Origin of the sequence: Halomonas sp. KHS3, from assembly GCF_000830495.1 — a bacterium.
Taxonomy (GTDB): domain Bacteria; phylum Pseudomonadota; class Gammaproteobacteria; order Pseudomonadales; family Halomonadaceae; genus Vreelandella; species Vreelandella titanicae.
The window spans coordinates 171,607-226,175 of the sequence record NZ_JWHY01000005.1 but is presented as its reverse complement, the minus strand read 5'-3'; the positions used below and the strand labels follow the sequence as shown (position 1 = coordinate 226,175).

64 protein-coding genes and 2 pseudogenes (2 of these 66 only partly in view) are annotated in these 54,569 nt (G+C 52.7%); 40 read left to right on the top strand and 26 right to left on the bottom strand.

Going from position 1 to position 54,569, the window contains the following annotated elements:
• Together RO22_RS14265 and RO22_RS14260 are read left to right on the top strand one after the other, a co-directional pair.
• Positions 1–206: the end of an HAD family hydrolase gene (locus tag RO22_RS14265; protein ID WP_052475635.1), read on the top strand. It extends 466 nt beyond the left edge of the window; only the last 206 of its 672 coding nucleotides appear in the window; the start codon falls outside the window, past its left edge; its stop codon occupies positions 204–206.
• Between the two features lie 369 nt (positions 207–575).
• The gene (locus RO22_RS14260) at positions 576–983 is read left to right on the top strand and encodes a hypothetical protein (protein WP_041158578.1); all 408 of its coding nucleotides are present in this window, start codon (positions 576–578) and stop codon (positions 981–983) included.
• A 23-nt stretch (positions 984–1,006) separates the two neighbouring features.
• Here the strand turns inward: RO22_RS14260 and soxR are convergent, their stop codons facing one another.
• Positions 1,007–1,489: a redox-sensitive transcriptional activator SoxR gene (gene soxR / locus RO22_RS14255; protein ID WP_041158577.1), complete on the bottom strand. Its 483-nt coding sequence runs from the start codon at positions 1,487–1,489 to the stop codon at positions 1,007–1,009.
• A 104-nt stretch (positions 1,490–1,593) separates the two neighbouring features.
• Between soxR and RO22_RS14250 the strand changes: the two genes are divergently transcribed.
• Together RO22_RS14250 and RO22_RS14245 are read left to right on the top strand one after the other, a co-directional pair.
• Positions 1,594–2,031, top strand: coding sequence for a VOC family protein (locus tag RO22_RS14250; protein WP_041158576.1), 438 nt, complete (start codon positions 1,594–1,596; stop codon positions 2,029–2,031).
• 116 nt (positions 2,032–2,147) lie between these two features.
• Positions 2,148–2,570: a VOC family protein gene (locus RO22_RS14245; protein ID WP_041158575.1), complete on the top strand. Its 423-nt coding sequence runs from the start codon at positions 2,148–2,150 to the stop codon at positions 2,568–2,570.
• 145 nt (positions 2,571–2,715) lie between these two features.
• Here RO22_RS14245 and RO22_RS24185 read toward each other — a convergent pair.
• Positions 2,716–2,892, bottom strand: a pseudogene (locus tag RO22_RS24185) (transposase); the annotation flags it as partial.
• Between the two features lie 431 nt (positions 2,893–3,323).
• Between RO22_RS24185 and RO22_RS14240 the strand changes: the two are divergent.
• The 21 genes and pseudogenes from RO22_RS14240 to RO22_RS14140 all read left to right on the top strand — a co-directional run bounded on the left by RO22_RS14240 (position 3,324) and on the right by RO22_RS14140 (position 19,592).
• Complete coding sequence (locus tag RO22_RS14240) at positions 3,324–5,156, top strand: LodA/GoxA family CTQ-dependent oxidase (RefSeq protein ID WP_041158574.1); 1,833 nt, start codon at positions 3,324–3,326, stop codon at positions 5,154–5,156.
• Positions 5,156–6,238 carry an NAD(P)/FAD-dependent oxidoreductase gene (locus tag RO22_RS14235; RefSeq protein WP_041158573.1) on the top strand — a complete coding sequence of 361 codons (1,083 nt, stop codon included), beginning with the start codon at positions 5,156–5,158 and terminating at the stop codon, positions 6,236–6,238. Before RO22_RS14240 ends, RO22_RS14235 begins: the two co-directional genes overlap by 1 nt.
• 3 nt (positions 6,239–6,241) lie before the next feature.
• Positions 6,242–6,634 (top strand): annotated as a pseudogene (locus RO22_RS14230) (VOC family protein); the annotation flags it as partial.
• Positions 6,635–7,061: 427 nt separating this feature from the next.
• The gene (locus RO22_RS14225) at positions 7,062–7,940 is read left to right on the top strand and encodes a class I SAM-dependent methyltransferase (RefSeq protein ID WP_041158572.1); all 879 of its coding nucleotides are present in this window, start codon (positions 7,062–7,064) and stop codon (positions 7,938–7,940) included.
• Positions 7,941–8,068: 128 nt separating this feature from the next.
• Positions 8,069–9,130 carry a MerR family transcriptional regulator gene (locus RO22_RS14220; protein WP_161793656.1) on the top strand — a complete coding sequence of 354 codons (1,062 nt, stop codon included), beginning with the start codon at positions 8,069–8,071 and terminating at the stop codon, positions 9,128–9,130.
• Positions 9,131–10,074: 944 nt separating this feature from the next.
• Entirely contained in the window at positions 10,075–10,539 is a 465-nt protein-coding gene (locus RO22_RS14210; RefSeq protein WP_039859133.1) for an NUDIX hydrolase, read from the top strand.
• 39 nt (positions 10,540–10,578) lie between these two features.
• A complete protein-coding gene (locus RO22_RS14205) occupies positions 10,579–11,004 on the top strand; it encodes an N-acetyltransferase (RefSeq protein ID WP_041158571.1) in 426 nt (141 codons plus the stop codon).
• Between the two features lie 61 nt (positions 11,005–11,065).
• Entirely contained in the window at positions 11,066–11,500 is a 435-nt protein-coding gene (locus tag RO22_RS24175; RefSeq protein ID WP_084625343.1) for a GFA family protein, read from the top strand.
• Between the two features lie 265 nt (positions 11,501–11,765).
• Complete coding sequence (locus tag RO22_RS14200; protein WP_009287042.1) at positions 11,766–12,188, top strand: hypothetical protein; 423 nt, start codon at positions 11,766–11,768, stop codon at positions 12,186–12,188.
• 271 nt (positions 12,189–12,459) lie between these two features.
• Positions 12,460–12,945: a DUF1456 family protein gene (locus RO22_RS14195; RefSeq protein WP_039859130.1), complete on the top strand. Its 486-nt coding sequence runs from the start codon at positions 12,460–12,462 to the stop codon at positions 12,943–12,945.
• Between the two features lie 131 nt (positions 12,946–13,076).
• Positions 13,077–13,520 carry a hypothetical protein gene (locus tag RO22_RS14190; protein ID WP_041158570.1) on the top strand — a complete coding sequence of 148 codons (444 nt, stop codon included), beginning with the start codon at positions 13,077–13,079 and terminating at the stop codon, positions 13,518–13,520.
• A gap of 64 nt (positions 13,521–13,584) precedes the next feature.
• Positions 13,585–14,145: a hypothetical protein gene (locus RO22_RS14185; RefSeq protein WP_022523101.1), complete on the top strand. Its 561-nt coding sequence runs from the start codon at positions 13,585–13,587 to the stop codon at positions 14,143–14,145.
• Positions 14,146–14,621: 476 nt separating this feature from the next.
• Positions 14,622–15,041, top strand: a complete 420-nt coding sequence (locus RO22_RS14180) for a MarR family winged helix-turn-helix transcriptional regulator (protein ID WP_022523102.1) — start codon at positions 14,622–14,624, stop codon at positions 15,039–15,041.
• Between the two features lie 404 nt (positions 15,042–15,445).
• Entirely contained in the window at positions 15,446–15,652 is a 207-nt protein-coding gene (locus RO22_RS25350) for a hypothetical protein (RefSeq protein WP_200890258.1), read from the top strand.
• Positions 15,653–15,723: 71 nt separating this feature from the next.
• Complete coding sequence (locus RO22_RS25345; RefSeq protein ID WP_039859127.1) at positions 15,724–16,101, top strand: DUF4440 domain-containing protein; 378 nt, start codon at positions 15,724–15,726, stop codon at positions 16,099–16,101.
• 51 nt (positions 16,102–16,152) lie between these two features.
• Positions 16,153–16,779: a LysE family translocator gene (locus RO22_RS14165; RefSeq protein ID WP_009287036.1), complete on the top strand. Its 627-nt coding sequence runs from the start codon at positions 16,153–16,155 to the stop codon at positions 16,777–16,779.
• Between the two features lie 97 nt (positions 16,780–16,876).
• Positions 16,877–17,209, top strand: coding sequence for a GFA family protein (locus RO22_RS14160; RefSeq protein WP_200890253.1), 333 nt, complete (start codon positions 16,877–16,879; stop codon positions 17,207–17,209).
• A 94-nt stretch (positions 17,210–17,303) separates the two neighbouring features.
• Positions 17,304–17,852, top strand: coding sequence for a nucleotidyltransferase family protein (locus RO22_RS14155; RefSeq protein WP_027957583.1), 549 nt, complete (start codon positions 17,304–17,306; stop codon positions 17,850–17,852).
• A 93-nt stretch (positions 17,853–17,945) separates the two neighbouring features.
• Entirely contained in the window at positions 17,946–18,392 is a 447-nt protein-coding gene (locus RO22_RS14150; protein ID WP_027957582.1) for a hypothetical protein, read from the top strand.
• 60 nt (positions 18,393–18,452) lie between these two features.
• Positions 18,453–18,944: a RidA family protein gene (locus tag RO22_RS14145; RefSeq protein WP_041158568.1), complete on the top strand. Its 492-nt coding sequence runs from the start codon at positions 18,453–18,455 to the stop codon at positions 18,942–18,944.
• Positions 18,945–19,085: 141 nt separating this feature from the next.
• Positions 19,086–19,592, top strand: a complete 507-nt coding sequence (locus RO22_RS14140; RefSeq protein ID WP_041158567.1) for a GNAT family N-acetyltransferase — start codon at positions 19,086–19,088, stop codon at positions 19,590–19,592.
• A gap of 368 nt (positions 19,593–19,960) precedes the next feature.
• Here RO22_RS14140 and RO22_RS14135 read toward each other — a convergent pair whose 3' ends face one another.
• A complete protein-coding gene (locus RO22_RS14135) occupies positions 19,961–20,197 on the bottom strand; it encodes an addiction module protein (RefSeq protein ID WP_027957578.1) in 237 nt (78 codons plus the stop codon).
• Between the two features lie 142 nt (positions 20,198–20,339).
• Here RO22_RS14135 and RO22_RS14130 point away from each other — a divergent pair, with 142 nt between their 5' ends.
• Complete coding sequence (locus RO22_RS14130) at positions 20,340–20,621, top strand: putative quinol monooxygenase (protein ID WP_027957577.1); 282 nt, start codon at positions 20,340–20,342, stop codon at positions 20,619–20,621.
• A 50-nt stretch (positions 20,622–20,671) separates the two neighbouring features.
• Here RO22_RS14130 and RO22_RS14125 read toward each other — a convergent pair whose 3' ends face one another.
• From RO22_RS14125 to RO22_RS14100, 7 genes are all read right to left on the bottom strand, one after another.
• A complete protein-coding gene (locus RO22_RS14125) occupies positions 20,672–20,878 on the bottom strand; it encodes a YrhK family protein (protein WP_022523108.1) in 207 nt (68 codons plus the stop codon).
• A gap of 45 nt (positions 20,879–20,923) precedes the next feature.
• Positions 20,924–21,379: a carboxymuconolactone decarboxylase family protein gene (locus tag RO22_RS14120; RefSeq protein WP_009287032.1), complete on the bottom strand. Its 456-nt coding sequence runs from the start codon at positions 21,377–21,379 to the stop codon at positions 20,924–20,926.
• A gap of 52 nt (positions 21,380–21,431) precedes the next feature.
• Positions 21,432–22,235, bottom strand: coding sequence for a helix-turn-helix transcriptional regulator (locus RO22_RS14115; protein WP_022523109.1), 804 nt, complete (start codon positions 22,233–22,235; stop codon positions 21,432–21,434).
• 45 nt (positions 22,236–22,280) lie between these two features.
• Positions 22,281–22,427 carry a helix-turn-helix domain-containing protein gene (locus tag RO22_RS25045; RefSeq protein WP_235270512.1) on the bottom strand — a complete coding sequence of 49 codons (147 nt, stop codon included), beginning with the start codon at positions 22,425–22,427 and terminating at the stop codon, positions 22,281–22,283.
• A gap of 12 nt (positions 22,428–22,439) precedes the next feature.
• Entirely contained in the window at positions 22,440–23,288 is an 849-nt protein-coding gene (locus RO22_RS14110) for a GlxA family transcriptional regulator (RefSeq protein ID WP_235270511.1), read from the bottom strand.
• A complete protein-coding gene (locus tag RO22_RS14105) occupies positions 23,281–23,847 on the bottom strand; it encodes an isochorismatase family protein (RefSeq protein ID WP_041158566.1) in 567 nt (188 codons plus the stop codon). The genes RO22_RS14110 and RO22_RS14105 overlap by 8 nt, the downstream gene beginning before the upstream one ends.
• A gap of 200 nt (positions 23,848–24,047) precedes the next feature.
• The gene (locus RO22_RS14100) at positions 24,048–24,644 is read right to left on the bottom strand and encodes a GNAT family N-acetyltransferase (protein WP_022523113.1); all 597 of its coding nucleotides are present in this window, start codon (positions 24,642–24,644) and stop codon (positions 24,048–24,050) included.
• Between the two features lie 100 nt (positions 24,645–24,744).
• On the opposite strand from RO22_RS14100, the gene RO22_RS25340 reads away from it, so the two are divergent.
• A complete protein-coding gene (locus RO22_RS25340; RefSeq protein WP_081742542.1) occupies positions 24,745–25,161 on the top strand; it encodes a GNAT family N-acetyltransferase in 417 nt (138 codons plus the stop codon).
• On the top strand, positions 25,158–25,793 hold the full coding sequence (locus RO22_RS14090) for a LysE family translocator (RefSeq protein ID WP_009287029.1): 636 nt from the start codon (positions 25,158–25,160) through the stop codon (positions 25,791–25,793). The genes RO22_RS25340 and RO22_RS14090 overlap by 4 nt, the downstream gene beginning before the upstream one ends.
• A 10-nt stretch (positions 25,794–25,803) precedes the next feature.
• Here the strand turns inward: RO22_RS14090 and RO22_RS14085 are convergent, their stop codons facing one another.
• Complete coding sequence (locus tag RO22_RS14085) at positions 25,804–26,547, bottom strand: class I SAM-dependent DNA methyltransferase (RefSeq protein WP_041158565.1); 744 nt, start codon at positions 26,545–26,547, stop codon at positions 25,804–25,806.
• Between the two features lie 201 nt (positions 26,548–26,748).
• Here RO22_RS14085 and RO22_RS14080 point away from each other — a divergent pair, with 201 nt between their 5' ends.
• From RO22_RS14080 to RO22_RS14065, 4 genes are all read left to right on the top strand, one after another.
• Positions 26,749–27,156, top strand: coding sequence for a DUF4019 domain-containing protein (locus tag RO22_RS14080; protein WP_022523117.1), 408 nt, complete (start codon positions 26,749–26,751; stop codon positions 27,154–27,156).
• A 206-nt stretch (positions 27,157–27,362) separates the two neighbouring features.
• Positions 27,363–28,721 carry an NfeD family protein gene (locus tag RO22_RS14075; protein WP_041158564.1) on the top strand — a complete coding sequence of 453 codons (1,359 nt, stop codon included), beginning with the start codon at positions 27,363–27,365 and terminating at the stop codon, positions 28,719–28,721.
• A 46-nt stretch (positions 28,722–28,767) separates the two neighbouring features.
• Positions 28,768–29,556, top strand: coding sequence for a slipin family protein (locus RO22_RS14070; RefSeq protein WP_009287026.1), 789 nt, complete (start codon positions 28,768–28,770; stop codon positions 29,554–29,556).
• 154 nt (positions 29,557–29,710) lie between these two features.
• Positions 29,711–29,983, top strand: a complete 273-nt coding sequence (locus tag RO22_RS14065) for an antibiotic biosynthesis monooxygenase family protein (RefSeq protein WP_052475634.1) — start codon at positions 29,711–29,713, stop codon at positions 29,981–29,983.
• Positions 29,984–30,168: 185 nt separating this feature from the next.
• Here RO22_RS14065 and RO22_RS14060 read toward each other — a convergent pair whose 3' ends face one another.
• Entirely contained in the window at positions 30,169–30,987 is an 819-nt protein-coding gene (locus RO22_RS14060; RefSeq protein WP_041158563.1) for a DUF1206 domain-containing protein, read from the bottom strand.
• 142 nt (positions 30,988–31,129) lie between these two features.
• Between RO22_RS14060 and RO22_RS14055 the strand changes: the two genes are divergently transcribed.
• Complete coding sequence (locus RO22_RS14055) at positions 31,130–31,963, top strand: AraC family transcriptional regulator (RefSeq protein ID WP_041158562.1); 834 nt, start codon at positions 31,130–31,132, stop codon at positions 31,961–31,963.
• Here the strand turns inward: RO22_RS14055 and RO22_RS14050 are convergent.
• Together RO22_RS14050 and RO22_RS14045 are read right to left on the bottom strand one after the other, a co-directional pair.
• Positions 31,949–32,554, bottom strand: coding sequence for a LysE family translocator (locus RO22_RS14050; RefSeq protein ID WP_041158561.1), 606 nt, complete (start codon positions 32,552–32,554; stop codon positions 31,949–31,951). The genes RO22_RS14055 and RO22_RS14050 overlap by 15 nt on opposite strands.
• A 92-nt stretch (positions 32,555–32,646) precedes the next feature.
• The gene (locus tag RO22_RS14045; RefSeq protein WP_039859115.1) at positions 32,647–33,567 is read right to left on the bottom strand and encodes a glutaminase; all 921 of its coding nucleotides are present in this window, start codon (positions 33,565–33,567) and stop codon (positions 32,647–32,649) included.
• Between the two features lie 198 nt (positions 33,568–33,765).
• On the opposite strand from RO22_RS14045, the gene RO22_RS14040 reads away from it, so the two are divergent.
• The gene (locus RO22_RS14040) at positions 33,766–34,629 is read left to right on the top strand and encodes a bifunctional transcriptional activator/DNA repair enzyme AdaA (protein WP_041158560.1); all 864 of its coding nucleotides are present in this window, start codon (positions 33,766–33,768) and stop codon (positions 34,627–34,629) included.
• Here RO22_RS14040 and RO22_RS14035 read toward each other — a convergent pair.
• Genes RO22_RS14035 through RO22_RS14010 form a run of 6 tightly spaced genes read right to left on the bottom strand, consistent with a single transcriptional unit; the run spans position 34,626 to position 40,365 of the window.
• Entirely contained in the window at positions 34,626–35,492 is an 867-nt protein-coding gene (locus RO22_RS14035) for a phosphodiesterase (RefSeq protein WP_052475633.1), read from the bottom strand. The genes RO22_RS14040 and RO22_RS14035 overlap by 4 nt on opposite strands.
• A complete protein-coding gene (locus RO22_RS14030; RefSeq protein WP_041158559.1) occupies positions 35,485–36,567 on the bottom strand; it encodes an ABC transporter ATP-binding protein in 1,083 nt (360 codons plus the stop codon). The genes RO22_RS14035 and RO22_RS14030 overlap by 8 nt, the downstream gene beginning before the upstream one ends.
• A 48-nt stretch (positions 36,568–36,615) precedes the next feature.
• Entirely contained in the window at positions 36,616–37,404 is a 789-nt protein-coding gene (locus RO22_RS14025) for an ABC transporter permease (RefSeq protein WP_041158558.1), read from the bottom strand.
• Positions 37,401–38,297: an ABC transporter permease gene (locus RO22_RS14020; RefSeq protein ID WP_009287021.1), complete on the bottom strand. Its 897-nt coding sequence runs from the start codon at positions 38,295–38,297 to the stop codon at positions 37,401–37,403. The genes RO22_RS14025 and RO22_RS14020 overlap by 4 nt, the downstream gene beginning before the upstream one ends.
• A 2-nt stretch (positions 38,298–38,299) precedes the next feature.
• Positions 38,300–39,331, bottom strand: a complete 1,032-nt coding sequence (locus RO22_RS14015; protein ID WP_041158557.1) for an ABC transporter substrate-binding protein — start codon at positions 39,329–39,331, stop codon at positions 38,300–38,302.
• Between the two features lie 11 nt (positions 39,332–39,342).
• Positions 39,343–40,365 (bottom strand): substrate-binding domain-containing protein, encoded by a 1,023-nt coding sequence (locus RO22_RS14010; protein ID WP_041158556.1) that lies wholly within the window; start codon positions 40,363–40,365, stop codon positions 39,343–39,345.
• Positions 40,366–40,567: 202 nt separating this feature from the next.
• Here RO22_RS14010 and RO22_RS14005 point away from each other — a divergent pair, with 202 nt between their 5' ends.
• A complete protein-coding gene (locus tag RO22_RS14005) occupies positions 40,568–42,034 on the top strand; it encodes a cobyric acid synthase (RefSeq protein WP_041158555.1) in 1,467 nt (488 codons plus the stop codon).
• On the opposite strand, the gene RO22_RS14000 is transcribed toward RO22_RS14005, so the two are convergent.
• Positions 41,994–42,392, bottom strand: coding sequence for a RidA family protein (locus tag RO22_RS14000; RefSeq protein ID WP_022523133.1), 399 nt, complete (start codon positions 42,390–42,392; stop codon positions 41,994–41,996). The two genes, RO22_RS14005 and RO22_RS14000, sit on opposite strands and share 41 nt — an antisense overlap.
• A gap of 171 nt (positions 42,393–42,563) precedes the next feature.
• On the opposite strand from RO22_RS14000, the gene RO22_RS13995 reads away from it, so the two are divergent.
• Entirely contained in the window at positions 42,564–43,127 is a 564-nt protein-coding gene (locus RO22_RS13995; protein ID WP_027957562.1) for a hypothetical protein, read from the top strand.
• A gap of 125 nt (positions 43,128–43,252) precedes the next feature.
• Positions 43,253–43,786, top strand: a complete 534-nt coding sequence (locus tag RO22_RS13990; protein ID WP_041158554.1) for a cytochrome b — start codon at positions 43,253–43,255, stop codon at positions 43,784–43,786.
• Positions 43,787–43,791: 5 nt separating this feature from the next.
• On the opposite strand, the gene RO22_RS13985 is transcribed toward RO22_RS13990, so the two are convergent.
• The 3 genes from RO22_RS13985 to RO22_RS13975 form a co-directional block, all read right to left on the bottom strand.
• Positions 43,792–44,973 (bottom strand): vWA domain-containing protein, encoded by a 1,182-nt coding sequence (locus tag RO22_RS13985; protein WP_041158553.1) that lies wholly within the window; start codon positions 44,971–44,973, stop codon positions 43,792–43,794.
• A 3-nt stretch (positions 44,974–44,976) separates the two neighbouring features.
• Positions 44,977–45,831 carry an AAA family ATPase gene (locus RO22_RS13980; RefSeq protein WP_041158552.1) on the bottom strand — a complete coding sequence of 285 codons (855 nt, stop codon included), beginning with the start codon at positions 45,829–45,831 and terminating at the stop codon, positions 44,977–44,979.
• A gap of 194 nt (positions 45,832–46,025) precedes the next feature.
• Positions 46,026–48,008, bottom strand: a complete 1,983-nt coding sequence (locus tag RO22_RS13975; RefSeq protein WP_027957559.1) for a sigma-54-dependent Fis family transcriptional regulator — start codon at positions 48,006–48,008, stop codon at positions 46,026–46,028.
• Between the two features lie 288 nt (positions 48,009–48,296).
• Here RO22_RS13975 and RO22_RS13970 point away from each other — a divergent pair, with 288 nt between their 5' ends.
• From RO22_RS13970 to RO22_RS13960, 3 genes are all read left to right on the top strand, one after another.
• On the top strand, positions 48,297–50,111 hold the full coding sequence (locus RO22_RS13970; RefSeq protein ID WP_041158551.1) for an NAD(P)/FAD-dependent oxidoreductase: 1,815 nt from the start codon (positions 48,297–48,299) through the stop codon (positions 50,109–50,111).
• A gap of 29 nt (positions 50,112–50,140) precedes the next feature.
• Complete coding sequence (locus RO22_RS13965) at positions 50,141–51,223, top strand: 2,3-butanediol dehydrogenase (RefSeq protein ID WP_318025897.1); 1,083 nt, start codon at positions 50,141–50,143, stop codon at positions 51,221–51,223.
• A 498-nt stretch (positions 51,224–51,721) separates the two neighbouring features.
• Positions 51,722–52,318, top strand: coding sequence for an OmpW/AlkL family protein (locus RO22_RS13960; RefSeq protein ID WP_027957556.1), 597 nt, complete (start codon positions 51,722–51,724; stop codon positions 52,316–52,318).
• Between the two features lie 142 nt (positions 52,319–52,460).
• Here RO22_RS13960 and pepQ read toward each other — a convergent pair whose 3' ends face one another.
• Both pepQ and RO22_RS13950 read right to left on the bottom strand, forming a co-directional pair.
• On the bottom strand, positions 52,461–53,759 hold the full coding sequence (pepQ, locus tag RO22_RS13955) for a Xaa-Pro dipeptidase (protein WP_041158550.1): 1,299 nt from the start codon (positions 53,757–53,759) through the stop codon (positions 52,461–52,463).
• Between the two features lie 42 nt (positions 53,760–53,801).
• Positions 53,802–54,569: the 3' portion of a LysR family transcriptional regulator gene (locus RO22_RS13950; RefSeq protein ID WP_009287010.1), read on the bottom strand. It continues 144 nt past the right edge of the window; the window shows 768 of its 912 coding nt (coding positions 145–912); the start codon falls outside the window, past its right edge; it ends in the stop codon at positions 53,802–53,804.

Genomic DNA, 54,569 nt, shown 5'->3' with positions numbered 1-54,569 from the left:
AGCTTGGTGTCTCCGCCGCTGAATGTCTAGCAATTGAAGATACTCAGCATGGGCTTGAAGCTGCCTTCCAGGCGGGCATCAACTGTGTGGCATTGCCTACGGAGATGTCTATGCATCATGATTTCCATTTAGCAGTAGCGACTCTTGGGGGCATACCAGAAGCAGTGGCTTACGTGCGTGAAATTTTTCTAGGAAGTGAAGCCTAAAAAGCTACGTTACTGAATAACTGTCACACTGCTTCACGGCTAAAAAGTCACTGCTAAGCACTGTGTTAGACGTGATGCTATGATGAAAATCCTAGCATTTTCTACCCACGACCATTTGGCTGAGACTGGCCCGTTTAGACGTCTATAAGAGTTGCTGGCTGGCCCTGAATACCCTGTGTTCCAAGATATCCTGGCTTTTATTCGAGACGGGGTCAGCAGGCTCAAGAGCGCCTTGCCACGTTGAGAAAAGCGCTTGTTGAGGGTGAATCGAGCGAACCCAAGCGGCTTGATATAATTGGCTACCAAGGCAGTTAGGCATAAGCAGATGAAGGCAGTTAAGTAGTGGCCAAACGGAGCACGGGCAACCAAATGAACCCCGTCATTCAAGAAGAAATATCCGGCTGTGGCATCGCATCATGCGCTGCTCTTGCGGGCATTAGCTATGCGCAGGCCAAAGAAAAAGCAAACGCTTTAGGTATCTATGCCGAAGACACAGCGCTTTGGTCAGACACCGAGTACGTTCGTAAGCTCTTGCGTGCTTTGGGTATCACGGCTGCTCCTACGGAGACGCCATTCGATACCTGGGAGCGCCTTCCAGATAAAGCACTGTTGGCGATCAAATGGCGCATGGAGCAGGGCAGACCTTTCTGGCATTGGGTGGTGTTTGCTAGAAGCGAGCGGGAAACCGTGGTGCTGGATTCCAAAAAATCCCTGAAAACAAACACCCGCCGTGACTTCGGACGCATCAAACCCAAGTGGTTCATTCGTGTAGATTAATGCTTGAGGGCTGCTAATAAGCGCTATGAGCTAGCGCTTGGTTCTTGCTGAGCTCTCGCTTTCTGTTCTGCCTGATCCAACAGGACTGGGCCGCTACCTGATTCCGCCAGCTTGTCGTCCGGGTTGTAGAGCGGGCAACTGGTCATGCTCAGGCAGCCGCAGCCGATACAGCCTGCCAGGTTATTACGCAGCTTTTGCAGATAAGCAATCCGGCCATCAAGCATCTGCTGCCAGTTTTTTGAAAGCTGTTGCCAGTCTTCAACCGTCGGTGTGCGGTTATTGGGCAGTGATTCAAAAGCTCGCTTGATCTCATCCAGGCTCACGCCGACTTTCTGCGCGGCTTTAATCACCGAAATCCGCCTTAGCACTTCCGGTTTGTAACGGCGCTGGTTGCCCGCATTGCGCCAGCTTTGGATCAGACCTTGTTGCTCGTAAAAGTGCAAGGTGCTGACTTTAATGCCGCAGCGCTTTGCCACCTTGCCAACACTCCAAATTGCCTCTGCCATCACGCACTCCTGAATCTTTTTTGCCATTTTTTTCCAATAACAGCTTTACCTCAAGTGAAGTTGAGGTTTTATCCTGCCATTTCACTTAACGCAAGGAGACTCTTATGTACTTGGAACACGTTAATCTGGTCGTTGATGATATGGATGCCATGTTGGATTTTTACCGCGCTGTATTCCCGCATTGGCGGGTACGCGATGAAGGCCGTGGCGAGTGGTATGGCAAACCGCGTAAATGGGTGCACTTTGGTGACGACGAACATTACCTGGCGTTTAGCGATCACGGCGAAGGGGCGAATCGCGATCTGAAAGGCCACAGCGTTGGCTTGGCCCATTTTGCCTATGCGACCGATAACCTTGATGCCGTTGTGGCCAGATTGAATAACGCGGGTTATGCCATTGCGAAACCAGGAGCTGTAGAGCCGTTTCGCAAGAATGTCTATTTTGTCGATCCGGCCGGTTTTGAGGTGGAGTTTGTCGAATACCTGAGCGATATCCCGGCCGAGCGGAATTTAAACCGCGATGCGCAGCAAACAGCAACGTAGGAGAGATAGACAATTAGCGGTGTTTGGTAGTCAAGCATGCTCTTAATAAGCAGGGGTATGTAAGCAATAACGAGCCAGAAAGTCTCTTTTTTAAAACTAGAAATTTTGGATTGACAATGAAAATAGATGTCGGCTTTACGCACATTGCGTTATCAGCAAGTAACTTAGATCAGAGTATTGATTTTTATCAGCGCTACGCCCACATGTCTGTCATTCATGAGCGAACAGATAAGGAAATTGACAAGCGAGTCGTTTGGTTGTCAGATAAATCACGCCCATTTGTATTAGTGTTAGTACAAAGCAGTAATCCGGTTCCTATATTAGGGCCTTTTGCCCACCTGGGTGTTGGTTGTAAAAGCAAGAGTGAAGTAGATGATTTATGTGACCAAGCTAGGCGCGAAGGAATATTGTCCCGGGAGGTGACTGATAGCGGCTATCCGGTAGGCTATTGGGCATTCATAAATGATCCTGATGGACATGTTTTAGAAATTTCGTATGGACAGGAAATCGGCTTAACGGTTGAAAGATCGGAAACTTAGGGAACAGCAATACCGCCTCTGTTGCCGAGTGCTCTGTTGAGCTTCTTTCAAAACTGTCGTGTGAGCTGTTTAAAGCCAATCAGTAAGCAGCCCGCCCAGCAAAGTGAACGCATGGCGGAGATCAGTACGCCGCTCTTATCGTGTTGCAAGTGACGCCGGAACCCCATCCCATTTCTTGAGGTAACACTTCCCACGGGATGCCTGACTTAAGAACAAACAGGATGCCGGTCAAGGCGGCACGGTTGGAAACACATGGCCCACCACCATCATGCTTGGGTGAATCCAGTGGCAAGAGCGGCTCAACAATTCCCCAAAGTTCATCAGGACATTTTTCTTAGCCATAATAGCTAAGCTAGGCACGTAGGTGAGCTATTTCAAGGGTTTTGCAAGGAGCTCTTATAAATCCAGGCTGGATAGCTGCCTTCATGTGTTTAGAGATCAGCTATAAGTTTACACCGACTGATTTTGCAAATCGTAGGGGATAATGGTTTGGGTTGTGTTTAATAAACGCTTAAGCGGGGGAGGCCAGTTACCTTGTAAAAGGTAGCAGCACAATTTGAATAGATGAGACCCAAATTAAATTTCACCTTTTGCAGTGAATAAGTGGCTGTCTTGTTCTATCTTGGTAAGCAGCAGTGTACCGCTGATCCAGCTTTACTATTTCTTCAGTTACAGTTCAGAGATTCATGAGCCTATGCGGCGCCAGAACACCTTCGCTTCATGGTGTCGTCCCATACAAAAAGGGAGTGACAGATGTCTGAGATCGCTTACGCCAAAATTCACCCGGCCATTGGTATCGCCAGGGTGGGCAATTCCAAGCAAACTGACGGTTTTTACATCGGCCCCCAGGTCACCGAGCCCCTGCCCAGGGAACCGGGGGCCTATCGGGACGCCACTGGTGCCTTGAAACGCGAGGTGGCCGAGTTCCGCATCTACGCTTACGACGGCAACGGTAGGGTAGTGCGGGAACTGACCATGGATCCTACCACCGAGATTACCTGGACAGTGGAGGTAGCTAACCATAAAGCGGCTTGGTACAACTTCGAGCTCGCGTTGGATATCCCCGAAGCTGAGACGGCAGCGCCTTCCACGCGTCGTAACGCCGAGGTGGCTCTGCGGGATAGGCACAATCTGTCCATTACCCCAGGAGCGCGTAGCATCAATACCTGTTCCGGCGTGGCTCAGTTTCAGGGCGGCACGTTCATGGGAATAGAGGTGCCACTGGGGGAGTTACGCACCGACACTGTTGGTCGCCTGCAGGTATTCGGTGGCCATGGGCGCTCCGCTTCCTATCAGGAAAAGCCACCCACTACCTTCGCCAATAATGACGGCTGGTATGATGACACCAGTGACGGCCCCGTGACGGCCACAGTATTGGTGGATGGCCGTCCGATTACCGTGACGCCAGCCTGGGTGGTGGTGGCTCCGCCCAATTACGGCCCACAGCAGAAAGCGGTGCGTACCATGTACGCGCTGATGACGGATGTGGCTATCCAGGCTGGTCAGTTACCGGCACCCACCAGACCTTCCTTTACCGACGACATACTGCCCATCCTCAAAGCCATGTGCGATCTACAATGGATGAATGCGGGCTTTGCCGCTGGCTTCGGCTATGGCATGCCCCAGTACTTCCTGGAGCACCGCTACCTGTCGCAACTGGCCGAGCCGGGTGAAACCTACGCCGAACTTAGGCGCGCCGTGGCCAATAGCTTCCGCAATCCCCAGGACGGCGATATCTCCATGAAGCCTTGGCCCTGGATCTATGGCGATGCCATGAATGTTCCCATGCCAAATGTGCCCGACGCTATGAACACCCTGACCACCACCCAGCTGGCACTTCTGGACAAGTGGGCAGAAGGGGATTTTGAAGCGGACTACGATCCACATCGGCAATCACCTGAGAGTATCGACAAGGTTCCGTTGGAGCAGCAGCCCGCTATGCTGGACAGAGCAGCGATGGAGTTCTGCATCGCCGACGCTTTCCATCCGGGGTGTGAGATGACCTGGCCGGTACGCCATAGCACCATGTATATGGAACCCTACCGCTGGCGCCACCGCAGCCCCGAAGATCCGGAGCCGGACTATGGCACAACGCTGACGCCAGCCATGGCGAAGTCCTATAACGGCCCCCTATACGGCCAATACCCCGGCTCTATCACCCGTTGGATGGCCATTCCCTGGCAAACCGACACCGCCAGTTGCCGCTCCGGCTACGACACCGAATACGATCCCTATCTGCCCACCTTCTGGCCCGCTCGGGTACCCAATCAGGTGCTGAGTAAAGAGAACTATGACACGGTGATGAACGACTCGCTGCCGAGGGAAGAGCGTCTAGCTGCCTACCATCATCGCGCCGACTGGGACCGCACCCTGGGCCCTGACCACAAGCAACAGTTGGCGAGAATGGTGACTGATTTCGATCAGATGGGGATCGTGGAGGTGCGGCCAGGACTCGGTGGGGATCCCGACTTCCCACCGCAGATGCAGGTCGAAGATAGAGGCGGCCGTGACATGACGACCGAGGAGCGGCACGACACAGACAAAGGCATGCGGAAGCTGTTGATCGAACAACGACGCGGCCGCTAATGGCCGACTATCGCCCCTTCGACGTAGTGATTGTCGGTGCCGGACCTGCTGGGCTGGCGCTCGGCACTCTGCTGCGGCCGGAGCAGCGGGTGCTGGTGCTGGAACGCCGGGCTTCCCTGGCTAGGACGCCCCCCATTGGTGAGTCCCTGCCGGGAGCGGCAGCTGTGCTGCTTCAGCGCCTTAATTTGATGGCGGCTTTTCGGGACGCGGGACACCGGGAGCGGGGCGCTGCAGTATCGGTGTGGGACGATGATAAGCCGGTCTGGCGGGATGCCATCCAGGATCCGGCCGGACCTGGGTGGTATCTAGATCGGCGGGAATTTGAGCAGATGCTGCGTCTTCGAGCCCAGGATGTCGGGGTGACGCTGGGGGAGGGCTGCAAGCAAGTGGATATCCGCCACCGTCAGGGCCAGTGGTACTTGGACACGACACTGGGATCGTTTAGGGCGCCTGTGATGATTGACGCCACGGGCCGTAGTGGGTATCTGGGGCGTCAATTGGGATTACGGCGCGATGCTGATGATCCTTTGCTGTGCCTCTACAGTTTCCTGGACCAAGCGGCCGAGAGCCAGGACGCTACTATGCGCATTCAGGCGGATGCCCGTGGCTGGTGGTATACGGTGCCCCTGCCTCAAGGGCAACGGGTGTTGGCCTACCATATGGACGTCGATGATCCGCTATGCCGTCAGTTGTTGCGTCACCCCGATGCCTTTCTGGCCCGAGCCAGGGAGCATGCCCTATTGGCAGAGGTACTGGAGAGGGTGGCCCCCGCCCGTGTACGCGGTCGACCGGCGGGTACTTCCCTGTTGGAAGTAGGGCAGTTGCCGAAGGCGGGGCCGGGATTTCTGGCTATCGGCGATGCCCTGCTGGCCTTCGACCCATTGGCTTCACAAGGGCTCTTTCATTCCCTGGCTTCGGCAACCAGTGCAGCCAAGGCCATCGAATCTGGCTTGCACCAGTCACTCGGTGCCTACCAGCAGGAGATGCAAGCAGTCAGCCAGCGTTATCTCTGGCATCTCAAGGCCAGCTACCAGGGGCCAAGGCGTTTCAGTCAGAAGGCCTTCTGGCAACGGAGGCAGTGAATTGAAGGCCATGGCGAGTGATATGGCAAACCGCATAAATGGGTGCACTTTGGTGACGACGAACATTACCTGGCGCTAAGCGATCACGGTGAAGGAGTGAATCGCGATTTGAAAGGCCACAGCGTTGGCTTGGCCTACTTTGCTTATGTGACCGATAACCTTGATGCCGTTGTGGCCAGGTTGAATAACGCGGGTTATGCCATTGCGAAACCAGGAGCTGTAGAGCCGTTTCGCAAAAATGTCTATTTTGTCGATCCGGCCGGTTTTGAAGTGGAGTTTGTCGAGTACCTGAACGATATACCGGCCGAGCGGAATTTAAACCGCGATGCTCAGCAACCCGTAACGCAGGGAGAAACGCAGCAACAAGCAGTGCAACAACGGAAGGGGGAGGTGTGATGAACTATGGGTAGGTTTGGATATCCCAGGCAACTACGATCCTGAAATGCGTAACAGACTAGGAGCGCAATCTGGGCTTATCGCTCATTCAGTAGACGGTGTTTTAGATGACACAGACTTGTTCGCTGCGCGTTATTTAGGCCAGCGCGTGATGCAAGTCAGCAAGAAGTTTGCGGCATGAGGTCTATTCAATTGGGTGCTCGAGAGCCCCCTTCCATTTACTTCGTGACGTCAATCCACAGTAAAGAGGATCCATTATTGCTCATATGCCACCGCTCTGGTGGGTAGATTAGCGTTTTGATACAAAATTCTGGATCTGCCTTAGTAGGTTAAAAAAAGCACTAAATTAATTCGTTCTGAGATATTGACCTTCACGCAACGTGAGGCCTTAGAGTCCCTGCATTGTTAAAAAACGATGGAGCTAACAATGCAGGATCCGAAGACGATTCAGACCTCAAAGGCCAATCCCAACGACTCTGCCCATCGCGTTGCGATTGCCCGTGCGGTGCATCAGTTGTTGGACGAGCCAAGAGTATTAGATGATCCTTTGAGCTTGTCCCTGCTCGGTTCAGAGCTTGGTAAAGCAGTGAGTGCTGACCCATTTGCTTATAACGACTCTAGCGCCCGTTCCATGCGCGCAGGCATTGTCGCCCGTAGCCTGCTTTCAGAAGATACACTAAATGCAGCTGTAGCAAGGGGCGTGTCTCAGGTAGTGAGTCTTGGTGCTGGTTTGGATACCTACGCCTTGCGTTATGGTGCAAGCATGCCTCATGTGAATCTGTATGAGGTGGACCAGCCAGCAATGCTGAAGCTCAAACAAGATCGGGTGGCGCAGGCCGGATTGACGATACCCGCCAAAATGCAGTTTGTAGCAGTTGACCTGACGCGGCCAAGCGGGCTTGAAGTGCTGTCAGGGGCAGGTCTCGATTGTACTCAGCCCGTTGCTATTAGTTGGATGGGCGTTAGCCCTTACCTGACGCCGGAGCAGGTATGTAATGTGTTGGAATCGGTGGCTGGCTTGCCTCCAGGGTCGATTATTGTCTTCGACTATCGTGTGGCTACCAATTTGCTCAACCCCATCGAACAATCGATAGTCGCTGTTTCTGAGCGGATATTCGCTGCCATGGGGGAACCTTGGCTCTCGCAGTTCCATCCTGCAACGTTGGTGGAGGGGTTGCAAGGAATGGGCTTTGTCCAGGTGGACAATAACGATACCACCAGCCTGAACCAGCGATATTTTCACCGGCGTAAGGACGGGTTGCAGATTGCCGGCGGTGGATTTAATTATATTGTTGCTTTGCGATAAATCGTGGTGCGCGTCTGGGGGAAGCGCTGAGTAAAATGGCTCAGTTGCTGTGATAAACGTACACCGAGTCAAATCAATGCAATCAATAAGAGCTGATGGAGAAAGTAGAAGGAGGGAAGGCATCGCTCATGAGGCAAAATAAAAGCGACGATATCCTTAAGCCTATGCAAGCGGGTGAACTAGCTCGGCGCGCTGGTATCACCGTGCGTACTCTGCATCATTACGATGCTTTGGGGCTCCTCAAACCTTCGGGTCGTACCGAGGCTGGCTATCGCCTCTACCATGCTCAGGATATTGCTTGCCTACAGCGTATCCAACTGCTTAAGAACCTGGGGTTCACCTTGGCAGAGGTCGCCTCACTTCTGCAAGACGATGCCCGTCATTCTATCAAAACGCTTGTGGACGACAACATCACAGCCCTAAACGCCCAAATCGATAGCGCTACGCGCTTGAGGGATCACTTGCAGCAGCTGCGGAATACATTCGCTGGAGAAGCAGAACCCAGTACTGAGGCATTTCTCAATACTCTGGAATTACTGGAGGCTTATAGTCGCTACTTCTCCAGGGATGAACTTCAAGATCTGCGTTTTTACACACGTCAGCGTGCCACGCGGGCTCAGTGGCAACTGCTGCTGGATGAATTAAATACTCTCCAGGCCGAAGGCGTAAAGCCGACCGCTCCTTCAGCCCAAAATTTAGCGGTGCGCTGGATGGAGCAACTAGAGCAGGATACTACTGGTAACCCTGAGCTACTCCGTAAGCTGAGCCTGATGGCCGAGCGAGAGCAGGCTCTACGGGACTATCTGTCCATTGAAAGGGAGCAGTTGAACTTCATCCAGCAGGCTTTCCTGGAGCACAAGCTAGCGATCTTCCGCCGCCACCTGAGTCCGTCAGTCTATGCCTACTTGGCTGAGCGTTATGGCGATTATATGAAACATTGGCCGCCTCTCCTCAGGCGTATTAACCAAATGCTGGAACAAGGTATTAGCCCCGAAAGCGAAATTGGTCGAGAGGTGGCTCAGGATTGGTTGGCCATCTTTCAAGGCTATGCTGGTCAGGACCCAAAGGCGCAAGCAGAAATACGCAAGGTGCAGATGAACGAGCCAGAACTTCGCCGCGGTACTTGGCTTCGAGATGCCCAACTCGATTTTCTTCAGCGCGCACTGGCGGCGCTGCGGCAATATCACTGAGCTGCCATCAGGGCATTTGTAATGCCTTGTGACAAGCGGAGACTTGTATTAGATTCAAGCGCTTGGCGTCTAGTTGACCTGCTCCTCGCTTTCTATTCCAAAGTGATCTCAGTAACGTTCATCACTACAGAGGAAAATAAGTTTGAGAGTCGATTCACAGAAGGAAAGATTATCTGCAATCTGAAGCTCCCCGAAGAAGAGAGCGCCCAGGTCAAGAGGCTGTTGGCCGAATAAAATTTAAACCGCCATGTTCAGTAACAAGCATAGCAGCCTCCATAGGGGGCGCTGGCCAGCGATGGAGTTATTTTTTTTAGTGAAATTAAGTATAATTTATATTAGCTGTTAAGTTCTGGAGTTTTAATGAGAGTTGAAACTAAAAAAGGGATATCGGAAAGCGAGAGACATTACGTAACCCAATGGAAGGAGAGGGGGCCGGAAGAGGGGCACGGTGAAGAGTGGACACCTGTTTCCTGGCATAGCAGCGCTTACTAGGAAGAGAATAAATCTATTGGGCACATTGGCTTTGATCGTTTTGCAGTCTTAATCGATGCCGTACGTACCTCGTTTAGTGATTGGTGGTGTTTGTTTACTTCCTACAGCAAGGTGAGAAAGTGCTTTCTACCTTTGAGTTCATGCATTGTGGCGACTTAACCACAGATGAAGGGTGCTACAAAGTGAACCCTAGTGATAGGGAGCTAGGCTCTGACTGAAAACTGGCTGTGCTCGACCATACGGCGTTAAAAATCGGCTCGTGCGCGAGTCCGATCCGTCTTTTCGCCGATTTTGGCCTTGTCTGGCCTTCGCTCGCCGACTTTTCAGACAAAGCCTAAAGTAATATTGTATTGCTACTGCGAAGATTGGTCAGTGTATCGGCTGGCCTTTTACACATCTCTGCAGTTGCGAAAGCCGACGTTAATATTTATAGGAGCAGCGGAGCATTAGAAATGGAGACAAGAAAATCATCCAGGTTAATAATCGTTGATGAAGAAGGACGTTTACTGCTGTTTTTATATCAAGATGAACATCAGTCTCCGTTTTGGGCCACCGTGGGAGGTGAGCTAAAACCGGGAGAGAGCTATGCTGAGGCTGCGAAACGTGAGCTATATGAGGAAACAGGTTTAGCACAAGACGTTGGAGAAATGTTAAGGGAGCGTGATGATGTTTACGCCGTTGCTAGATCGGTGCCAGCGCGGTGGCTTGAACAGTACTTTTTAGTTGAGTGGCCTGCAAACAGAGAGGTGTTTGCGGCAAAGTGGACAGATGAGGAGAAGAGCACTATTCAGCAGTGGAAATGGTGGAGCCTTGACGAATTACTCGATAAAGATCCCTCACTCTTCAAGCCTGGGTGGATTCCTGATTTACTTGGCTCTGTACTGCACCGGCAACATTTATCACATGGCTCTCCGTGATGCCATTGGTGCAGTTGATTATCAGAAAGGAATATGCAGATGATTCGCAAATACCGAGAGTCAGATATTGATCAAGTGCTGGATATCTGGCTTTCAGCCTCAATTAAAGCACACGCTTTTATTGGATCAGATTTTTGGCGTTCAAAAGTTGGTGAAATGCGTGATGTATATCTCCCTGCATCGGAGACTTTTGTATTTGAATCTGAGGGACAATTAGCTGGATTTTACAGTCTATACGAAAATACGTTGGCCGCCGCTTTTGTGTCTCCAAACTTACAGGGGAGAGGTGTGGGGTCTGCGCTTATTAACGATGCCAAGAGCAGAAGGGAGTGCTTGCAATTGACGGTCTACAGTGAAAATTTACCAAGTATCAATTTTTATAAGAAGCATGGATTTATTGTATTAGATGAGAAAATTGATGAATTAACGGGTCATCCTGAGTTAGTCATGGAGTGCTGCTGTTAACAGCGATTCGCGGTCAGCGGTCGTCTAGGGCCGCTTGCTGCTTAAACCAAAGGAATATTCAATGAAAGGTGAATGTCTGTGTGGGGAGATTAAGTTCGAAATCGAAGGGGAACTGCCGAACTTCTATCAATGTCACTGCTCTCTGTGTCGCAAAGCGACAGGGTCTGCGTCAAATACGGCCACTTTTGTAAAAGCGGATAGCTTCCGTTGGCTTTCCGGCCAATCCAAAATCAGTACCTTTCAGAAGCCAACCGGCTATCGGAATGATTTTTGTTCGGTCTGCGGTAGTCTGGTACCCAACCAACTGAGAGACACGGAGTTGGTATGGGTTCCCGCTGGTTTGCTGAATGATGAGACTGCGTCGCAAATATCTATTCATCTTCACCTTTCTTCATCGGCTTCTTGGGCGTCAGAATCAGATGGTTGTGTTCGTTTGGATGGTGGCCCTGATAGTTTGGAGTCACTTAACCAGGCATTGCAGAAGCCAAGTCGTTGAATGCAGGTCGAATCTTTGCCATTGGTAGCTGAAATGTCCTCCAATGCCTCTAAGGAGTGGTCTGATGGCGCGAGCCGCTAGGACGACCACTCAAGCAAAACATACCAACACCCCAGCACAAAAACCGTAAAATGATCGCCCGTAGAGCCATCCCCAAAGGGTATAATGCCACCGGTGACGGTGGGGTGGCTTCGTTACATACGTTGATTTTCAGCAGGTTTGTTTACTTGTTACTATATTTTAAATAGAGAAAAGGCAGTCGTTCATGATTAACACCAAAATATACAAGGCGGTTTACGAACTCGCTGAAAAGCTCATGAAGGCTGCCGATAAAGAGGATAGAGAGGCTTTTGATGCGCTCTATGCGCAGTTGGAAGCTATTTGCACCGAGAATGAGAGCACCGATAAAGATCATCCAGAGCAGTGGGAAACCTTGGCTGACTTCACGGAAGAGCTGGATGAGGCGCTGGCAGTCTACGAAAAAGCCTTTGAAAAGGCCGTCGCCGTTAACTCAAAAGATCACATGTCATCCATTGCGTTCTCCATGGCGAAGTTGCAGGTTGAACTGGGCCAAACCGATGCGGCTATCAGTAATCTTAAAAATGCCCAAGTCACTGCCAATAAAATTGAAGATGGCGAGCTTAAAGACGAAATTGACGAGCTGCTTGGGAAACTGACCACAGGTTAGGGTTTGTACGAAAAGTCGGCGAGCGAAGGCTAGACAAGGCAAAAATCAACGAAAAAAGGATCGGATTCGCGTGCGAATTTACAGGTTGTAAATGAGCATTTTGATCGGACTCGCGCACGAGGTGATTTTTAACGCCGTATTGGCGAGCGAAGGCAGTTTTCGTACAAAGCCTAGTTTATTTAAGCTGCTGATTTTAATCATATATCACGATAAACGTAGATGCACATAAAGCCTGATTGTGCTGGGTTTGCCTAAGACTAGGGACACTATTTTGACCAATAACGATATTTTTCGCCGTATACGTTACACCTTTGATTTAAAAGACAGCACCATCGTGGATATCTTCGCCTTGGCAGAGGTCAGCGTGGCTCAAGAGCAGGTAACGGCCTGGCTGAAAAAGGATGACGACGACGCCTTTGTCACCATGAAGAACAAAGAGCTAGCGGCGTTTTTGAACGGCTTCATTAGCTTTAAGCGTGGTAAGCGCGAAGGGCCACAGCCCGTGCCAGAATCGCAGTTGAACAACAATATGGTGTTCCAGAAGCTGCGCATTGCGCTGAATTTAAAGGCTGAAGATATTTTGGCTGCTTTTGAACTGGCTGGCTTCAACCTAAGTAACCATGAATTAAGTGCGTTTTTCCGCAAGCCCAGCCATAAGAATTATCGAGAGTGCAAAGATCAGGTGCTGCGAAATTTCTTACTCGGCATCCAGCTTCAGTTGCGACCAAACCAGGAGGCTCCAAGCTCTGAGTCCTGAGCTTAATCGCCTGAATTCATATAATAGCTGCAGCACTTTGTATCATACGGTATAGGCCAGCTGCTGCTTCGATGTGACGTTTTAACAGCTGTCGAATCGAGCGGTCATTGGCGGTCTAACAGGAGAGTGTAATGTCTATAGATCCAATGGCGGTATGGGCGAATATGACATTGAAAATCTGGCCTGAACGCTACTGGATGTTCGATCTTAGCGATACATCCGCTCAAGATGTGGCTAACGTGTTCGTGGCAAGCGATGCTCGGTACAGCTGTTTAATTCGCGATCAGGCAGGTGTGTCAGCGATTGTCGACGAGGCAGCCGTTGAACGCTTAAAAACTGAGGTCTCTATAAGAGATAGCTTCGGCCCGTTTCAAGTTATATCAACGGATGGCGAGCTTCCCTTCGATGTGATTGGTTTTCTCGGCCCTGTTCTGCGAGTGTTAAATGAACACGGCATTAAAGCTGGCCCGCAGTGTGGTGCCGTATTCGATCACTTGTTTATTTACGAGCGGGATATCGAGCGAGCGAATGCTCTTTTAGAGGATTTCATTAGCCAAGCTAGGGCGTGTCAATAAGTTGCTTTATATGTCGCTCAACGGGGCGTTTGATGGCTATTGGCTTGGCCGAAGGCATGAAACAGTGATCAGGCTACCCGATTTCGCTACCCACTATTATTTGCGAGAGACAGGCCCGTTTCGGAGTCTCTCAGAGCTACCTGCTGGCTCGGAAGATCCTGTATTTCAAGATATCCTAACTCGTCATCAGCGTGATCCCGGTTACCGGCGGCGCTACGGTAGGAATTACATAGGAGTCCGACGTGAGGTGGAGGCTCGGCTGCGTGAGCTCTTCGTTGCGCGTGGAGGTAAACCGCGCCGCGATCATCCCTTCTATCTAGTGCTTGGAGAATCCCCTTGGTTTCGTGACCTGAACGCAAACCAAGGTGAGCTTAGAATCCCTCTCTCTGAGCTCGATCCCGAAGTAACGTCTTTAACTTACCCGGATAGCTTTATTGCGCTAACCCGAGACGACAAGCCTTACTACAATCAAGTGTTTCTGCTTAATGAGGTGAGTAGGCTCGTTACACGCTTCGGAATCCCTGCCAATGATCACGAGATTCCTTACGAGCGCTATTGGGAAACAGATTTTGAGCTCTATATCGAGGTGCAGCTTTGGGACACTCCACCCAACTTCAAAGCCTAGAAAACAATTAATTCAATTTTTTGGGAATGAAGGCAGCAAAATTGCGCTATATAAGCATCGGTGAAGGTAGGCTTTAGCGTTAGGCTTTGTACGAAAACTGCCTGTGCTCGGCCATGCTGCGTTAAAAAACGGCTCAAAATGCTCATTTACACTCCGTAAACTCCGCTTTTTCGCCGTTTTTTGCCTTGCCTGACCTTCGCTCGCCGACTTTTCGTACAAAGTCTAGTGCCTTTCTCGAAATGGGAAGCAGTGGTGCCTTCGTGTCGCATTTTATCCTGAAGATGAAGGACGGATTCTAATTCTCTTTGTCATGAATTAGGAGAGTCAGCCTCGTGCATACATGCATGAGAGCAGCTAACCTGGCATTTCACTCGGTCATCAATGACCGCTAACGACCATTTGCTTGCAATATGTTTGACTGCGCAATCATTTGAGTATATATTTGTGGGATCAACCATCGCGCAAGAGTAATGACTATGTCGGAAAATATAGAGGCAGGATTGGTGTTAAGTGTCATCAACCTGCAAAGTAAAATCCAAAAACGGATTGGCAGTGCGCTTTCTGCGCATGGTATTGGCCTGTCCGATTATCTGGTTCTCAATCAGCTATACACCGCACCCAATCAAAAAGTACGCCGTAGCGATCTTGCTGAACAGGTTGGGTTGAGCCCATCAGGGGTTACTCGCCTTTTAAATCCTATGGAGAAAATAGGGCTGGTTAAGAAGCAGGAAAACCCTCGTGATGCCAGAGTCAGCCTGGTGGCACTTACCACTGCTGGGACAAAAATTTATGAAGATGCGCAAGTTTCGTTTAAACATGCTTCTGCCGCATTGCTTGAACCACTTGATAAGAAAGAGTTAGATGAGTTTTATAAACTGTTAAAGGCAGTGTTGTAGTTTTGCTTGCCCACTGGGCATTGACTCTTGATAGACCAGCCAGCAGATTTCAAGGGTTTGCACCGAACGAAAGCGGCGGAGGCACTTACCATGGCCAGAAATATTGAGATCAAAGCACGTATCGACAACATCGAAGCGCTCGAGTCCAGGGTGGCTAAGATCGCGGACAATGGGCCTACTGAGATAGTGCAAGACGATACCTTCTTCCATTGTGAGGCTGGTCGGCTGAAGCTTCGGGTGTTTTCAGAAAAGCACGGCGAACTCATTTTTTACCTGCGCGCCAATCAGGCAGGCCCGAAAGAATCGTTTTACGTTCGCTCGCAAACCGATGAGCCTGAGGCGTTGCGAGAGACGCTTTCGCTGGCTTATGGTGAAGAGTTGGCCGTGTTCGAAAACATCGCACGCTGTATCTTGTTGACAGGACTCGTGTACATCTCGATAGAGTGGAGGGCCTTGGGCACTTTCTTGAACTTGAAGTGGTACTTTCCTCCAGTGAGTCATCACAGCCCGGTGTGGAAGTCGCGCACCACTTATTGGATCGGCTCGGTATCGAGTCATCCCAGCTCATTGAAGGCGCTTATGTCGACTTGCTCGAGGAAAAGGGGAGCTAACCATCCATTCTACAGGCTCTAACCAAGGAGCCGCGGGAGGTTGTCGAGTTCAGATGTTAGGGTAATCGGCTATGGAAATCGAAGCGGATCTGATAGAAAAGGAGAGAGCCTTGCTTAGCTTCGAGGTGCGCAGGTCACCGGCGAAGCTGCGGTCTCTGCTATCCTCGGATTTCCTGGAGATCGGCACATCAGGCGATTTTTTCGGGTTAGATAGTGTCCTTGATTGTTTGCCGCAGGAGTCCGCATGGTCGGCCATATCTCAGGACTTTGAGCACCGGAGATTGAGCTCTGATCTTATTCAGCTCTTTTATAGGGTTGCTATCAGTCGTCAAAATGGCTTAGGTACAAGCTATTCTCGGCGAACGTCAATATGGCGGAAAGAGGGAAGTGACTGGAAAATGGTTTACAACCAAGGTACGGCTATTTCTCCTTTTGAGGTTCAGTCTTAGATCGTTGATTCTGCGGGCGTTACACACTTTAATTTTGAAAAGTGAGGGGATATGGGAACGGAAATTTGGCTTCTGTATGTCAGCACCGTATTCATTTTGATGAGTACACCGGGCCCTAGCCAGCTTTTGATGCTTTCCAATAGCGTTAGCAATGGCTTCCAACGGTCGCTATTTACCGCTGCTGGCGATTTGTCAGCCAATTTTTTACAAATGATTGTCGCCTCGATAGGTTTGGTGAGCATTGTTCAGCAATCCAGTGATTTTTTTATCGTTGTGAAGTGGGCGGGGGTGGCATATTTATCGTACTTAGGCCTAAGGTTGATCTTCTCAAAGAGTGGGGGCCATGTAGGTGTGGCGAATCAGGGGCGGTCGAAACAAAGCTTGTTTTGGCAAGGTTTTATCACTTCAGCCGCAAACCCTAAAGCCGTTATTTTTTTCGCTGCTCTTTTTCCACAGTTCATTAACCCATCTGAGCCCCTTCTGCATCAGTTTGCGATACTGAGTGCCACGTATCTCATCATGGATGCGGTTTTCTTGTTTTCCTACGGTAAATCAGCTGAATGGGTTAGTACGAAACTAAAGTCATCAGCGCGCCAGTACTTAGGTAAGGTATCTGGATCGTTTTTGATTGGCGCAGCGGTGCTTCTAGGGCTGAAGGAAGTTGATGCTAACTTATAAAACGCCTCGCCAGCGATAGATACGGGGGAAAGCTGTGGTCAAGCAAGTGGGCGGAGTTAACATTCAACCTAGGCACAGGGCTACATGCCACTGCGGCATGGTGGAGCTCGAACTCGATCTGCCTGAGGGGCTTGTTGACCCGAAACGGTGTAACTGCTCTATTTGCAGTCGCAAAGGCGCTGTTATGGCCTATGTACCATTGAACGGTCTTCGCATTCTCCGCGGCGCCGAGCATCTAAAGCTTTATCAGTTCAATTCAGGTGTCGCAAAGCACTACTTCTGTTCAAACTGCGGCATCTACACCCACCACCAAGCGCGCTCGAACCCCACTGTGTATGGGTTCAATGTCGGGTGCCTGGAAGGCGTTAACCCCTGTGATTTGGATGGTGTACCGGTTAGCGACGGTATCAATCATGAGGTTGATCTGTAGCAGCAGGGATAGGGGAGCTATAACGTGTCCAGCGTTGGATGGTTCAGCACCACCCAGCAAGTCAAAATAGGCGCATTGGTAGTAAGGTATTGAGATGGAGCATGAAGCGCTGGTCAAAAAATGGCTGATGAGTGATCAGGCACGTATGGAGGCGCTGACAATAGCGGCTGCGCGGAAGCTGCCGGGGTGGTGTCTCGCTGCTGGATTCGTTAGAAACTTGGTGTGGGACAAGCTGCATAATTTTTCGAAGAATACGGCCCTTAACGACATCGATTTAATTTACTTCGATCCTGACGACATAAGCGATTCCCGCGATCATGAGATCGAGCAAGGATTAAGGGAAGTCTCAACGTTTCCCTGGTCGGTAAAGAACCAGGCAAGAATGCACGAGAGAAATAATGACTGTCCGTATACGTCCACTGAAGATGCCATGAGTTTCTGGGTAGAAGTAGAAACTGCTGTAGGCGCTGCTTTGGATGATGATGGAGACGTTATTCTTGTAGCTCCCTTTGGTGTTAAGCCTCTGTTTGACTATACCATTACCTTAAATCCCAAACGACCAAAGCGAACAGATTTTGATGCCCGAATATGCGCTAAGCGATGGCTACAAACCTGGCCAAGGTTGGTGGTAAAGGTCTTATAGATGATTGTTGTATCGGCAGGGCTTAGCACTGCACCGAGATCAACTATTTTCTTTACCGTGAAAATTGGTTGAAAATTAATAGGAAATGAAGCTATGGAACTTGCTAGAGTAAATGATGAAAATATCAACGATCTTTATGACTTGAATGTCAAGCTTGCTGAGTCTGAAAATCAAAAGCACCTGTTTACTGCTGATAGAACAAGTTACGCCGACGCTTTTTTGGCCTCTACGCCTGCTTGTTTTGGATTATTGGCTTATCAAGACAACCAGCCCATTGGCTTCTATATATATAATTTTAAGTTTGCGAGTTACGTTGGATCCCGCGTTCTTTATATTGAGGATCTGTACTTGATCGATGGTTTTGATGGCGATGAAAATAAAAGTATTTTACTACAGCATGCTGTAAATGAGTCACAGTCTGAGAATTGTTGTAGAGCTGAGATGCGTGTTCTTAAAGAGTTCAATATTGGGTATGATCTTATAAGTAGTTTTGGTTTCAGTGAGATCAAGAAGTGGAATGTTTATCGTCTAGATCTTTAATAAACCAGCACCAGTGCGCGTTGTCATTAAAACCTTAACAGCATATACGTGGAGCCTGTAATGAAATCAACCGTGGAAGAGCGTATCCGTTCGCTGGGCTTGGAACTGCCCGTCGTTACCACGCCAAGGGGCAGCTTTCGTTCCTATGCCATTTCGGACAACATGCTCTATCTGTCAGGTAAGGGGGCTCCGTTGCGAGAAGAGGGAGTTGTTGTCCCAAAAGTTGGGCAGGAAGTCACTGTTGAGCAGGCTCGGATGTACGCTCAAGAGGTTGGCCTGTATCTCCTTGCGCTCATTAAAGAAGCGCTGGGTGACTTTGATCGGGTTCAGCGTGTCGTGAAGGTGTTTGGTATGGTCAATGCTGATCCTAACTTTACCTCTCACACTGAAGTCATCAACGGTTGTTCCGACCTGTTTGTTACCGTTCTTGGTGAGCGCGGTGAGCATGCACGCTCTGCCATTGGTGTTGGCTCATTGCCGAAGGGGTTTGCTGTGGAAATTGAAGCCATCGTTGAGTTTTCAGGCTCTTCGCCACACCATCGCGACGCTTAACCTCTTCCTTGAGCTGTCCCCACTTTTGGTAGCTTTTGCCAAACGCCGAGGGCTTAGGCTCAGTAAAGGCACACTCCTGCCGGAAATCAATCGGGTTCGGAGCTAGCGCTTGCCGAGAGCATCATCAACAAGGAGGAAAGGGTGCAAATTTGTGAAACGGAGAGGCTGGTTATAAGAACGTTGTCCTTAGACGATGTTCCCGAGTTGACCAATATCCTCAGCGACCCTGAGGTGATGAAATATTCGATTCGAGGCGTTTGCGATGAAACGGCGACTCGGCAGTTTATCGAGTGGTGTTTGGAGAGCTATGCAGCTCACAGCATCGGGCCGTGGGCCTTAGTAGAGAAGGATTCTGGAAATCTTGTTGGCTTTTGTGGTATCAGCCCCGAAGAGGTCAATGGTGTTGAGGAGATGGGGCTAGGCTATCGGCTAGCCAAACGGTACTGGGGGCAGGGGCTGGCGTCTGAGTCAGTGCAAGCGGTACTCCATAATGCACTTAATCAAAAGCAGCTATCGTCGGTGGTGGTTATTATTGAGCCTGAGAATGTTGCGTCGCTTAAGGTCGCAGAGAAAGCCGGTTTTTCTGCGTTCGATAATCTTGAATTTCATGGCCGTCCGGTGAGGCAGTATCGGTTAACTCAGCAGTAGAGGGGCGTACTTCATACTAATGAAATGAAAGCGATAGGTGCGCGATGAGTGGCATTATGGGCTAACCCGATTATGCCAGTAGCCCGGCTTTCTCGAGTGATGGGCGAAAGCAACAATGGTAATTGTTTGGTTATTGGAAACAGTCACAAGGGAAAACGGGAATTGTTGAAGGATGAAGCGCTTTGCGCCACGTTTGCGTGCTTCGCCTATTACAGGAACCAGTGGTGGATTTGGTGCGCTTAGCTTTGTGGTAGCTTGTTCAAAGGTATCAATAAGCTGTTCACCAAGCCCCGGTGATTCGAGTTCATACTAAGCTGCGGCTTCCATCAGTTCTTCTGAAGCCTCTGGACTAACCTTTACTATCAAAATCAGTTCCTTAACCGAGCTCTGGCACGCTCAAGGACTTCACTGACATCTAAAGATTTGATTTTGCCAGATTCAATCTCATTGATTCTGCGACATATCTCCGCGTCCCAAGCTTCCGATACACTGATTTCAGCCATACCATCCAGGCTTGCTACCAAATCATGAGCGAGTTTAGCTCGCTCTTTCTCCGATAGGGTCATTGCTTCGTTCGTGATGGTTTCAAGTTGCGCTGTATTCATCTATTTACCCAGCCTCATGGAAACGGCAATGTCAAAATCATGCAGTAAATTACACTTGATAACAAGGCCATCATGCCTGCCTATGGACTGTTGCGGAACCATATCATTAGCGCAGTTGGCAGATTCTGCGCCGAGGAAATCAATGCCAAAGGTCATACTGAAAGGATTTATCATCGTCCCCGAGCCGGATCTGAACGCTGTTAAAGCAGAGCTCATCAACCATAAGCGGTTAACCCTGTCTGAGCCCGGCTGCCTCGTTTTTGAGGTTGTTCAAGGCACTATTAACCCCTATCGATTTGATGTGTATGAAGAGTTCATTGACCGAGACTCTTTTGAGCGACATCAAGCTAGAGTGAAATCCTCCGCCTGGGGTAAGGTTTCAGCCAATATTGAAAGGCATTACAGTCAGCAATCCGCTGGGTAGCTAACCCAGCGGCTATAACCGACGTTTCTTACTTTCGTATGTGTGCTCTATTAGCCGCGCTTCTTACCAGTATCTCTCATACTCATCACGTAAATAATGAACATGATCAGTGAGCCCATTACAAAACACCATACGCCTACGGTTGCGTAGCTCGCAAAAGCGGGAAGAAACAAAAGACTGCCAAAGAAGAAAAATAAGCTTGATAAGAGACCGAGTAGGTTGGGTAGCTGTTGATGCTGCGCTATCTCACTGTTCATTTTATTTCCTTATCTGAACTATTACTTTCAAGAGCCTCACAGTGCTTAAATACTGATGTCCGGTGCAAACTGAAAGCCCACCGATACCCGATTCCAACTGTTGATTTGGACAATAATGGCGGTGAGGTCAATTAGCCCCTGCTCACCAAACGCAGCTAGGGCGTTTTGATAGTCGTTGTCACTCACCGCTTGCTGGCTGACCAGTGTTAGTGCTTCGGCCCAGGCGAGTGCGGCGCGCTCTTGTGTGCTGAAGCAGGGGGCTTCACGCCAAGCAGGCAATACGTCTAAGCGAACCTGGTGTTCGCCATCGTCTCTGGCCTCTTGCGAATGCATGTGCTGACAAAAGCAGCAGTGATTAATTTGCGAAACACGTAGGTTGACCAAGTGGATTATCGAGCGATCAACCGTTGAGTCTGGGGCAACGTCGCCTAGTGCCGTCAGGTGCTTAGCTAGGCGGGGGCAAAGGCGATATACAGACTGTTGAGAGATACGAGTAGACATGTGGGTGACCTCGGTGAGTAAGTTGAGAGCTCAGCTTAACGTCGAGGTTTTTTTACGCCTTGTAAATTTGCGACAGTTTGCGCTTGCGATAGGCGGCGGGCGTTTCATAGGCGAGTGATTGGAAGGCATGGGTGAAGTGAGCTTGGTCATAGTAGCCGCATTGCAGGGCTATTTCCGTTAGGGGCAGCGTGGTTGCAAGCAGTCCATGGCGGGCTCGGTTCAGCCGGGCATAGGCCACTAATTGGCCTGGGGTAACGCCCACCTCGCGTTTTAATTTGCGCTCCAGGGTACGTCGAGTAAACCCTAGCGTGGCGCCTAACTGTTGGGGCGGAAGCTGAAGTGCTCCAATGGCTTGAACAATCTTAGTGATACGGCTATTGGCGGGTGGCTGGCTTTCTAGTCGATGTAACAACCATGTTTCCAGCAGGCGTAAACCCTGTTGCGAGTCCGACTGGTAGAGGCGCTCTACCACAGGTATTAATCCTTGCAATCCTAATGGTTCAAGCTCGTTATCCAAGCGGTAGTGTGTATCTGTGAATGCTTCGGGTAGCAAACCCAGCAAGCAGTGGGTGCCGGCTGCCTTAAAACGAATGCCCAGACAGGGTGCGGTGGTGTCGAGTGTCTCTATCAACGTGGTTTTGTTGAAACAGAGCGTGATAATGGGGTGGGGGCTGGTGAGCTTGATGCTGAGGCTAGCACCGGCATCAGGGTAGAACTTTTCGGTTCTTGATTCAGTGAGATGCCCTGGGCGCCCCATTGACCAAAGGCACTGAACCCACGGGGCTAAGCGTTTATCAGGCAGGCGATGCCGAAAATTTAGATCGTTAGCGTTGCTTGGCAAGATGAACTCGGTCATGGCGTTAACCAATGGTATGTTTTTTTAATGATGGCTCACATTAACTCAATCACGTAGCATCTGGGAGCTGGCCCGGCGCCATACACTAGGCGGCGCTTTTTCCTGGCGAGCCCAGTTGCGCCTTAGCTGCCGCTCATCCCCGAATCCGGATGCTTCGGCGATACGCGCTAGCGTCCATGTCGTTTCGGTCATTAACGCTTTGGCTCACTGCAGGCGCAACCCCATAATGTAGTCGCCCACCAGCATGCCGGTGAGGCTTTTGAATTGGCGCCGGAAATGACGCTCGCTCATGGCTGCCTGAGCCGCCAATGTCTCGATACGCCAGGTTTGCGAAGGGGCGGCACATATTGCATCTTGAACGCGATGCAGCCGTTCATCCACATGATTGCGGCCCTCAAGCCATGCACCCAATTGAGGCTCCTGACCACTGCGACGAAGATACAGCACCATCTCTCGCGCTACCGCCAAGGCCAGTGAATGGCCACAAGCACGGGTAAGCCAGTACAGCATGGTATCAATGCCGGTCGAAATCCCCGCGCTGGTTAAATAGCGCCCGTCCTCGGTAAAGATACAATCACTTTGTACCTTTGCTTGTGGGGCTTTGGCTTGTAACTGCTCGATTAGCGCGTGGTGGGTGGTACAGCGTCTTCCCTTTAACAGGCCCGCGTCTGCCAGTAATAGCGTGCCTGAGCAAACGGTCATCAGCGTATCTGCATAGTGGGCATTCGCTTTGAGCCAAGCAACACACTCTTGCTGCGCTAATGGCTCAAGGCTATTGCGGTACTGCCCAGGAATAAGCAGTAAATCTTGAGTAGGAAGCTGTTCAGGCAAGGGATCGATGCCGCTAAGGGTCAGCGGCCCTAGCCACTGCATGGCCGCTTTGGGGCCGAGATAGCGCACCTGAATGTCTATCGAAAGCCGGTCAGCACACTGTAAGACCTGAAGTGGGCCAACCAAATCAAGTGGCACTTGGCCGGGCATCATCAGTACCGCCACCCGCAAGGTGGTGGCTCTTGTGGATGGCGGTTGGCTATTGTGTTGCTCTTCACTCACGGGGGGGTTGCCATTCGTTGATCATGTCTTGTGTGCTGATAATACGCGCAAAGCGGTCTTCAAGTACCAGTTCGGTGCGCGCCTTAATATCATCTGCTGACCAGGTGATGCCGTGGCGTGTCATGGGGAACGTTAGGGTAGCATCGCTGATAAAGTCGACGCTAAACCCTAAATCCGACGCCACCCGTGCGGTGGTTTCGCAGCATTGCTCGGTACGAATACCGCTAATCGCCAGCCGTTCAATGCCTCGCTCCCGTAACCAGCTTTCTAGTGAGGTATCGCTGAACGCGTTATGCGCACGTTTCTGAAAGGTTACCGCCACTTCATCGTTAAAGTCATCAAGCGGACGAATAAGGCCACCGTCAGGGTCGAAAGCCCCTTGGCTGCCAGGTGCCTCATGCAGAATGCGCACAACCGGTATATCGTTGGTCTGGGCTGCGTTCAGCACCGCACGCTGCTTGGGACGCCACGCCTGAGCCAGTGATTCTACCCAGTAATCGCGGGCAGGGAACGAGGCTTGAACATCAATTAATAGTAATGCGGTTTTAGGCTGGGTCATGGCTAATCTCATCGTGTTGAAGTGAGGTTACAGATTAGCTGTTACGCATTCTGCCAACGATGCGTTAAGCGGTCACAAAGGGGGCAATTTCGGCCATGTGTGGCCGAAGGGTAATATCTGACAATGGCGATTATGAATCATCTAGGCGCTAGGCTCTCACCTCTGAAGGGATATGCTTTCGAGAGGGCGAGAATTGTCTGCTAAGTTAAACTTGCTACCTTCAACACCATGGTTGTTGACCCAGAAAAGCCGATTAACCATTTCAAGTAGGGAAAATGCTCTTCGTTTACGGCGATAAATCCCTTGGACTCGTACAGCCTCCTTGCTCTCGGGTTGCTATCGATAACGTCTAAGCGGATCGTCTCGAAACCATTATCCACGGCATGTGCAATAATGCTATCCAAGAGTCTGGAACCTATGCCTCGCCCTCGGAATCGGCTATCGACAGCAATCCCATCCATCACCAATTCTTGAGATTTTGGCTTGCGCTCGAATAAGCTGAACACCAGACATGCCCAGAGCCCTTTCAATGTTCCAAGCTTGCCTATCAGCTGTTTCATCCCGATTCCGCTCGTTAGCGAACCATTGGGCTGCTGAAACCCTGCTAGCCCAATGACCTCATCTTCAAAGATGGCAGTAAAGGAAAATTCAGGGACAAAACAGTCGGAGAGTAATTGAATGCGCTTAGCCTTGTCAGGTATTGCGCTCGCGAATTTAGCGCCGAAAGCTTCTTCATATAGCTTAGCGACAGGCCCAGCCTTCTCAAGGTTAAAGCCTTTCTGAATCAGAACGTTCATATACTGGCTCCTAGATTCAAAGAGAAATGACCATTGGTCACAGACGCAGTGAATTAATTTTTATTTGCAGGGATGAGGCAACTTCAGTAGTGGATGAGGAATTGCCGCGGGTCTTTGGTTCAATATCATAAAGGGGGGATGCATCGTTAGTACCTTCACTGATAATGGCATGATGGGTACCTGTACCGTAAATATGTGTGCTAATTTGAATTGGTCTGGTCGACCGCATGCAATCATTGAAAATGTGATTGTTTCCAAGGATCACCGCAAGCAACGTATCGGTAAGGCCAATCTTAGGTGTGCTATAGACTTTGCCCAGCAAGCTGGCTGTTATAAAGCGGCGCTTATGACGAGGTCTAAAGACCCCGCGACACAGGTTCTACGAGTCTTCAGGATTCAGCCCAAGCAAGCAGAGGTATCAGGTAGGGTTCAATGCATAACGCCCCATCCGATGCGCACGCACGGTTTTGCCATTAATACGGGTAAGCGTAAGTTTTGGGATAGGAGAGAGACATGATACCAATCGAAACATGGATGGCTTTCACTGCCGCATGCGTTTTAATAATTCTAGTGCCGGGGCCTGATAATATACTCGCCGTTAGTCGTGGACTTAGCCAGGGGCGTCTAGCGGCTTGTGTCTCCAGCGTAGGAGCTGGAATGGGGCTGATGGTGCATGTGGTTGTCGCTTTTCTTGGTTTGGCGGCTCTTATCCAGACCTCTGCCGTTGCCTTTAGCGCCGTTAAATTGATTGGGGCCGGGTATTTGATTTGGTTAGGTATTAAAGCATTACGTTCCAGAGACTTGATTGCATTTTCATCGCATCGTCGTTTGTCTTACCGCGTGGTTTTAACCACTGGGTTTCTAACCAACGTGCTTAATCCGAAGCCCGCGCTATTTATCTTGGCATTTATTCCTCAATTTGTATCGCCGGCGCAGGGATCGATTGCGTTGCAAACGCTATTGCTAGGTGCTTGGTTTGCTTTTATGGCATTCGCTATATTCGCCGTGCTGGGTCTCTTTTCATCTATGTTTGCGCGCTGGTTGGAGAGTCGTCCGCGCGTAATTCAAGGCCTGAATATGGGCGCTGGAGCAATGTTCATTGCAGCGGGGTTATCAGTGATATTTCTTGAGAAAGTGGAGAACCGCTAGTCGAAGACGACTAAACCTTCACACAGACAAAAATAGCGTTTCCAGAGGCGTTATCCCAGGGGATGATTTTTTCATAGTTGTGCTCAAACACATGAACCTCAAAGTGAGGCGCTAAGAGTGCGCTTAACTCCGCAAAGCTGACGGCTACCATGGGGTGTTCGTCGTTCCATAGCTGTGTTCCTTCAGCGTTGGCTTTTTCAATGCTGAGCCTAAGCGACTGCTTTTCACCTTGGCCACTGTAGTGCCATCCCGAGCGGAACGTGAATAAATCGCTTTCTTGTTGGGCGCTGTGTTTAACAGATAAAGCGTTATCGATTTTGTCTTTATCGACTGCGTTAAAACAGAAAATACCACCAGACTTGAGGGCACAATGAGTACTGGATATACACGCTTTTAGCTTTTCAATCCCATCGTTGTAGTGGATTGAGTATAAAAAGCAGGTGATTAAGTCTTGAGGCTCGTTGGCCTTGAAGTCACTCATATCTTGCAACGTGAAGTGTGCTTCTGAACAACGCGTGGCGGCAATATCCAGCATGGGTTGATTAATATCAAGCCCGCTGCTGGCGTATCCAAAATCAATAAAATGGCGCACGTGTGGGCCGGTGCCACAGGCTAAATCTAGGTGTGTCGTTCCGCCGTTACCGAAAATCTGATGCAGCCTGCGAATGGCGTGGCTTTGCGCTTGATAGTCGATATCCACGCACATCAAATCGTAGTAGCCAGAAAGGTCGGTATAGAGGGCATTGACGGACATAGTGACCTAATAGTGGCAACTGAAATAGGGTGGGTGGCGCATAGTAAACGAGCGAGTAGGGTTTGAGAAGCAGGCACAGCTTGGAGTTTAACGATTACGCAAATACATCTTGCAGCCCTAAAGAAACTCTGACGATGACCGATATATACCTAAGACCATCGAGATTTCTCTGGTCGTTGCTAAATGCCGAGAGTGCCCGTTATGCCGAAAATGCTGATCTTTATCATCACCTTGCTTCTCATTCTGTCTAACCAAGCGCAGGCAAACTCGAGTGCGGCAGAGGCGGCGGCGTTGGCGTGGCTAGAAGCCATCGATAGCGGTCAGTATGAGCAGGCATGGGAATCGTCATCTTCACTACTAAAAAAGCCGCTTTCACCGCACATGTTAGAACGGACGATTGGTGCAGCGCGTCGTGACTTTGGTGCGGTTCAGTCGCGTCGGCGAGTAAGCGTTGTCCGCGAAACCTCTATGCCTGGGGCTCCAAGAGATGACTACGCGGTTTTGACGTTCCAAACACGTTTTGAAAACAGATCATCGCAGATTACGGAAACCATCACTCCTCACTTGGAAGAGGGCACGTGGAAAGTTAGTGGTTATTACTTGAACTAACCGACTCCTCAAAAATACTGCAACCACCTCTGGTTTGCAGCATTGCCTTGGTTCAGGCTCCTTTTCCCCTCGAATCCTGCCATCACGTTGTTCATGACGAAGCTCAATTTGGCTGCTACGTTGAGTAGATAGCCTTGTGTATGTTGCTATGGATAGGCTGCAGATTCAGACGGGAATGTTCAAGGCGTTGAATGCGAGGAGTGGGTATGCAAACCCTTTCTCTCAAACCGCACTGGCTCTGGTTGATGGTTGCCAGTTTGCTAATGGCTACTATGTCGTTTACATGGCAGGCCATGGCACAAAGCGCTTCACCAAGCGTTCTGGTGCTTAATATTGAAGGCGCCATCGGCCCGGCTACCAAGGACTACTTTGAGCGTGGGCTGGATAAAGCCCGCGAGCAGGGCAGTGAGGTGGTGATCGTCGAGCTCGATACCCCCGGCGGGTTGGTCGACACCACCCGCGACATGATTCGCGAGATGCTCAACGCTGACATTCCCGTGGTGATGTACGTTTTCCCCAGTGGTGCGCGAGCGGCAAGCGCGGGCACCTATCTACTTTACGGTAGCCACGTGGCTGCCATGGCCCCCTCGACGCATCTCGGCTCGGCCACGCCGGTACAGATGGGCGGTGGGCTGCTCGGCAGCGATGAAGACGAAGAAGATAATTCGGCTGAGGAGTCGGATGGCGAGGGCAGCGCCATGGAACGCAAGGTGATGGAAGATGCGGTGAGCTTTATCCGCAGCCTAGCGGAACGCCATGATCGCAATGCCGATTGGGCTGAAGAGGCCGTGCGCAATGCGGTCAATTTCACTGCCAGCGAGGCGCTGGAGCAGAACGTCATCAATGTGGTGGCGCGCGATCTTGACGATCTCCTTGAGCAGATTGACGGCATGAGCGTGGTCATGGAAAGTGGCGATGCTACGCTTGAGACCGCAGGCCTCACCATTGAACGCTTCGACCCTGATTGGCGCACCCAGGTGCTATCGCTGATCACTAATCCCAACATAGCCTTCTTCTTGATGGTCATCGGCTTTTACGGGCTGGTTTTCGAGCTGGCCAATCCCGGCAGCCTGTTCCCCGGCACCATTGGCTTGATTTGCTTGCTGCTCGCCCTGTTTGCGTTTCAGGTGCTGCCGATTAACTACGCCGGGCTTGCGCTGATGGTGGTCGGGCTGGCGTTGATGGTGGGTGAGGCATTTATGCCTAGCTTCGGCGTGCTGGGGGTTGGCGGCATCATTGCCTTTGTACTTGGTTCGGTAATGCTGATGGACGCGGAGCATCTTGCCATTTCGCTACCACTAATCGGTGGTGTGGCATTGGTGTCCGGGGGGCTAATGCTATGGACGTTAACACGCTTTGCAACGCTGCGCCGTCGTCCGGCACACACTGGCGCGGAGCAGTTAATCGGCGCAGATGCGGTTGCACTGGATGATTTTGAGACCAGCGGCCATGTAAGGCTGCATGGCGAGCGCTGGAACGCAGTGAGCGATGTGCCAGTCAAACGAGGTGAAAAGCTTGTGGTGGTGCGCCTTGATGGCTTAACGGTATATGTGACGCCCCGCTAGTGCCCACTTTCTGACATAACCGACCCACAGCTAAACGAGGTGTCCAATGATTATTTCGTATTTAGTTCCTGTCGTGCTGGTGGTGATGTTGATCGCCGCCTCTATTCGCATACTGCCAGAATATAAACGCGGCGTAGTGTTCTTTCTGGGGCGTTATCAGATAGTGAAAGGGCCTGGGCTAGTCATTGTGATCCCCGCCATTCAGAAGATGGAGGTGGTGGATCTGCGCGTCATTACCATGGATGTGCCGGAACAGGACGTAATCTCTCAGGATAACGTCACCGTTAAAGTTAATGCGGTGCTTTATTTCCGCGTCGTCGATCCAGAAAAGGCGATCATTCAAGTCGAGAATTTTACCCAGGCGACCAGTCAACTAGCACAGACCACTTTGCGCTCCGTGCTGGGTAAGCATGATCTGGATGAGATGCTTTCCGAGCGCGATAAGCTCAACGACGATATCCAGGAAATCATCGATACCCAAACCGAAGCGTGGGGTATCAAGGTCGCCAATGTTGAAATTAAGCATGTAGATTTGGATGAGAGCATGATTCGCGCCATTGCGCGCCAGGCAGAGGCGGAGCGTGAGCGTCGCGCTAAGGTGATTCACGCCGAAGGGGAACTGCAAGCATCCAAGAAACTGGTCGAGGCGGCCAATGTCATGCAGGAAAACTCTGCTGCGCTGCAACTGCGCTACCTGCAAACCATGAGCGACATGAGCAACAAGAATGCCTCGACAATCGTTTTCCCGCTGCCCATGGACATCATGGAAGCGTTCAAGGATATGAAAGCCAAGCATACGGCAGCGACGCCTGGTAAGGCGCAGGATGACGCCTAGGCTCACAGCTCTTCCCACTGCCTGTGGTACGGTTTGGCAGCAACTGGCAGTGGGCTCCCTGAATACATTTTTTGTTTCATGGGATATGCTTCGAAGCCCCTGATCCAAGAATCCCGGTGATGCCACTACCCCCGAACCGCCTTACTACGCCGTTATTTTCACTTCACTACGCACCGAGGTCGATAACGGCTATGACGCAATGGCCGCAAGAATGGTTGAGCTTGCAGCACAGCAGCCGGGGTTTTTAGGGGTGGAGTCTGCCCGTAATGAGGTGGGTGTAACAGTTTCTTACTGGGCCGATTTGGCATCTATTAAAGCGTGGAAAGCCCATGCTGAGCATCAAGAAGCTCAGCGGCTAGGCCATCAGCAGTGGTACCAGCACTTCAAAACCCGTATCGCCAAAGTCGAGCGAGATTACGGTATTTAGCTGGTTGCCACCGATTCACGGCTTACACCACCAGCAACAGGGGTGTCAATACCAGTTCAATAGGAATGGACAGAAGAATAGTCTCCAGAAAGGAGAGGGTGGCGAGTAGACACAGCATATTCTTCGAGCGGTTAATGCGCTCAAACCACTACTTAGTGCATTTGGATGTTATGGCCATGCAGGTCTTACACTTCGGGATTAATGCGGCGATAGACAGCCGCTAATAGGCTGTAAAGGCCAAACGCAAAAAGTCCCAGCGCGACAAAACCAAGCAACCACTGACCGAAGGGCTGGCTTCGCAGGGTGCTAAACACCTCGCTCATACCGCCTGCTTGATTGGGATTGATTTGATAAGCGGCGATGATAAAAAAGCTACCCACGATCACAAACACAGCACCACGAATCACTAAGCCGAAACGGCAAATAGGGTAGGCCCATTGTTGCGTTTGTGGTGGCATAGCGAAGTGTTTGTCGAATTTTGCCTGGTAGCCTTTAAGCGCGTGGGCAATGCCTACGCCAATCATGATGAGGCCAACCCCACCTACCAGCCAGCGCCCGAAAGGCTGCTGCATCAGCCAGCCCGCGATACCTTGCGAACCGCCACCAGAATCACCTGAAGAGCCCGCAAATTGAAAGATGAGCGTGGCGGCAAAAAAAGACAACAACGTGTGGGTAATGGCGCTCGCCAATAAGCCCGCACGAATTGCCAGCCCCTTGGCGCCGTTGCCGTGATGGTCAGTGTCTTTAACCGCCTGGATGATTCGCCACATAGCGTAGCCCACCAAGCCGATGGCCATAATGGCTAACAAGACTTTACCGAAGGGAGCGGTGAGCAAACGTTCTAAGGCGCCACGACTGCCTTCTGTTTGGCCGCCTTGTCCAAATGCTGCCAGCGCTGCTAGGCTACCCACTAATACATACACAATGCCGCGGGAGGCATAACCCATACGGGCATAAAGGGTAATTGCATCCCAGTGGTTGCGGTTTTTCATACTGTTGGCCATGGCGTCCTCCTGACTAATATGGCGTTGCGCATTCCTATGCAATCTAGCGTATAGAGCAGTATAGCGGCCCATACTGTGCTTGTGCTGTGCTATTGTTCAGCGTAGGTAATGAATCGCTATTTTTAACTATTGCGAGCAGAGCATGAGTACCATTTCGTCACCTATCTTCTGGCGCGATGCGCGTATGCCCTATGTGGAGCTGCGCAAGATTAGCGACGCGCGACAAGTTTGCTATGCGCCGCACAGCCATACGCATTGGTCGCTGGGGGCCATTACCGCAGGTAAAAGCACTTTTTGCTATCGCGATGCGACGCATCAGATTAGTGCGGGTGACATCGTTATGATGAACCCCTACTGGGTGCATGCCTGCAACCCCATCGAGAACCAGCCCTGGGCGTACATGATGCTCTACGTCGATACCGAGTGGCTGAGTGAATTGCGTTACCAATTGGGCCTGTTGAATACGCCGTATTGGCAAGATATCGCCACCGCCGTCATTACCCAGCCAGCGCTTTATGCCGGGTACTGCGATATGGCTGCTTGTTTGCTGGATGAACATCGCGACATTGGCGATAAGCAAACGGCGCTAGTCGAATACTTGTCCATCATGATGCAAGTGCTTGCTCAGGAATCCCCCGCGGTATTGCCCCAAGCGCCCAGTGCGCTAGAACAGGTCGCGGCCTATTTGCGTGCCAATTGTAGCGCTGATATATCGCTAGAACGCCTATGTGAGCAGTCCGGCTATAGTGCTGGGCACCTGATTCGCGCCTTTAAACAGCACTTCGGACTAACACCCCATGCTTACCTGATTAATCAGCGCATTCAGCTGGGGCAGCAAGCGTTAAAACAAGGGCAACCTATCGTTGAGGCGGCTTTGAACGCTGGCTTTAATGACCAGCCCCACTTTCAAAGGACGTTCAAGCGGCTGGTAGCAGCGACACCCAACCAGTACCGCTACCCGCTACTCAACCAGTAAGACAATAGCACTAGCCGCCAGGCAGATAGCGAGTGCGCGGTTAATCGTCAGTAAGATGATAGGACGATGAACATAGCGTTTCAGAAAAGCGCCTGCATATACCCAACTGGCTAGCGATAGCCAGCAAATAGGCAGATAAAGGCCGGCGAACAGCCATAGCAGATGGGGCTCATTAGCAGTGGTGTAGGCGCCAATGCCAGCGGCAGACGCCAGCCACGCCTTGGGGTTGAGCCACTGCATCATGGCACCTGTCATAAACCCAGGCGCTTTGACGCCGCCTCTCTCCTGCAAGCGCCCATCGTGCTGTAAAAGTTGATAGCTGAGATAGAGTAAAAACAGAATGCCTGCCCAGCGTAAAAACTCTTCCAGCAGCGGCAGCACATTCAGCAGGGAGTAAAGCCCCGCGCCGATGGCTAAAAATAGCGCGATAAACCCCAGCGTGGCGCCGGTTACAAAAACAAGCCCTTTAGCAATAGGGTAGTGCGTACCGCTACTCAAACAAACGATGTTGACCGGCCCCGGCGAAATAGACGCTGCGAGGGCAAAGGCGGACATGGGTAGCAGCAAAGATAGCAGGGGTGAAGCGCTCATTGTCATTCTCCTCAGATAATGCAAGGAGAATGCAGTAGCGCTTGTGGGCGGTATTGAACAAAATTGAGGTCGTTGCTTAAAGCGTTGCCCTGCTAATGCCCAAAAACCGACCAGCCGGTGCGCTGCACAAACATTTCGAGCGCCTGGGTGCCCAGAAAACTGTTGCCGTAGGCATCCAGCCCCGGCGACCAAACGGCGATGGAGCCATGGCCGGGTGCAATCGCCAGAATGCCACCGCCCACGCCACTTTTGCCAGGCAGGCCGACGCGAAATGCGAACTCTCCCGAGGCGTCGTAGTGCCCGCACATCATCATTAGTGAATTGATACGCCGTGCGCGCTGGGGGGCTACCACGCGAATGCCACTGGGTTTGTTGATACCATCCGAGGCCAAAAATAGCCCGGCATGGGCCAACTGCTCACAGCTCATGGCGATAGCGCACTGGTGAAAATAGGTGCCTAGCACCTTATCGACATCATGGCGTAGGCGGCCAAAGGCTTTCATAAAGTGCGCCAGTGAGGCGTTGCGGTCGCGGTGGGCCATTTCTGAAGCGGCCACCGCGTGGTCGAAGTAAATGCTGTCGTCATCGGCGATATAGCGCACAAAGCTAAGAATCTCGCCAAGTGTCTCTTTGGGCTCGTGGCCCATCATGATCGCATCGACTACCGCAATGGCCCCGGCATTGATAAACGGGTTACGCGGTTTGCCGCTTTCATGCTCTAGTTGCACGATGGAGTTGAAGGGATCCCCTGAGGGCTCGCGGCCTACTTTTGACCACAGAGAATCACCCACTTGCCCAAGTGCAATGGTCAGCGTAAATACTTTAGAGATACTTTGAATCGAGAAGGGCGTGGTAGCACAACCTGCCGAGTACACTTTGCCATCCACCGTGGCGAGCGAAATGGCAAACTGCTGTGGGTCAACATGGCCAAGCTCGGGAATATAGTCTGCGACCTTACCGCGTTCTTCGGCGTTTGCCATGGCTGCTGCAATGTCATTGATCAAGTCTTGCATGGGCGTATCGTGTACCGTCAATTGAGGCGGGGCATTACCCTAGCGAAAATTAGTGGAAATGTCTGTTAAACATAGCGTCTCTTTTAAACATAAACTGTCTGAACACCCGCCAGTGCGCAAGATTCGGGTCGGCAACTCGCCCTTGAAGGCTTAGTCTGAAAGGTACTAAGCAGTTCTGATGGCTAGAGAGATAACACAATGAATGACTATGAGCGTATCGAAAAAGCCATGGCCTATATGGTGGCTCATGCGGCGGAACAGCCCAATCTGGAAACGGTGGCTGCTCATGTTCATTTGAGTGCCTTCCACTTCCAGCGACTGTTTTGTCGTTATGCGGGGATTAGTCCCAAACGCTTTTTGCAGGCACTCACCTTAGAGCGCGGTAAGCAGTTGATGCATTCGTCCACTTCTTTGCTGGATATCGCCCATACCCTTGGGCTGAGCGGTGGCTCGCGGCTTTACGACCACTTTGTTCAGTTAGAGGCGGTCACGCCCGGCGAGTATAAGCGCCAGGGTGAAGGAGTGGAGATCGCTTATGGCGTTCACGAAACACCTTTAGGTCGCCTATTCGTCGCGGTAACGCCCCGGGGTATCTGCCGAATGGGGTTTGTCGATACGACTAATTCAGAGGAGTTACTGGCAAGGTTGGCCAAGGAGTGGCCGCGCAGCACCTTTCAACATAACACTGAGTCCACTCGCTATGCGGTGGAAAGGCTGTTTACTGAGCCTGAAGAGGGGGCTACCGCTGTCTCGCTACACGTCACTGGCACCAACTTCCAAATAGCGGTTTGGCGAGCGCTGTTAACGATCCCCGAGGGGCAATTTGCCAGCTATTCCCATATTGCTCAGGCGCTGGGATCACCTAAATCGTCCCGAGCAGTGGGCAATGCAGTGGGCGCTAATCCCATCGCGCTATGGATCCCCTGCCACCGGGTGATTCAACAAAGCGGCGCGCTTGGCGGCTACCGCTGGGGATTAGAGAAAAAGCAGATGGTACAAGCCTGGGAGCTGGCGCTGGCTAACACAGACAGCGCAGCGCTCGCCCCCAGTTTAACGACTTAATCAATCAGCCCGTTCGCATCAAAAAACGGGAAAGGGCCTGGGTAGTGCTCGATAAACCCTTGGTGAGTCACCATGCCGTTAGTTGCCGACCACTGGTGTAGCAGGTAACCAGGGGGCTCTAGCTGAAAGTGGGCGGGCCCGTCTGGGGTGAGATCCAAACTCACCTGGTGGGAAACCCCAGGGCAGCTAATCGCCAAAGTGTTAGCAAAGCGGGCCTGGATTGAACGGTGCAGGTGCCCGCAAAGCACGCGCTCGACCTGGGCATGTTTGCCAATGACGTCGGCTAGCGCATCTGGTCGCTTAAGCGGCTGGCGATCCATATGGTCGATGCCACTAACAAAAGGGTGATGATGCACCATGACCAAGGTTGGTTTCTCGGGTTGCTCTGCCAGGGTGGTGTCTAACCACTGCAGACTTTCATCGCTTAACTCGCCATGGGGTTTGCCGGGCACCGATGAGTCGAGCCCTACAATGCGTACCGGATAGTCATCCACGACCCAGTGTAAATAGTCGCGGTGCTGAAACAGATAACGGTGCTCGGGAAAGGCGGCGCGTAGATGCTCGCGGTCATCATGATTGCCAGGGATCAAGTACACGGGCAGCGTTAATTCAGCCAGGATCTGCTTAAAGGTGGCGTACTCGTCAGGGTGGCCAAAATCAACCAAGTCACCGCTAATTAGCACCAGGTCGGGCCGCGGCGCTAGCTGATTGAGCGTGCTAATTGCTTGGCGCAGCGCATTGGCGGTATCTACCTGGCGGTAAGAGAGTTTCCCGCCCGCCTTGATATGCGGATCGCTAATCTGGGCGATAAGGCATTGCTGGGCATGAGGGTCTTTCTGAATGTTTAAACCTTGATCAGCCATTGGCCATCTCCTTGGCATTAACAGGGGCAGTGGGCTTATCTGGATGAAAAAGCACGCTGGAGGGAAGTGCCAAACCGATCGCGGTGCCGTTTGGCCAGCGCTGGCGGGAGGGTGCCTCAATCTGGAGCGGTGAAGCGCCGCCGGTGTCCACCATCAGGCGTTGGGACTGGCCCAGGAAAATGTTCTGCACCACCTTGCCTGTTACATCGGCTTGGTCAACGGAAACCACCTGAATGTCTTCTGGACGGCAGTAGACAGTGGATACTCCCTGCAAATGGGCAGCGATGAGTTCACCGCCATGGACGACCAATCCTCCATCGGCGCGTGTGCTGATCACCTCCAGGCAGTTAACCGCACCAATAAAATCGGCCACAAAGGCGTTGGCCGGCTGATGATAAATCTCTTGGGGGGTGCCCAACTGCGCGATGCGTCCGGCTTGCATGACCGCGATGCGGTCACCCAAGGCCGTCGCCTCATCTTGATCGTGGGTGACGTAGACCGCCGTGGTGCCTAGCTCCCGTAGAAGCTGGCCAATCTCGATGCGTAAGCGGTCGCGCAGTTTGGCGTCTAGAGCTGCTAACGGCTCATCAAACAGCAGCACCTTGGGGCGAACGGCAATTGCGCGGGCAAGAGCCACACGCTGTTTTTGGCCACCGGAGAGGGCGTCGATGCGCCGGTCACCAAAGCCTTGTAAGTCGACCATATGCATGACTTCGTCAAGCCGATGGGCGATCTCGGCACGTGGCAAACGCTGTATTTTTAAGCCGTAGGCAATATTGTCGGCAACGCTCATATTGGGAAATAGCGCGTAGTTTTGAAACACCATTCCCACGTCGCGCTGCTCAATCGGCAGAGCGGTGACATCACGCTCGCCAAACAGTACTTGCCCGCCTTTGTCGGGGCTTTCCAGGCCGCTAATAATGCGCAGGGTGGTGGTTTTACCGCAGCCGGAAGGGCCCAACAGTACGAGGGTTTCGCCCGCATTAACCTGCAAATCAAGCGGCTGGAGCGCTGTGTTGCCGCCTGCGAAGGTGCGGCTGCATTGGTGTAGCGTAATGCTGACAGATGAACTCATAACGGATTCTCAAATAAAGCAATCGAATGTTTTGAAAGCGCAAGGCGCTTAGCGACGCTGCTCGGTGAGTCGTCCCGCCCACTGAATCGCCACCAGCAAGGGCACCACCATCACCAGAAATATCAGCGTGTAGGCTGAGCCAATTTCCAGTCGCATCGAGGCGTAGCTGTCGGCTAAACCGACCGGTAGCGTTTTGGTCAAGGGGGTATGCAGCATCCAGGTAATGTTGAATTCACCGATCGATAGGGTGACCACCATCAGCGCTCCTGCCAAAATGCCGCTCATACAGTTGGGGATGACCACCCCGAAAAAGCGTTGCCTAAAGCTGGCACCTAAGCTGGCGGCGGCTTCTTCCAGTTGGGGAAGCTTGGCGGTTTGCATCACAGAGAGCACCGCGCGCACCATAAAGGGCAGGGTAAACAGCACATGGCCAACCAGAATAAATAGCCAACTGCCGCGGAATTCACGGTAGCTGCCATAGGCGAGCAGTAGGGCAAGCGCGGTGGCCAGCCCAGGTACGGCAACCGGCAGCAGCAGGAGTTCTTCAATCGCGTTGGCCCAGCGGCGACGGCTGCGCAGCAGGCCATAGGCGGCGGGTACGCCAATCAAGATAGTGATCAGTAAGCAGGCCAGCGCCAGTTTAATGGAGAGCCAGATGGTATCGGCGTAGAGCTGCCACACCTCATTTACCCAGCGCAGGGTCAGACCACTCTCAAGACCCACAAAGTAGTTCTCGGTGAGCCCCGCCATGACCGACATCGCGACGGGCACGATCATAAATAAGCACACCAGCAGGGTGAAGCCCAATTGCAGCGTAAAGCGTAGACGCGATTTCATACGGAGGCTCCCAAGTTGCCGCCTGCCAGCCTGCGGGCAAGGCTCAATGCCATCCAGGTGATCACGCCCAATACCACTGAAAGCGCCGCCGCCATGGCGAAGTTAGCGTAGTTGGTGAATTCGCCGTAGATATTGAGTGGCAGAATGCTTAAGCGTGTGCCCAGGGTAAACGCCGTACCAAAGGCGCCCATACTGGTAGCAAAGCAGATGGCTCCAGTTGAGAGCAGCGCGGGTGCAATGCCGGGCACGATAACGTCTTTGGTGACCTGCCAGGTGTTAGCACCTAACGAGCGAGCTGCCTCTTCAAGACTTCTATCCAGGTTGTCGCAGGCAGCCATCACCGTGGTAATAACACGAGGAATGGAGAAGTAGAGGTAACCAATAAATAGCCCGGCCAGTGAGTAAGCGAACATCCAACGCTCGCCAAACAGCCACAGGCTGGTCTGCGCCAAGGCGCCTTGGCGTCCCCCCAGCATGATGACCAAAAAGCCCACCACCACGCCTGGAAAAGCCAGCGGAAAGGTGAGGATCGCCACTAGTATGGACTTGCCAAAAAAACGCTGACGGGCGAGAAAAAATCCGGCAACGCCCGCAATGGCAACCGCTACCAGCGACACTACCAGCGAGAGACCAACGGTGGTCGCCAGGCTGATTAAGTACTGACGATGGGTAAGTATGGTCAGGTAAGCGCTAATACCGCTGCTTGGATCAGCCTCGGCGCCCATCATGATCAGACGCGAAAAAGGCAGTAGCCAAAAGGCGCAGAAAATCACCAGGGCAGGCAGTAAGGCGAACAACGCGATAAAGCGTTTACGCCGGGCTGGGCCTACCATCGTCGATGGTCGACTTAGGTAAGAAGCAGCCCCGGAGGGCTGCTTGGATGCCGCTGTCATGATTAACGAACCTCCGACAGATACCGCTCAGAGAAGCTACGTTGAGCAGCCGCCATGGCGGGGTAGTCAAGTGCCTCGGCGCGGGCATACTCGCTATCGGGCAGAAAGACTTCGCGTGCTTCGGGGGAAATGGCGCTGGCGCGCACGGGACGTAGGTAAGCATCTGCCCATACCGCTTGGCCTTGGTCAGAGAGCACGAAATCAAGCACTTGCTGACCGTTTTCGGGGTTAGGGCCATCTTTTACCAGGCTCATAACATAGGGCACTACCACGCTGCCCTCTTCGGGAATCACAAACTCTACATTGGCACCATCGCTATGGCGTGCGCGGTAAGCGTTGAAGTCATAATCGAGGAGAATCGGGATCTCACCAGAAAGTACTCGCGCATAGCTGGTTTGCTTGGGCACAATCGGGTTGTTTTCGGCGAGCTGATTGAAGTAGTCGATCGCCGGAGTGAAGTCATTAAGATCGCCACCCATGGCTAGGTTGACCGCCACGGCACCGACGTAGCCAACAAAGGCGCTGGCCGGGTCAAGGTAACCCACCATGCCGCGATACTCGGGCTTGAGCAGATCTTCCCAGGAAGTGGGCACCGGCGCGCCATCCAAGGCGTCAACGTTGACCATAAAACCGAGGGTACCAGAGTGAATGGCAAACCAGTTGCCTTCGGGGTCTTTTAGACCTTCAGGAATCTCATCCCAGTGTTCGGGCTGGTAGGGCGCCACTACGTCCTCTTCCATGGCTTGAATGCCGAAGGTCACCCCGTAGTAAACGACATCGGCCACCGGGCTACTGGCTTCGGCAACCAATTGGGCTAAGGATTGGCCGGAGTTCTTGTTGTCTTGCGGCACGCGAATGCCGGTCTCCTGTTCGATCAAACGCAACTGAGTGCCCCAGTCCGCCCACTCAGGCGGGCAGTTGTAGCAGATAGCGTTGTCGCTTGACTGGGCAGTAGCGACCCCTGACGCACTGATAACCGCCGTGGCCAGTAACGCTTGATAAAGACGCTTAAGGTTCATGCGTTTAAGACTCATACCAAGTTCCTCTATAAAGTGCTTAACGTGGACTTGCGGGATGCCGGGATTCCGACACTTTCGCCCTTACGCAATGCGTGGGGCAGGGGAGCGGGTGTGCATTTTTCTCCCCGAATCATGGCTAACAAGGTGTGAACCGCGGTGCGCCCAATGTCGGCGCGAGGCTGCTCAATAGTGCATAGCGATGGGTAGAGGTGCTTGCCTAAGGTAATGCCATCAAAGCCCATCACAGAAAGGTCGCCAGGCACGTTAAAACCTGCGCGTTGTAATTCGCCCATCAGGCTGATGGCGAGCAGATCATTGGTACAGATCACCGCGCTGAGAGCCTCTGGCCCTTGCAGTGCAGGTGTTAGGCTTTTCAGGTCAGCTTGGGTATGGCGGGTCATCTCAACCAACGGGCGTGCGATCAGGCCTGCCTCGCGCATAGCGTGGCAGTAACCGTCAAAGCGCTGCCGGGCGCGGTCTGATTGCAGCAGCGGGCCAGCGACCATGCCAATGCGCTCATGACCCAAAGTGATTAAATGGTGGGTGGCATCAGCGCTGGCGACGCGGTTATCGACACCGATGGAGGGGAAACCGCTGTTCCCAGGTGGGTTGTAGACCAGTAAGCACGGGGTGGTTTCCACACTTAGCTTGTCCAGCACGGCACTGTTATCGGCTTCAGCCACGGTAAGCACCAAGCCATCCACGCGCTGGCGCAGCATCTCCTCAACAATGTCACCCTCCCGGCTGGGAGAGTATTCACTGGTGGTAACGATCAGTGAGTAACCAGCCGCTCTGGCTGCTACTTCCATGGCTTGTAGCTGCTCGGCAAACACCGGGTTATCGAGACTGGGCACCATCACGCCAATCATCTGCGTCGCTTGAGAGCGAAGCTGTTGGGCGATTTTATTAGGCCTAAACGCCAGCTGCCGGGCAGCGTTTAAAACGCGTTCTCGGGTAGCTGGGCGTACCAAATCGGGGCTTGAAAAAGCCCGCGCCGCGGTTGCCCGGGAAACCCCGGCGAGTTTGGCCACACTGAGTAAATCTGCCATGCGAATACCTGTTGCTGGTGCAATGAGATCGATCTCATTTATTAGGTATCAGCCTAGAGATGGCGTATGACGAATTGATGGCAATAAAAAGTATTTTTGATTATTAAGGGCAGCAGCGTGCTTAAGCGGAGATTGAACACATTGCACCGCTTAGCCCCTCCCGCTAAAGTCTCGCTCTTGTTCACCTGGACGAGACTTCTTTATGGCTACACTGATGATTCAAGGCACCACCTCGGATGCGGGTAAAAGCACTGTGGTAGCTGCCCTTTGCCGCGCGCTGGCAAGGCGTGGAGTATCGGTGGCGCCATTTAAACCCCAGAATATGGCATTGAATAGCGCCGTGACTGAGGACGGCGGCGAGATTGGCCGTTCCACGGCGTTACAGGCGCAAGCCTGCTATTTAGCGCCCCACAGTGATATGAACCCGGTACTGTTAAAGCCGGAAACCGATCGTGGCGCCCAGGTGATTTTACGCGGCAAAGTGCATGGCCATATGGATGCGCTGGATTACCACGCCTATAAACGCACCGCGAAAGAGAGCGTGATGGCGGCATGGCAGGCGTTGGAAAACCGCTTTGATGTCATTATTGCCGAAGGGGCGGGCAGCCCTGCTGAGATCAACCTGCGCGAGGGGGATATCGCCAATATGGGCTTTGCTGAAGCGGCTGACTGTCCAGTGATACTGGTGGGTGATATTGACCGCGGTGGGGTATTCGCCCAATTGGTAGGTACGTTGGCGCTCTTGAGCGAGAGCGAACAGGCGCGTACCAAAGGCTTTATTATCAACCGCTTTCGAGGTGATATAGCGCTGCTTAAGCCGGGGCTTGAATGGTTGGAGGAGCGTACGGGAAAAACCGTATTCGGAACACTGCCTTATCTGCAGGGGCTGCTGCTGGATGCTGAAGATAGCATTGGTTTAACCCACGCCGAAAAGGCTAGCCAGACGCTTAACGTGATCGTTCCGGCGCTACCGCGCATCAGTAACCACACTGACTTCGATCCGCTGCGGTTGCACCCACAGGTATCGCTGACCTTTGTGGGGCCCGACCAGCCGATTCCCGCCGCCGATGTGGTCATTCTGCCCGGCAGTAAAAGTACCGCGAGCGATTTGGCGTGGTTAAAGCAACAGGGCTGGGATAACGCCATTCAGCGCCACCTGCGCTACGGCGGCAAGGTGTTAGGTATTTGCGGTGGCTTTCAAATGCTGGGCGAATGGGTGGATGACCCTGATGGTCTGGAGGGTAAGCCAGTAAAAGTGGCGGGCTTGGGCTTGTTGCCGCTGACCACTCGAATGTTGGCAGGCAAACAGCTACGCAATGTTCGCGGCGTGACCGTTGCTGAAGGGGTAACCGTCACCGGATATGAAATTCATAACGGCGTAAGCGAGGGGCAGGCGCTTAACGTGCCATTATTTGACATAGAAGGCCGACCAGAAGGCGCGGTCAGTGAGGATGGCCAAATAATCGGTACTTACCTGCACGGGTTATTTGACCACCCGGAGGCCTGCCAAGCCCTACTGAAGCAGTTGGGACTCGTTAATGGAGAGCAGAGCGATTATCAAGCTCACCGAGAACGTGAGCTTGACCGTTTAGCCGATATGCTGGAAGCCCATATCGACATTGAGGCGGTTATTGCGCTGATTGATGCGGGCGCTTCGCCATCACAGTGATTTCAATACTGCTTCCGCCGTAGAGGTTAGGGGATTCGGTGCAGGTGCGGGCAGGGTAGCGGCCAGGTTCAAAGTACTCCGCGTAAACAGTGTCCATGTCTTGGATAGCGTGTAGATCCGTGAGGTGGATATCCACCCGCACTATATCCGCTAAGCTGCCGCCTTCCATTTCAAGCATGCGCGATAGTGCGCGCATCACAAGGCGAGTCTCTTCTTTAACGTCGCCTTTGACTGCGTGGCCGTTAGAGAGATCGCCAACGGTCAGTCCTGAAATAAACACATAGTGATCATCGACTACCATGTGGCTACCGGGGAAGCTTGGTGTGGGCATGGTAGGGTCATTCATAAAGGTGGGCATACTAGCTCCTTCTAGGTGATGTTCACACTTACAGTTCTTTTCGACAGATTGTTAACAGTAGTGTTCAGTATCAGTAAAAATGAATGGACGTCGTGGTGAGGCACGTCGCGCTGTCAAAACGGTGATGTTTGCTCTAGGCTTGCGGGTTTTTAGTCGGTGAGGATGATTCAAATGAAGGTCGTACACGTTAACGCAGAGGCCCAGCGCAACGCCTGTCTGGCGCGATTATGCGCTGAGGTTTACGGACAAGAGGCGGGTCTTACGCCGCTGGTCGTGTTCACCGGCACCTGCAGTGTGTTTTTTCCGCAAGAAGCAGCGCGGCTGTTTGCTGCTGTTGATAGACAGGGTAAACCTCAAGCGCTGGCACTACTAGTGCTGGACGAGGAGGGCGAGGGCATGACGGTGACCCACGCCTGCGCGCTTGACCAGGCAGATGCCCAGCAGCGGTTAATCAGCGAACTTACTCTGAAAGCGCCGCTACGTGTCGAAGTGGATAACGCCGAACGAGAAGCGTTCTATCAAAAAAGTGGCATTAAGCGCTGGTTCGGCGGGGTGGATGGAAAGCGTATTGGCTTGGGCGCTCGCCACCCTGCCAAGAGTATTCGCGAATTAGCGCCTACCCTAGTGTTGGATGAAGCGCTTATCCTGCGTCGCTTTAAACATGACCCTAAGGCGTTTGAAACGGCCAAACAGGCATTTTTGAAGGGCTTAAACGATTTCCCGCAGTCGCTTTAATAGCCCTTAGGAAACGCTGCGTTCCAGTTTGTGCAACTAAGTTGCACGTTGTTGCCATGTTATTTACGTGTTGCCCCTATAAAATAAGCATCACGACTAGCTTATTAAAAGAAGGGAGAAGCTGCATGGCATTACCGATAATGGATAACAGTCAACGTTACGGTGCGATTAGCCGCTTGTTGCATTGGGGGATGGCGCTACTGTTTGCTTGGCAGTTTACGAGTGCCACGGCGCACTGGCTTTTTCCGGACACACCCTTTGAAGAGTTCTTCTGGGGAACCCATTACCCAGTGGGTGTATTGCTACTGACCTTAGTCATACTGAGAGCGATATGGGCGTTAGCCAATGCGTCGCGCCGCCCGCCATCGGTGAGCGTTATGGCAAAGTTGGGCCATCTTGTTCTCTACGGCTTGATGATGGTGATTCCGACGATTGCGCTTATTCGCCAGTACGGTTCGGGCCGCTCGCTTGAGGTGTTTGGCTTTACGCTGATGTCAGGTTTTGAAGGCGAGGAAATCACCTGGATGACAGATCTGGGCGGTTTGCTCCACGGTGAGCTAGGCTGGACATTGTTAGCGTTGATCGTAGGGCACATCGTGATGGCCATTTTGCATCGCAAGCTGACTCACCACGACGTGCTGACGCGCATGGCCAGATAATCAGACTACTTCTTTGCTAGCTCGCGCATGGCGGTTTCCAAACCCTCCATGGTCATGGGGTACATGCGGTCATCGATGATCTCGCGGATCAATTGGGTCGAGTAGGTGTACTCCCAGGCTCGGGGCGGCATAGGGTTAAGCCACGCCAGGCGAGGAAACGTTTCGCATAAACGCTTAAGCCAAACGCCGCCCGCTTCGTCGTTGAAGTGCTCGACGCTGCCGCCGGGGTGGGTGACCTCATAGGGAGACATGGCCGCGTCACCGACAATCACTACCTGGTAACCCGCACCGTAGGTGTGCAAAACATCCATGGTCGGGATCCGCTCGTTACCCCGACGCATATTGTTTCGCCAAACCCCTTCGTAAAGGCAGTTATGAAAGTAGTAGTGCTCAAGATGCTTGAACTCTGAACGGGCGGCAGAGAACAGTTCTTCGCAGACGCGAATATGATCATCCATCGAGCCGCCCACATCCAAAAATAGCAGCACTTTAACGGCGTTATGGCGCTCTGGGCGCATCTGCACGTTGAGTAGCCCGGCGTCCTTGGCGGTTTCACGGATGGTGCTATCCACGTCAAACTCATCTAACGCCCCTTGGCGGGCAAACTTGCGCAGGCGGCGGAGCGCCATTTTGATATTGCGCGTGCCTAATTCCAGAGAATCATCGTAATCGCGGAAGCGTCGCTCGTCCCAGACCTTGGTGGCTCGGCGGTGGCGCGATCCATCCTGACCAATGCGAATGCCTTCCGGGTTGTAGCCGTAGGCGCCAAAGGGGCTAGTGCCGCCGGTGCCGATCCATTTGTTGCCGCCCGCGTGGCGCTCTTTTTGCTCCTCCAGGCGTTTCTTGAACGTTTCGATGAGTTCTTCAAGCCCGCCCAGGGATTCGATTTCGGCTTTCTCTTCATCCGTTAGCTGCTTCTCAAACTCACGGCGTAGCCAGTCGTCAGGGATTAGCGCCTCAATGGCGGCGTCCATATCCTCAAGGCCTTTAAACCAGGCGGCGAAGGCACGATCAAAGCGGTCGAAGTGGCGTTCGTCCTTGACCATCACCGTGCGCGCTACCTGATAAAACGCCTCCATGTCGGCGAACACCACACCGCGTTCCACCACGGCGTGAAGATCCAGCAGCTCGCGTAGCGATACCGGAACGCCCGCGCGTTTTAAGGTCTCAAACAGGCCGATAAACATGGCTTAGCGGCCTGTGCCTTTCTGGCGGCGGATCATAAACGCCAGGCGTTCCAGCAGTTGAGTGTCCTGCTCGTTTTTGACCAGTGCACCTGCCATGGGCGGCAGCGCTTTGGTCGGATCGCGGTTGTAGAGCGCCTCTTGAGCAATATTGTCAGCCATCAGTAGCTTGAGCCAGTCGACTAGTTCAGACGTGGAAGGCTTTTTCTTGAGGCCTGGCGCTTTACGTAGCTCAAAAAATACCTCTAGGGCTTCGCTGACCAGCCGGGGGGCGATATCCGGGAAGTGCACATCGACAATCGCCTGCATGGTCTCGCGGTCAGGGAACTCGATGTAGTGGAAAAAGCAGCGGCGTAGGAATGCATCCGGCAGCTCTTTTTCATTATTCGAGGTAATAACAATAATTGGGCGCTGTTCGGCGCGGATGGTTTCGCCGGTTTCGTAAACGTGGAATTCCATACGATCCAGCTCTTGAAGGAGGTCGTTGGGGAATTCGATATCGGCCTTGTCGATCTCGTCGATCAGCAGCACCACCCGTTGATTAGCGGTAAACGCTTCCCACAGCTTGCCGGGCTTGATGTAGTTGGCGACGTTCTCTACACCTTCAACACCTAGCTGAGAGTCACGCAGACGGCTGACGGCATCGTACTCGTATAAACCCTGGGCCGCCTTGGTGCTAGATTTGATATGCCAGGTAATCAACTGGGTATCGAGAGACTCGGCCAGTTCTTCGGCCAGCAGGGTTTTACCGGTGCCCGGCTCGCCTTTGATTAATAGCGGCCGTTCGAGCACCACCGCCGCGTTCACAGCCTGTTTAAGCGCATCGGTTGCAATATAGGAAGAGGTGGATTCAAACGCCATGGGAGAGCCTCGGCTTGTCGAAAGCGGGGTTATAAAAGGATAAACGAATTCAAACAAGTGTACGTGAGGGTCACCCTCAAGGCCAAGAGGTAGTGATGACTTGCGAAAGACCCTCGCTTCAACCTGCCCTCGCACCGTGTTCTCAAGATATGTTGCAGTTATTTCCCAATCAAAAGCTTTGAAGTAGCTTTTTATCACCCCTGCCAATTCGGCGGCACTATGCCTTGGCGCTGCATTTGCCGGTATATCGTGGGCCTTGAAACCCCGAGAGCGCGAGCCACGGCGCTAATGTTCCAGTGCTGCTCCTTGAGCATTTCCAGCAATGTGTGATCGCTGTCGCTACCAGCGTCTGCAGGCAGGGGAGTTGCTTGCCGAGTGATGCGTTGGCTTAGGCACTGCTCAGGTAAGTCATGAACGGTGATTTCTTCGTTTTCTGAGGTGGCCAGTGCAAAGGCCAGCGCATTCTTTAGCTGACGGATATTACCGGGCCAGGCGTAAGCTAGTAGGGCGCTAATGGCATCGGCCCGCAGGCGCGGTGATTGGCTGGAGGCTCGCTCCTGGATGATGTCATCAAATACGCGGCGGATAACGTAGAGCTTATCGGCGCGGTCGCGTAGCGCGGGCAGGCGCAGTTGAGCCCCGTTAAGGCGGTAATAGAGGTCTTCGCGGAACTCACCCTGCTGGATCATCGAATCGATATTGCGATGAGTGGCGGTAATCACCCGAATATCAACCTTTTCAGGCTTATTGGCCCCAAGAGGCATCACTTCTCGCTCGGCCAGTACGCGCAGTAGGCGGGTTTGCAGGGCCAGCGGCATATCGCCGATTTCATCTAAAAACAGTGTGCCGCCGTGGGCTTGGGGAATCAGCCCGCGCATGCCTTTGGCGCGCCCGCCGGTAAAGGCGCCGGGCTCGTAACCAAACAGCTCGCTTTCGATCAGCGCTTCGGGAATGGCGGCACAGTTTACTGCGATAAAGGGGCCTTTAGATCGGTTGCCGCTGTCATGCAGAGCACGGGCAACGACCTCTTTGCCGGTGCCGGTTTCTCCGCTAATCAGCACATTGACGCTGGCTTCGTTGCGCAACCGTTCAGCCAGTTTCTGCACTTTGCGCATGGCGGGGTCGTCGGCGCCGAGGCGTACCAGTGGTTCCGGCAGGCTGGAGGCGAGAGGTTGTGCTTGCTGAGCAGGGCGCGGGCGGCGTGGCTCCAGCAGGCTAATAAAGTAGATCGTGTTATCGACCCTGGCGCGAAAAGCACGCAGTTGATCGTCGGTGGCGCTATTAATGCTGAGTACATCGGCGATCTCGCACTCGAATAGCTCCCCCAGCATTGGGGTGTGATGGGCTGACCAGGGTGGCCAACGGCGCTGGTGTTCACTTATCAGATCACGACCCACTGCGTTGGCAGCAATCACTTGCCCGTTCTCTTCAATGGCGATGAGTCCGCGCCCGTTTACATGCACAAACTCTCGTGAGGTATCCAGCCGCACCATCAGGCAGTCACGGTAGCGCTGAAGAAAATAGGCGTCCTCAATCATGCGCGCGTAGAGCGTTACCAGAGAGAGACTAAAATTTTGACTCTCATGCTGGGTAGGCGATTGCAGCGCGGAGATGTCCAGTACGGCCATGACGTTGCCTTGCGGGTCGGCGATGGGCGCGGCAGTGCAGGTAAGCGAAATATGCGAGGCGTCGAAGTGCTCCTGGCGGTGGCAAATAATCGCTTGGCGGTCATGCAGGCAGGTGCCTACGGCACAGGTACCCGCAAAGCGTTCGTCCCAGTCGGCACCGAGGTATAGGCCTGCTTTGCGCAGTTGCTGGTCTTGGTTGGGATCGCCACGAAACTCAACGGTTATCCCACGGTGGTCGGTGAGCAGTAGCACGTAGCCTAGTTGAGCAATTTGCTGATAAAGCTGGTCAACCCCGGCTCTTGCCACGTGCAGTAGTTCATCCACGGATTCCCGGTGCTCGATCAGGATTTGTTGAGGCACCACCCGGGCTGGGCGTGGCTGGGTGGGATCGAGTTGGTACTCGTTTAGGCAGCGCAGCCAGGAGCGTCGAATAGTCGGCTGGGCGGGTAGCTGGGGCATTTCCAAGCCTTCGCCGAGCTGGAAAATATGCTCGATATGCTGGCGCTGGACGGATTGCAGCCGTGCAGGCAGGGACGATTGAGTGGGCATGGCGTGGTTCACCGTGGGGCTTGTTATTGTCCTTCCAGCCTATGCGCTCTGGCGTGGGTGTCAACGCAGCGCTATTACGCCGTTAGTCGTGCGTTACACCTGTAACGTTGTTTACAACTAGATGTGACAGGTGTACGCCTTGGGCAACGCCTAATCGACAACTGTTTTTTTAAATTTATTTATATTTTTCATATGCTTGTGGTTTATCTGAAATGATTGGCACGGCGGGTGCTTAGAGTTGGGTGTCTCACCAGCAATTCAACAATAACAAACGATGGAGTACTCACTATGTCCGAGATACCGGCACAAACCCAGCAAACCGCCACGGCTACTGTCCAAGGGTGGCTAAGTGATTTTGATAAAGCGCTGCAAGCCCAGGATATTCAGCGTGTTTTGTCGCTATTTAATGAGGAATGCTACTGGCGCGACTTTGTAACCTTTACCTGGAATTTAAAAACCTGTGAGGGCAAAGATGCTATTCAGGCCATGCTCAATGCCACCCTGGAGAACGTGCGTCCTTCGAACTGGCAGCTAGAAGGTGAAGCTACCCAGAACGGCGATACCAGTGAGGCGTGGTTTACCTTTGAGACAGCGGTCGCCAGCGGCAAAGGCTACTTGCGTCTAAAAGACGGTAAATGCTGGACGCTACTAACCACTATGCAGTCGCTTCATGACTACCCCGAACCGCGTAACCACAACCGCCCAAAAGGAGCTGAGCACGGGGCCAATAAACAGCGTGAAACCTGGTTAGAGTCACGGGAGCGCGAAGAGGTAGAGCTTGGCTATACCCAACAGCCTTACTGCGTAATCATCGGCGGAGGCCAAGGCGGGATTGGCCTTGGGGCGCGGCTGAAGCAGATGGGCGTGCCGACCATCATCATAGAGCGCAACGAGCGCGCCGGGGACTCCTGGCGCAAGCGCTATAAATCCCTCTGCCTGCACGACCCGGTGTGGTACGACCATCTACCCTATATTCCTTTCCCAGAAAACTGGCCGGTGTTTGCGCCTAAAGACAAGGTGGGCGATTGGCTGGAAATGTACACAAAGGTGATGGAGCTCAATTATTGGACCTCCACTGAGTGTCAGAATGCACACTATGACGAAGCCGCAGGCGAGTGGGTGGTTAACGTTAAGCGCAATGGCGAAGAGATCACGTTACGCCCGAAGCAGCTGGTGATGGCCACCGGGATGTCGGGCATGCCCAATGTGCCGACATTTCCCGGCGCAGAGAGCTTCGCAGGCGAGCAGCAGCACTCCAGCCAACACTCTGGGCCGGATGCTTATGCGGGTAAAAAGTGTGTGATTGTGGGCTCGAATAACTCTGCTCACGATATTGCCGCGGCACTTTGGGAGCACGATGCCGATGTGACCATGCTGCAGCGTTCATCCACCCATATTGTGAAGTCGGACTCTTTGATGGAGGAAGTGCTGGGTCCGCTCTACTCCGAAGAGGCGGTGGCCAATGGCTTAACCCACGATAAGGCTGATCTGGTTTTTGCCTCGATTCCCTACAAGGTGCTTCCGGACTTTCAGCGCCCGGCGTTTGAGGCAATCAAACAGCGTGACGCCGAGTTTTATCAGAAGCTGGAAGACGCGGGCTTTCTGCTCGATTTCGGTGACGATGGCTCCGGGCTGTTTTTGAAGTATCTACGCCGGGGCTCGGGTTATTACATCGATGTGGGCGCCTGCGATTTAGTGGCCAACGGCGATATCAAACTGCGCAGTGGTGTGGGCATTGAACGCATTAACCCCCACTCCATCACACTTACCGATGGCAGTGAGCTAGAGGCAGATTTGATCGTCTACGCCACCGGTTATGGCTCCATGAATGGCTGGGCGGCGCGGCTTATCTCTCAGGAAGTGGCGGATAAAGTCGGCAAGTGCTGGGGCCTGGGCTCTGACACCACCAAAGACCCCGGCCCTTGGGAGGGCGAGCTGCGCAATATGTGGAAACCCACCCAGCAAGAGGCGCTGTGGTTCCATGGTGGCAACCTGCACCAGTCGCGGCACTACTCGCACTATTTGGCGCTGCAGTTAAAGGCACGCATGGAGGGGCTGGAAACGCCTGTCTACGGTCTGCAGCCGGTTCACCATACGTCGTAACAGATAGGTCTTAACAGGAAGGGAAAACCATGAGTCAGTCGAATAATCAGCAAACTATGCAGGCAGCGGTTTGGTACGCAGCAAAAGATTTACGCGTTGAGCAAGTTTCGGTTCCCACTATCAGCGACCCCCATGAAGTGAAAGTGAAAGTGGCTGCCTGTGGTATTTGCGGCAGTGACTTACACGAGTATGCTGCCGGGCCGATTTTTATTCCGGTGGGCAAGCCGCACCCCATTAGCGGCGAACAGGCGCCGATCATTATGGGCCATGAGTTCGCTGGGGAAGTGGTAGAGGTCGGCGAGAAAGTCACGCGGGTGAAGGTAGGCGACCGCGTGGCGATTGAGCCGATCCTTTCACCCAACAAGGATGGCGCTTATCAGATGGAGCGCTACAACCTCACGCCCTTGCTGGGCTTTCACGGCCTTTCGGGCGGTGGCGGCGGCTTTTCCGAGTTCACCGTGATGGGGGAACATATGGTGCACAAGCTGCCGGATGAGCTTAGCTACGAGCAGGGCGCTCTGGTAGAGCCCGCGGCGGTAGCGCTGCATGCGGTGCGCCAAAGCTGCCTGAAAGCCGGGGATAGCGCGGTAGTTTTTGGCGCGGGGCCAATTGGCTTGATGACTATTGAAGCGCTAAAAGCCGCAGGCGCTGCTCAAATATATGCCGTTGAGGTCGCGCCTTCACGGAAAGCCAAAGCCGAAGCGTTAGGGGCCATTGTGGTTGACCCGCAGCAGGAGGATGCGGTTACGAAGCTACAAGCCTTGAGTGGTGGCGGGGTGGACGTGGCGTTTGAAGTCACCGGCATTCCTGCCGTGCTGAATCAGGCGTTGCACAGCACCCACGAAGGGGGCGAAGTGGTGGTGGTGAGTATCTGGGAAGGAGAGGCCAGCTTCCAGCCTAACGACCTAGTCATCAAAGAGCGCACCATGAAGGGCATTATTGCCTATCGCCATGTTTACCCAGCGGTAATGGCACTGATGCAGCGGGGCTACTTCCGCGCCGAGGACATGGTGACCCAGCGCATTCCACTGGCGGATATCGTGGAGGAGGGCTTTGAGGCACTGCTAAACGACAAAGCTCAAGTGAAAATCATCGTGACACCCAACCACTAATCTGAGGATTCCGAAGCGTAAACAAACGCATATGATGCTTTGTGATGCAAAAAGACCTCAAAGTGCGCAATGCTGGTGCATTTTGTTTGCTGCAGTGCGTCGGAGGTTGATGCCAGTGAAGTGGTTTTTTATTAACTATATGATTTTTAATGATATTTAAAAAAGTGGCACGCAGATCGCAATGTATATGGCAAAGGATGAGTGAATAGAGAGGCGTAATTAACTATCTGGCTTCTTTCCCTTCTTCATCCACGTTGCTACCGGCTGGTAGCAACAAACCGAGTGAGCTGGCGTGCTCCACCTGGTCCCCTTCGGGGGACTTTTTTTTGTGCCCGGATTTTATATTAGAAAACTATCAGGGTTCAGTTTCTTATAACAATATTTTACAAGCAATTTGGAAACAGTGTTCGTATACTATACTCTGTACAGGTAAGTTGGATAGCAAGTACCGCAATCCCCAAGCGCAAGGAACTGCGCGCTGCATAGAGGATGACTCTTATGAGTAATATGAAACTGATTTCTGCTGCTGTAATCACTGCCGGTTTCGCACTGGCAAGCCAAGCGGCTCTCGCTTATAACGCTGGCGATGTATTCGTTCGTGGTGGTGTTGCCCAAACGGATACGGGGTCAGGTAATGGCAATCTGAATGGTGATTCACTAAACGTGCAGAGCGCTCGCGGCTTCACCTTTGGTGCTGGTTACCTATTTACTGATAAGGTTGGCGTTGAACTCAACAGCTCTGAGAAGTTCGAGCACGATCTGAACACCTCTGCTTTAGGCGATGTGGGTAGTGTTGATCGTCTGCCTGTTAATCTACTCGTGAATTACTACCCGATGGGTGGCCTGGATTCACGTGTGCAGCCTTACGTTGGTGCTGGCCTTAACTATACACGCTTCTCTGGCGAGCCGAGTGGTGTGAATGTTGATGAAAGCTACGGCGCGATCGGCCAAGTAGGGGTTGATCTGGCCGTGACTGATAATATTATGCTCAATGGTTACGCAAGCTACGCTGACGTGAACGCAGATATCAACGTCGGTGGTGAAGTTGACATCGAACCCGTCACTATTGGCGGTGGTGTTACTTACCGCTTCTAAGTTTTACTAGACATTAGCTTTACTAGATTTTAGCTTTGCCTGGGTTTGAGTTTTGCTAAGTCTTCTGAAATATCACTACGCCCGGCCTTGAGCCGGGCGTAGTGCGTTGTAGAGTGCCGATTAGCAAGACGTTACAGAGGGCTTATGGCGTTAAGTTATCAAAGCCGCTTTCTGTCACTGCTACGTTATCTTCGATACGAATACCGCCACAGGATGAGAGTTGGTCGACCAACGGCCAGTTAATGGGCAGTGAGGTGTTGCGCAGCGGGTCGAGCAGCATGGCGATAAAATAGAGCCCGGGTTCAATGGTAACGACCATGCCAGGGCGCAGCGTGCGCGTCAGCCGTAGCGCTGGGTGCTGCTCTGGCGCAGGGGCGGGCGTGCCATCCGGGTGGCGTAATCCGGCCACATCATGCACTTGAAGGCCCAGCGAGTGGCCCAGTCCATGAGGGCAGAATACCCGCGTAACGCCCTCGGCAACCGCTTGTTCTGTGGTGCCTTTAAACAGATCATTAGCCACCAATATTTCACCCAGGTGGTGATGCATCTGCTCGTGCAGTGCTAAAAAGTTAATGCCTGGGACTACGCCTTTGACTAACTCATCTTTCAGCCCATGCATGGCGGTGACCAGTTCGCCAAACGCGACGGGGGCATCGGGGCCAGCGTATGTGCGGGTAATATCGGCGCAGTAACCCCGAAAGCGGCGACCCGCATCCACTAGCAAGCTATAGCGCTGTTTAGGTGCGTTAAGGTCGTAGTGTTGATAATGCAGCACGCCAGCATGCTCATTTAAACCAATAATATTTTGGTAGGGCACGTTTGATTCGCGCTGTCGACTCGCTGCTAAGTACGCCAGCTGAATATCCAGCTCACCGGATGCGCCAATAAAGGCGGCCTGGGATGCCTGGTGGCCCGCTATCGCTAAGCGATTGGCTTCACGGATACAGGCGATCTCATAGGGCGTTTTAAACAGCCGTAATTCATCAAGGGCATGCACTATGCGTTCAGGGTGATTTTCAGCTTTTAGCGCCTGCTGGGTGCTGATGGGAAGACGCTCGATATCGCCAATAACGGCGGCATTTCCCGAAAGCGGTGGGGAGATTTTCTCGCTGCATAAGTGGATATCAAACGCCTCCACCCAGAGCTCATCGGGTAGCTGAGTGGGCAGGTGCCAAAAGTCGGCGGGCGCATACAAGTACAGCTGGGGGCGCTCTCCTGGCTGAATAATCAGCCAGCTATGCTGCACATCGGCTAAACCCACCCAGTGCATGAAATGCCCGTAAGCCTGAAAAGGAGGGGCGTGGTCATCTGCAAAATGGTCGCTGGCATGGCCACTGTAAATTGCCAGGCTATCGAGCCCGTGGTCGGCCAAAATATCCGAATAAGCACGCTGTAGGTGCGCTATGTGCTCGCGTTGCAGGTTAAACAGGGTGGTTGACATACAAAGCTGTGCCCTCTCTTAAGTAAGCTTTCTCAAATGGGGTCATACACGGGGCGGCGCAAGTTCGCTCCATAGGCTATCCAGCTCCGCGTGGCGATGATTTTGATGACGGTATAGCCGCAGCTCCATAGGCACATCCCAGCGACTATCGCCTGCTCTTACCAGCGTGCCTTGAGCAAGCTCTGCCGCGACGTTGCGTTCTGGCAGCCAACTCATGCCGTAGCCAAGTAGCACCAGCTCTTTAATACCCGCCGCGTAGAGATTTTCACTCTGCGCAGTTAAATAGGTGGTTTGGGGGAGCCTGGCTAGGTGTGCTTTAACCGCAGACCCCAACAACCCACGCTTGGGGTAGGCAAGCCAAGGCAGCGGTTGATGGCGCGAGCCAGGCAGCAGTGCGTGCGGTTCTCCCTCTGGGTTTAACCCAGTTACTGGAATCAGTCGTTCATGACCAATCACACGATAATTGCAGGCGCTGGTGTCGATCTCCAGATCGCAGCGCCCAATCGGCCAGTAACAGATAGCCAGGTCGCACTCGGCACGCGCTAAGGCTTGAAAGTAGTCATTGGCCACCCAGCCGGTCGCCCGCAAATACGGCTGTACGCGATCTTGCCACCCCGTAGACGCCAACCATTCCGGTAAAAAATGCGGCAACAGGCTCTGCGGTGCTGCGACCATAATGCGCCGCTGCTGGCCAGCGTTAATTTCGCGCACCCGGTCACGGGTCAGCCGCACCCGGTCGGTCACCTGTTCGCACAGGGTCAAAAACTCCTCCCCGGCCGGGGTGAGTGACAGCGGCAGCGTTTGACGATT

Excerpts from the sequence above, each read along its gene's own strand:
- RO22_RS14260 (WP_041158578.1), top strand. The coding sequence starts at position 576 with ATGAACCCCGTCATTCAAGAAGAAATATCCGGCTGTGGCATCGCATCA.
- soxR (WP_041158577.1), bottom strand. The coding sequence starts at position 1,489 with ATGGCAGAGGCAATTTGGAGTGTTGGCAAGGTGGCAAAGCGCTGCGGC.
- RO22_RS14250 (WP_041158576.1), top strand. The coding sequence starts at position 1,594 with ATGTACTTGGAACACGTTAATCTGGTCGTTGATGATATGGATGCCATG.
- RO22_RS14245 (WP_041158575.1), top strand. The coding sequence starts at position 2,148 with ATGAAAATAGATGTCGGCTTTACGCACATTGCGTTATCAGCAAGTAAC.
- RO22_RS14240 (WP_041158574.1), top strand. The coding sequence starts at position 3,324 with ATGTCTGAGATCGCTTACGCCAAAATTCACCCGGCCATTGGTATCGCC.
- RO22_RS14235 (WP_041158573.1), top strand. The coding sequence starts at position 5,156 with ATGGCCGACTATCGCCCCTTCGACGTAGTGATTGTCGGTGCCGGACCT.
- RO22_RS14225 (WP_041158572.1), top strand. The coding sequence starts at position 7,062 with ATGCAGGATCCGAAGACGATTCAGACCTCAAAGGCCAATCCCAACGAC.
- RO22_RS14220 (WP_161793656.1), top strand. The coding sequence starts at position 8,069 with ATGAGGCAAAATAAAAGCGACGATATCCTTAAGCCTATGCAAGCGGGT.
- RO22_RS14210 (WP_039859133.1), top strand. The coding sequence starts at position 10,075 with ATGGAGACAAGAAAATCATCCAGGTTAATAATCGTTGATGAAGAAGGA.
- RO22_RS14205 (WP_041158571.1), top strand. The coding sequence starts at position 10,579 with ATGATTCGCAAATACCGAGAGTCAGATATTGATCAAGTGCTGGATATC.
- RO22_RS24175 (WP_084625343.1), top strand. The coding sequence starts at position 11,066 with ATGAAAGGTGAATGTCTGTGTGGGGAGATTAAGTTCGAAATCGAAGGG.
- RO22_RS14200 (WP_009287042.1), top strand. The coding sequence starts at position 11,766 with ATGATTAACACCAAAATATACAAGGCGGTTTACGAACTCGCTGAAAAG.
- RO22_RS14190 (WP_041158570.1), top strand. The coding sequence starts at position 13,077 with ATGTCTATAGATCCAATGGCGGTATGGGCGAATATGACATTGAAAATC.
- RO22_RS14180 (WP_022523102.1), top strand. The coding sequence starts at position 14,622 with ATGTCGGAAAATATAGAGGCAGGATTGGTGTTAAGTGTCATCAACCTG.
- RO22_RS25345 (WP_039859127.1), top strand. The coding sequence starts at position 15,724 with ATGGAAATCGAAGCGGATCTGATAGAAAAGGAGAGAGCCTTGCTTAGC.
- RO22_RS14165 (WP_009287036.1), top strand. The coding sequence starts at position 16,153 with ATGGGAACGGAAATTTGGCTTCTGTATGTCAGCACCGTATTCATTTTG.
- RO22_RS14160 (WP_200890253.1), top strand. The coding sequence starts at position 16,877 with ATGGTGGAGCTCGAACTCGATCTGCCTGAGGGGCTTGTTGACCCGAAA.
- RO22_RS14155 (WP_027957583.1), top strand. The coding sequence starts at position 17,304 with ATGGAGCATGAAGCGCTGGTCAAAAAATGGCTGATGAGTGATCAGGCA.
- RO22_RS14150 (WP_027957582.1), top strand. The coding sequence starts at position 17,946 with ATGGAACTTGCTAGAGTAAATGATGAAAATATCAACGATCTTTATGAC.
- RO22_RS14145 (WP_041158568.1), top strand. The coding sequence starts at position 18,453 with ATGAAATCAACCGTGGAAGAGCGTATCCGTTCGCTGGGCTTGGAACTG.
- RO22_RS14135 (WP_027957578.1), bottom strand. The coding sequence starts at position 20,197 with ATGAATACAGCGCAACTTGAAACCATCACGAACGAAGCAATGACCCTA.
- RO22_RS14130 (WP_027957577.1), top strand. The coding sequence starts at position 20,340 with ATGCCAAAGGTCATACTGAAAGGATTTATCATCGTCCCCGAGCCGGAT.
- RO22_RS14125 (WP_022523108.1), bottom strand. The coding sequence starts at position 20,878 with ATGAACAGTGAGATAGCGCAGCATCAACAGCTACCCAACCTACTCGGT.
- RO22_RS14120 (WP_009287032.1), bottom strand. The coding sequence starts at position 21,379 with ATGTCTACTCGTATCTCTCAACAGTCTGTATATCGCCTTTGCCCCCGC.
- RO22_RS14115 (WP_022523109.1), bottom strand. The coding sequence starts at position 22,235 with ATGACCGAGTTCATCTTGCCAAGCAACGCTAACGATCTAAATTTTCGG.
- RO22_RS25045 (WP_235270512.1), bottom strand. The coding sequence starts at position 22,427 with ATGACCGAAACGACATGGACGCTAGCGCGTATCGCCGAAGCATCCGGA.
- RO22_RS14105 (WP_041158566.1), bottom strand. The coding sequence starts at position 23,847 with ATGACCCAGCCTAAAACCGCATTACTATTAATTGATGTTCAAGCCTCG.
- RO22_RS14100 (WP_022523113.1), bottom strand. The coding sequence starts at position 24,644 with ATGAACGTTCTGATTCAGAAAGGCTTTAACCTTGAGAAGGCTGGGCCT.
- RO22_RS14090 (WP_009287029.1), top strand. The coding sequence starts at position 25,158 with ATGATACCAATCGAAACATGGATGGCTTTCACTGCCGCATGCGTTTTA.
- RO22_RS14085 (WP_041158565.1), bottom strand. The coding sequence starts at position 26,547 with ATGTCCGTCAATGCCCTCTATACCGACCTTTCTGGCTACTACGATTTG.
- RO22_RS14080 (WP_022523117.1), top strand. The coding sequence starts at position 26,749 with ATGCCGAAAATGCTGATCTTTATCATCACCTTGCTTCTCATTCTGTCT.
- RO22_RS14075 (WP_041158564.1), top strand. The coding sequence starts at position 27,363 with ATGCAAACCCTTTCTCTCAAACCGCACTGGCTCTGGTTGATGGTTGCC.
- RO22_RS14070 (WP_009287026.1), top strand. The coding sequence starts at position 28,768 with ATGATTATTTCGTATTTAGTTCCTGTCGTGCTGGTGGTGATGTTGATC.
- RO22_RS14060 (WP_041158563.1), bottom strand. The coding sequence starts at position 30,987 with ATGGCCAACAGTATGAAAAACCGCAACCACTGGGATGCAATTACCCTT.
- RO22_RS14055 (WP_041158562.1), top strand. The coding sequence starts at position 31,130 with ATGAGTACCATTTCGTCACCTATCTTCTGGCGCGATGCGCGTATGCCC.
- RO22_RS14050 (WP_041158561.1), bottom strand. The coding sequence starts at position 32,554 with ATGAGCGCTTCACCCCTGCTATCTTTGCTGCTACCCATGTCCGCCTTT.
- RO22_RS14045 (WP_039859115.1), bottom strand. The coding sequence starts at position 33,567 with ATGCAAGACTTGATCAATGACATTGCAGCAGCCATGGCAAACGCCGAA.
- RO22_RS14040 (WP_041158560.1), top strand. The coding sequence starts at position 33,766 with ATGAATGACTATGAGCGTATCGAAAAAGCCATGGCCTATATGGTGGCT.
- RO22_RS14035 (WP_052475633.1), bottom strand. The coding sequence starts at position 35,492 with ATGGCTGATCAAGGTTTAAACATTCAGAAAGACCCTCATGCCCAGCAA.
- RO22_RS14030 (WP_041158559.1), bottom strand. The coding sequence starts at position 36,567 with ATGAGTTCATCTGTCAGCATTACGCTACACCAATGCAGCCGCACCTTC.
- RO22_RS14025 (WP_041158558.1), bottom strand. The coding sequence starts at position 37,404 with ATGAAATCGCGTCTACGCTTTACGCTGCAATTGGGCTTCACCCTGCTG.
- RO22_RS14020 (WP_009287021.1), bottom strand. The coding sequence starts at position 38,297 with ATGACAGCGGCATCCAAGCAGCCCTCCGGGGCTGCTTCTTACCTAAGT.
- RO22_RS14015 (WP_041158557.1), bottom strand. The coding sequence starts at position 39,331 with ATGAGTCTTAAACGCATGAACCTTAAGCGTCTTTATCAAGCGTTACTG.
- RO22_RS14010 (WP_041158556.1), bottom strand. The coding sequence starts at position 40,365 with ATGGCAGATTTACTCAGTGTGGCCAAACTCGCCGGGGTTTCCCGGGCA.
- RO22_RS14005 (WP_041158555.1), top strand. The coding sequence starts at position 40,568 with ATGGCTACACTGATGATTCAAGGCACCACCTCGGATGCGGGTAAAAGC.
- RO22_RS14000 (WP_022523133.1), bottom strand. The coding sequence starts at position 42,392 with ATGCCCACCTTTATGAATGACCCTACCATGCCCACACCAAGCTTCCCC.
- RO22_RS13995 (WP_027957562.1), top strand. The coding sequence starts at position 42,564 with ATGAAGGTCGTACACGTTAACGCAGAGGCCCAGCGCAACGCCTGTCTG.
- RO22_RS13990 (WP_041158554.1), top strand. The coding sequence starts at position 43,253 with ATGGCATTACCGATAATGGATAACAGTCAACGTTACGGTGCGATTAGC.
- RO22_RS13985 (WP_041158553.1), bottom strand. The coding sequence starts at position 44,973 with ATGTTTATCGGCCTGTTTGAGACCTTAAAACGCGCGGGCGTTCCGGTA.
- RO22_RS13980 (WP_041158552.1), bottom strand. The coding sequence starts at position 45,831 with ATGGCGTTTGAATCCACCTCTTCCTATATTGCAACCGATGCGCTTAAA.
- RO22_RS13975 (WP_027957559.1), bottom strand. The coding sequence starts at position 48,008 with ATGCCCACTCAATCGTCCCTGCCTGCACGGCTGCAATCCGTCCAGCGC.
- RO22_RS13970 (WP_041158551.1), top strand. The coding sequence starts at position 48,297 with ATGTCCGAGATACCGGCACAAACCCAGCAAACCGCCACGGCTACTGTC.
- RO22_RS13965 (WP_318025897.1), top strand. The coding sequence starts at position 50,141 with ATGAGTCAGTCGAATAATCAGCAAACTATGCAGGCAGCGGTTTGGTAC.
- RO22_RS13960 (WP_027957556.1), top strand. The coding sequence starts at position 51,722 with ATGAGTAATATGAAACTGATTTCTGCTGCTGTAATCACTGCCGGTTTC.
- pepQ (WP_041158550.1), bottom strand. The coding sequence starts at position 53,759 with ATGTCAACCACCCTGTTTAACCTGCAACGCGAGCACATAGCGCACCTA.